Origin of the sequence: Acetomicrobium sp. UBA5826 (assembly GCF_002433005.1) — a bacterium.
Taxonomy (GTDB): Bacteria; Synergistota; Synergistia; order Synergistales; family Acetomicrobiaceae; genus Acetomicrobium.
In genome coordinates, this window is record NZ_DJHF01000017.1 from 1 (window position 1) to 57,671 (window position 57,671).

The window sequence follows — 57,671 nt, forward strand, 5'->3', positions numbered from 1 at the left end:
TAAAATAATAATAATAAAAACTATATCAGAATATTCTAAAATCTTACTTATTCAAAAAAATATGATATAACTATAGCCAATATGATCGGAGGCAAAATAAAAAATAAAGGAGGAATCTTTTATGAACTTCGATTTAATTGCAGCTTTTACTATTGTCTTGTTTATTCTTTACATAGGTGACTTCATTTCTACTAAAACCAAAGCCTTTGTTCCTTCTGTTTTCGTCGCTGCAGTCCTATTTTTATTGGGCTTCTGGACCATTTTACCAGAAAATCTGATCGATCTGGCCTGTTTAGGGCAACCTTTGGCTACGTTGTCCATGTATTTATTATTGGTTCACATGGGAACAATGTTGAATATAAAGGAATTGGCCGCACAGTGGAGAACCGTCGTAATTTCTCTAGGGGGAATCATAGGAATATCTTTGGGAACTTTAACGATCGGCAAATACTTATTTGGTTGGGAAGCCGTTGTGATATCAACACCTCCACTTACGGGAGGAATCGTAGCAGCCCTAATGATGCAAAATGCCGCCATGGAAAAGGGATTGGTTGAGCTTTCGGTGTTAGCCATAGTCATGTATGTTACGCAGGGCTTTTTTGGTTATCCTCTGACGGCAATTGCTCTAAAACGTGAGGGGAAGAGGCTGTTGGCAGCTTTCAGAAAGGGAGAAATTAAGGCAGAAACCTCTACCTCAAAGGGGCCATCAGACGCTACACAGAAAAGGTCAAAACTTCAAATTATCCCTGAAATACCGCCCAAATATAGGACGACTTACATGTACCTTTTCAAGCTTGGCATAGTGGCTTGGGCATCGGCTATAACGGCAACGGCCATAAACGAAGTAGTTTCGCGTTTCGTGATATGCCTCATCTTTGGCGTTATAGCTGCGGAAATCGGCTTTCTCGAGCGTAGACCCCTCGATCAGTCTGGTTCTTTCGGGTTTATGATGACCACTTTGATGGCCTTTATATTTGCAGGTTTGGCCAAAGCCACCCCAAATATGATTGTTAGCCTCGTCGGACCACTTTTTGGAATAATAGTAATAGGCGTTACGGGCATGGCCCTGTTTTCCATGGCTCTGGGAAAACTCCTTGGTTATTCTAAGGAAATGTCCTTTGCCTGCGCGCTTACTGCCCTTTACGGCTTCCCTCCCAATTACGTATTAACTGAGGAAGCCTCCAAGGCACTCGCCGAAAATCCTGAGGAATTTAAATTTTTAATGGATTCCTTATTACCAAAGATGTTAGTGGGCGGTTTCACCACTGTTACTATCGCTTCGGTAATTTTAGCGGGTATATTCGTAAACTTACTGTAAAAATAATTATTCACGGAGGTGTCATGGTTTAAATGGACATAAAAAATCTGGCAGCAGAAGTAAAGGATTACGTAATAGAACTGAGACGGGAATTCCACATGTATCCGGAAAAATCCGGCGAAGAGATAAGGACCTCGCGGAGGGTTAAAGAAGAGCTGGATAAGATGGGCATCCTCAATATAAACGCAGGTGGAACGGGAATAATCGCAACTAAAAAAGGAGGAAAACCCGGGAAAACCGTAGCTTTAAGGGCCGATATGGATGCCCTCGAAGTCTCCGAAAAAACCGACAAGCTCTATAAATCCAAAAACGAAGGCCTCATGCATGCCTGTGGACATGATGGCCATACTGCAATGCTGTTGGGAGTTGCCAAAATTTTATCGGAAATTAAAAGCGAGCTGCCGGGAACCGTGAAGCTAATCTTTCAGCCGGCAGAGGAGGTCGCCCAAGGTGCGCTTAGGATGATAGACGACGGAGCTATGGATGGAGTAGACAACATATTCGGAATGCATCTTTGGAGCGGTTTGCCCACGGGAAAGGTATCCGTCGAAGCTGGGCCAAGAATGGCCGCTGTGGATGTCTTCGATATTACCGTCCAGGGCAAAGGTGGGCACGGATCTGCGCCCCACGAAGGAGTTGACGCCGTCGTAGTGGCTTCAAACATAGTAATGGCCCTCCAAACAATCGTCAGCAGGGAGTTTACGCCACTTGAGCCTCTAGTTGTAACGGTGGGGAAACTTGTCGCCGGCACTCGATTTAACGTCCTGGCCTCCGAGGCAAAACTCGAGGGAACAAACAGGTACTTCAACCCCAAGATCAAGGATGTTTTACCCCAAGCCATAGAAAGGATAGCCAAGCAGGTTGCTGTAGGATACAGGGCTGAAGCATACGTTAATTATAAATTTGCCACTTCCCCCGTTATCAACGACCCCGAAAGTTCATCTCTTGCAGCAAAAGCCGCTGAAAAAATTGTTGGCAAGGACGGTTTGGTAGAATATGAAAAGGTCATGGGCGGAGAAGATTTTGCAGAATATCTTAAATTAGCCCCAGGCGTATTCGCCCTTGTAGGAATCGGCAACGAGAAAAAAGGTACAACTTATCCCCATCACAACCCCAACTTTGATTTGGACGAAGATGTCCTGGAGATCGGTGTAGCACTTTATCTTCAATATGCCCTTGACTATTTAAATCAAAACTGAAGGAGATGAAAAAATGCTTGAGACAAACCTTGAGAGAATCAAAGACCATATTGAAACGCTAAATACATTTAACTCAACACCCGGAAAAGGTTGTACAAGATTGTCCTTTTCGCCCGAACACAAAAAGGCAATAGATTATTTGGCGGAGAGGTGCAAATCCCTAGGGTTGGAGGTTTCAGTCGACCCCATAGGCAATTTCAGGGCTAAATTAAAGGGCAGGGAGCCCGACCTTCCTCCCGTGATGTTCGGTTCTCATATTGATACGGTTTTGTATGGCGGAAAATTCGATGGAGCAGCGGGAGTTGTGGCAGCCTTGGAAGCTTTGACGGTAATAAAAGAACATAAGGTGCAACCCAAACATTCGCTCGAGATGATAGCCCTTGTTGAGGAGGAGGGCTCTTCCTTTGGCGGCGGCCTCGTAGGGAGCAAGGCTTTGGTCGGAAAATACACTCTTGAAGACTTAAAGAAGCTTAAAAACGACGAGGGCCTCTCTTTCTACGAAGCAGCCAAAAGGTTCGGCCTAAATCCAGATGAACTTGAAAGATACGTCTTGCGCAAGGGCGACTTGAAGGCATTGCTCGAACTTCACATCGAACAGGGCAAAATCCTTTATTCAAAATCTATTCCCGTTGGCTTTGTGGAAGCCATTGTAGGCATAAAACAGCTTTCCCTAACCCTTGAGGGAATGGCTAACCACGCAGGGACAACGCCAATGAACATGAGGCATGACGCACTGGTGGGAGCCAGCAAAATAATTACATTTATTGAACATTGCGCCAAAGAAGATGTCTTTGATACGACCGTTTCCACCGTGGGCAAAATATGGTGCTTCCCCAACGTAACCAACGTAATACCCGGCAAGGTAACTTTCACCGTCGATATACGCGATATAAAAGAAGAGGGCATCGAAAGGATAGAGCAGCTGCTCAGGGAAAAGGTCAGACAAGTATCAGAAGAGCATGGATTAAATTACTCCATAGACCTGGTAGGAGAATCCGATTCGGTCAAACTTTCTGACAAGGTGATTTCAGCCATTCAAAATGCCGCTGAAAAACTCGGCATTAAGTACTTGAGAATGCACAGTGGAGCTGGACACGACTCGGCACTCTTTACAGAAGTAACCGACGTGGGCATGATATTCGTCCAGAGCATAGAAGGTATAAGTCACGCACCTGAAGAGGACACCAAATACGATGATTTGAAGCGCGGATGCGATGTTTTGGTCAATGCCCTCTTGGATGTAGCCCAATAAATAATTATATGTATTAACACAGCCCCGAAATTACGTTAATATTAATGACAACTTCTCAAAGTGGGGCGTTGATCGAAAAATGCATGAAGATGTGAGCAAGATTTTACGTACAATACCATCTATGGACAAGTTACTGGCTTTGGAGTGGGTTGAAGGATTTTCCACACTCCTAGGACGCAAAACAACTAAATTAATTATCGAAGGAGTGCTCGAAAATTACAGAAACGAAGTGCTCCGCGGAAATGTAAGAGACGTAAATCTCAAATTTTTGTACGATGAGATCCGAAAGGCTTTAGACAAAGCTTCACGACACAATTTGACGCCCGTAGTGAATGCTACGGGCGTCATAGTGCACACAAACCTTGGGAGGTCCTGTCTCGCCGATGACGCAGCATCCGACGTGCGACTTATATCAAGCCGCTACAGCAATCTGGAGTACGATCTTGAAAGGGGCAAAAGAGGACACAGATATGATCACGTAGAATGGATTTTGTGCCAACTCACAGGCGCCGAGGCAGCTTTAGTTGTGAACAACAACGCAGCTGCGGTTCTTTTATGCTTAACAGCTCTTGCCGGCGATGGGGAAGCGATAATATCCAGGGGAGAGCTAATTGAAATAGGAGAATCCTTTAGAATACCCGACATCATGTCCTTTTCCGGAGCCAAGATGATCGAAGTGGGCACCACAAACAGGACTCACCTTTACGACTACGAGAGGGCCATAAACGAAAACACCCGCATCGTATTAAAGGTCCACCCCTCCAATTACAGGATAGTCGGCTTCCATTTGGAGGTGGGAAGAAGGGAGCTGACTGAGTTGGCTCATTCCAGAGGGCTATTGGTCATGGAAGACTTAGGAAGCGGATTTTTGGTGGACCTTTCAGTCTATGGCCTTAAAGGCGAATCGACGATAGGTCAATGCATAGAAGAAGGCGTAGATATCGTGACCTTTTCGGGCGACAAATTGCTCGGCGGACCGCAGATCGGGGGCATTGTAGGAAAGAAAGATCTCATATCAAAGCTCAAAAAGCATCCATTGCTTCGCGCTCTGAGGGTAGATAAGATGACCTTGGCCGCATTGGAATCCACCTTGAGGATATATCTAAGGGAGGATTATGCAAAGATCCCAACATTAGCCATGATAATGACGGATCTTGAGAGATTAAAGGCCAAAGCAGACAATTTAGCTAATTTGTTTCGAGGTACCCTTTCAAAAGACGACGGCTGGAAGGTTGAGGTCATCGAAGTTAAGGACTTGGTAGGAGGAGGAGCCTTCCCTGACGACGAATTAAGGAGTTTCGGAGTGGCGATAACACCTCCTGATACTATCGGCCCTTCTAAGTTCGCGACCCTTCTAAGACAACTGGATACTCCCGTGGTAGCAAACGTAGATCAGGAAAGGATCATCTTTCACGTTCGCACGATGGGAGATGGCGAAGATGCTCTTGTCTCTTCAGAGATCGAAGGACGCTTAAAAGAGCTTCTATCGTGGGGGAATCCGCAATGACTGAACCTGTTGAGACGACAATAGTCTTCGGCACGGCAGGACATATAGATCATGGGAAAACCACCTTAATAAAGGCTTTATCAGGGGTGGACTGCGATAGGCTTAGTGAGGAAAAAAGGCGCGGCATCACGATAGAGCTCGGATTTGCTCCTTTAACGCTGCCGAGCGGTCGAATTGTAAGCGTCGTCGACGTCCCGGGGCACGAACGCTTCATCAGACAGATGGTGGCCGGCGCCACTGGAATTGATGCTGTTATTTTGGTCATATCCGCCGATGAAGGGGTAATGCCCCAATCCAGGGAACATCTGGAGATTCTGTCTTTGCTGGGCATTAAAGAGGGATTGATCGCTATAACCAAGGCGGATCTTGTGGATGAAGAGATGCTCGAGCTTGCAAAATCGGACGTAGAGGATTTGGTCAAGGGTACCTTCCTTGAGGGGAAACCAATGGTGTGCGTTTCTTCAACGAAGGGGACGAATTTAGACAGGCTCCTCGAAGTCATCGACGGGACGGTAGATCGAATTAAACCGCGCGACACAGATGGCCCCTTTTTCATGCCTATCGATAGGAGCTTTCCTATAGCAGGTTTTGGCACCGTAGTAACGGGAACGGTATATAAGGGGAAAACTCAAATAGGAGATACGCTTGACGTGCTTCCTCTGGGCAAGAATTCCAAAGTTCGTTCAATTCAGGTACACGGTAAAGCAGTCCAGGAAGCATTAGCGGGACAGAGATCAGCCTTAAACCTGCCCAACATCAAATCAACAGAGCTTGAAAGGGGAGATGTGGCCTGTTCAAGCGGTCTGTTTAAAACCACACAGTGCCTTGACGTCAAATTAACCCTGCTTGCCTCTACGCCGGAACCGCTAAAGCACTGGCAACAAGTACATCTTCATATAGGAACTTCCGAAACAATGGCTAGAGTAGCGCTTCTGAAGGATACCAAACTTTTGCCCAAGGATGAGGCCTTTGGGCAGCTGGTCTTGAAGGAGCCGATAGTTGCTCACATGGGACAACGATTTATCCTCCGGGCACATACACCTCTTAGGACGATTGGAGGAGGCGAAATTCTCTTCCCTTACGATAAAAAACCGAGGGGAAGAAAGGCAAGAACAGAACTTTTGGCTTTTTTAGACAAGCTTGCCCAAGCAAAAGATCCTGCAGAACGATTTGCAGTAATTTTAGAAAGGATTGGCCTTCTCCCCTTCAACGAAGCGATCATCTTGAGCCAGCTAACGCCCGAACAATTAAAGCTCACTTTAAACAAGGCGGGGGGTTTGGGAATAATCTTTATAGAATCGGGAGAACAACCTCTTTTAATATCTCTCCCATATTACGAGAGATTGACGAGATCCCTTCTGGACATATTGAATCGTTTTCACGAGAAAAATTCCCATTTGGCCGGGATGAAAGCCTCGGATTTAATAGCAGCTTTAGAGATATCGCTCACGAAAAGACAGTCTCAGGAACTGCTAAGGCTTTTCGTAAACAGAGGTCTAATAGAGACTGACGGAGAGATTGTAAGGCTTCCCGGAGCCTCGCCGGTGTTGGATGAAGACATGCTCAAAGATAAAGATAAACTGCTTTCCTATTGTGAAAACAAGGGGTTTCAGTTCCCCTCTCTAGAAGAAGCAATAAAGGAATTAAATTGGGATAAAAACAGGATGAACAGAACACTCGACGTCGCAAAACAGAAGGGAGAGATTAGAATAATTGGCGGAGAGTTTTTGTTATCCAAAAGAATCGAAGAAAAAGCCTTGGATATCTTGCGCACTCTTCCTGAGATAACCATAGCTTCCATGCGGGATACCACTAACGTCAGCAGAAAATACATACTGCCACTTCTCGAGGACTTCGATGCCCGTGGCATCACGAGAAGGATAGGGGATAAGAGAGTTTTACTCAAAAAGACGCAGTGAATAAGCTGTTAGCACGGTGTTAGGATGCAAACGCAGCCCTTACTGCCCCATGCTTTAGCAAGGCGTGAGTACCGCCGCCTTCGCTTACAATTTGGCATACAAGTTCTGGATCGCATACCTTAACGCCAAACAGCCCTACAATGCGCTTGAGGCTAATATCGCCTAGTAACTCAGGCCATAGTGGGGTAGAAGGCCCGATGATCGCAACACGACCTGTACAAAGGTCGAGCAAATGGTCTATGGTCTTATTGATAAAAGCGGTGCCACTTATAAAGACAGCATCACAGCGTGGCAGTTCCCACTCCACTGCCCAATCGGGAAGCACATTTTCGGATTGTTGCGAAGGGTTTCGTTCAAATATAAGCAGCTCCTTTGCCCGCTCTGCAATATGGCGGGCCAAAGGAGCAATGTTTCCAATCATCCCAACGACATCATCTTTGTCTATTTTCAATAATTCTATTGGTTCGATCTCCTGAAGGGGCGCATCTTCAGAAAACACGGCGTTTACCGTCGCAAGACCTATGGAGGACGCTATGGGATCTGCCGTCGCCAAACCTCGCGCCAGCTCTAAAGCAGGCCTCCCCGCCAAAGGACCCGACCAATTAAACTTGTTGCAGCACTGTCTCTCATCCAAAGTAGCAGCCAGGCCACAGCTGCCATCGGACAATACCACGCAGGTGTACCGCAAACCAATAATGACTTTTTTTACAGTCAACATTGAAAGCTTAAGCTCAAGAGAGGCAATGAGCTTTTGGACGATCACCTTTTATCTACCTCCCTACAAATAAAGAAAAACGGGCTTGTCTGTTAATCATGATCATAGTGTAACATAGTTGCATGAAAAATACATCAAGCCCGTTTTCAAAAAGCGATCGTCAATCCACGGGGAGCACGGTCTTTACCTTGAAACCTTTGGTAATTATGGCAAGGTAAATGATTCCAATCACTATCCATATAACGCCTACACCCTTGGCTAAAATGTCAAGACCATACCAGACAGCCCCCGTTATACAAAAGCCTAGAAAGGGCATTATGACATGGGAGAGCTTCCGTTCGACCTTGACGAACCTGTAGATCAAAGCTATGTGCATCAATGCAAACGCTGTTAAGGCTCCGAAGTTAACGAGAGAAGAAAGGTCCTTTAGGGTGAGCAAATATACAAGCGGGACAGTTATAAGCGCCACTATCAAGGTTGAAACGTAAGGGGTTTTATATTTGGGATGCAGCTTTGAGAATATTCTGGGAAGATGTCCCTGCCTTCCCATGGAGTACAGGACCCTGGATATACCTGCTTGAGCTGCTATCGTATCTCCTATACCCCATGCCAAAATGGTGCCAAGCAGACAAAGCATTTGCAATATCTTACCACCGGCTTCCTGAGCTATGTAATAAAAAGCAACGTCCGGATCTGCAAATTCGTATCCGGGATGAATGATTGCACCCAAATAGGTTTGCGAGACGAACATGATACCTATTATGGGAATTACAAGGACCACTGCTTTGCTGACTATTTTTCTAGCTTCTATTGTTTCTTCAGCTAACGTAGTCATAATATCAAAGCCCAAAAAACTTAAGACTGCTATTGATGTCCCGGTAAGTACTGCGTGAAAGTTAAAACTGTCTGGGTTGTAGAAAGGATGCAGCGTAAAGGACAAGGCAGGATCTGTTGTAATTTTATAAACTGCTGTGGCAATAAAAGCAATCAGGACAAAAACTTCGATATAAAACAATATGTTCGAAGCCTTTGCCGTAAGTTCGATGCCAAAGATATTTGTTATAGTTGCTGCAATTATAAAGATAGCAGCCCAAATCATCATAGAAACCCCTGTAAGGGCTTGTAACCACAGGGCCGAAACTAAAATTACCAAAGCAGGAATTAAAATGTAATCGAGCAAAATCGTCCAGCCCGCCACGAAGCCTACATTAGTTCCAAACGTCTCCCTGACATATGCGTAAACCGAACCAGCTTCGGGGTAGCGTTGCACAAATTGCCCATAACCCCAAGCTGTAAATATCATGGCGCAAGCAGCTATGACGTATGCAAGGGGAACGTGGCCTTTGCTTAATACGGCAACGACTCCATATATGCCCATGGGGGCTATGGGGACCATTGTTATTATGGCAAAGGCGATTAGGTCGCCCATCTTTAAGACTCGTTTTAACCCTTGTTTGTCCATCTGATTCTCGCTATGATTTTCAGCCATGACATATCACTTCCAATTACTCGGATATCGCTTCCAAAAGCTTTTCTGCTGAAATTAGGCTTTTAGGAAGTTTAGCCCTTACCGTCTTACGCGGATCGACCAATTGACAAATTTCTAAGTCCATCGCCATGCTGGCAAGCATGTAAGCATCATGCCAATCCAGATCCAATGCAGCTTCAAAAGCTCTTACCGCCAATCTCGTTGCCTCGTAAAAAGCCTTGTTTATGTCTTCATCTGAGACTACTATGTATAACCAATCTTTCGTTTCAACACAGGGCCACATCGGTGCCAATTTATCTAACACTTTAAAGCTTACTGTCACATTGCCGGCGATCTCGCAAGCAGCAACACAGACCTCGCCATCTCCCATCATTGCATGAAGATCCCCCAAGCCGAACAAAGCGCCGTCGCAACTGACCGGAAAATAAACAGTGGCACCTTCCGTTATCACAGTGGCATCCATATTCCCGCCGTGTCTTCCCGGAGTACCCGTAGGTGTATTTTCTGGTGTGGCAACGCCTATTACACCTATCATCTTTTTTAAAGCCAGATTTAAATGCTTGAACTTCAGCTGATCGGAATGTATATCACAGATGACGGTTCTGGCTTCTTCTGCCATGTCGCCAAGGACACCCTCTTTAGGTATCGTAACGATAGTTCCCTTTTGTTTTAGATCTATCTTATGGATGGTTACTGCTAAAGCGTCGCCTTTTTTAGCACCCTTTACGTAAATCGGTCCTGTGGCCGGGTTTATTCTTGAAAAATCTATTTCCGAAACCAACTGATCTTCCTCGGTGATCTGATCAGAAAAGCAATCCTTTGTCTCAATTTGAACCAAGACGTCTTGATCGACGGTGGCGGCGGGAGGTAATTGGGGATCGAAGGAGAAAAAAGTAGATTCACTGCTAACCACGACATCCGGTTTTTGACAGCAGTTCATATCGCTCACTCCTTTTAGTTTATCAATACAGCATGTAAATTAAAATTTAAGCCACAATTATGTTTTGGTCAAGCAAGTAAATTATGTCAACAAATCGCTGTTAGCCGTGAGCCTCGAGCTCAACCTCATCTCCTGGCTTTACAATGCCACCGCCAACTACCTCAAGGAAATAGCCCACCTTGGGCAGCAGACACCATCCGCGGTAATCGTATGTGTGAGGTTCGTCCGGCCTTTTGCCCTTTTCTATTACAAGCAAGACCACATCGCGGCCGATTTTAAGGCGGCTTCCTATTGTAATTTCATCGGGCAATCCCTCTACCACCAGATTTTCGGCTAAAGACCCCGGCGGAAAGGAAAAGCCCGCCTCTTTTTCGGCGAGCTTTATATCCTCATATCTCAACAAGCTGACCTGTCGTGATGATATGCCAAAATGGGAATCCCCCTCAATGCCTCTTCCTTCGATAAATAGTGCCTGCACTACGGGCTTTTTTGGTTCCTGTCTGCTTGAGCTAACACAAACTGCCAGAACGCGCGCCATTGCTAAAAACCTCCTAATTCAATAGCTTAAATCCATATCTTACCATCCTTTACGACAAGTATATCATCCAAATAAAGTTCAGGGCTCCTCATTACAGCATCAACATGAACGCCTGCGGCAACTTTTCCACCAAAGGTGTCATTGCTTCCCATTGCTATATGGACAGATCCATATATCTTTTCGTCTTCTAGGATAACCCCGGTGAGACGAGCCTTATCGTTGGTCCCAATGCCAAGTTCCGCCAAATTACGTGCATTGGGGTTATCTCCTAATACCTTGAGTAGGCGATCAGCGCAATCGCCTTTCACGTTCAAAAGCAACCCCTGGTCAAATTCCAGGATGAGCGGAGAATCAAGAAGCCCAATCCCAACACAAGAACCGTCTACAAGCACGCTTCCGGTTGTAGTGCCCTCAAGGGGTGCTATGTAAGCTTCGCCTGAGGGCAAATTTCCCGATTCTCCTTTATTGCGATATATTCCGGTGCTCGGAATGCCGTGCCTTCCCTCAAGTGACATCGAAAGTGTGTGCTTTCCGGTGACGATCCTGGCCGATCTTGCCTTATCTAGCAAAACAGTAACCTTTTTGGTCAATTTTTCTACTTTTTCATAGTCGGCATTTATCGGGCCATTAAAAAACATATCTTCAGTGATCCCTGGCATGGTAGCAATTCGTGCCCCACAACTGCAAGCATTTTTCCGTGCCTGCGTATGGGTAAGAGAAGCACTGGTAGGTGCCATAATCACATCCGACATCGCCATAGCCTTTGCCACCAGCTCATCGGGTTCCATGCCGCTTCTTTCAAGTTTTTGCATGCAAAGCAAGAAAGATCTAGCTTTTACCTCCATGCCGGCCTTATAGATAGCATCGCCGATGCCCTGCGTAGCGTCATCACACAGGACAAGGAGTCTTTCGCCCTTTGCTATGCCCATATTTACCATTAAAAGCTTCTTTGCAATTTCCATCAAACTTTTAAGTTCGCTCATCATGATCTTTTCCTCACTCAAGCAATTCCCTGGCTATGCGGCTTGCAACGGTCCTGGCCAAGATAACGGGACATGAGGTAATTTCTTTTGCATGCTTTTTCATCTTGGAAGTGTAGCCTATACAATCCATTACTATTATTTGCGCTCCCCATTCGGATAACTCCATAGCGCCCCTTGCTATTGAGGCATCACACTCTACGTAAGGTGAGGCAGCCACTATCCGAAGGTCCTTTGTCACGGCAGACCATCGTTTGCGTGATTGCTCTATTTGGTCCTTTGAAGGGGTAAATACGCCTAACTTCAAACCTTCTCCAACTGCCTTGGTTACCTCAAAAAGCATTTTTTGGGGTCTCAAAAGAAAACCATTTGCGCCAAAATCAGGAAATTCTCCAGTGCACAGAAGCAAAACCACGTGAATGCCGCTTTCAAAAAGCTTGCCGATCTTGTCCTGGAGCAGGGGAGTGATGTGCTTTTCTGCAACTTTGACGGATGTGCCGTCACGAAGCCTGGTTACCAATACATAATCTCCTTCTATTGGAGCTAACTTGGCTATTTCTTCTTTACCAAGTCCGTCTAGCGCTCCGGCCTCCACAATTTCAATGTCAGGCCCCAAAATCGGTTTTATGTCCACCATAACGTCGCTTCTTGGCGACTGTCCTATTGTTACGGCACCAATTCTATACATTGTTCATTCTCCCTTTATAAATACAATTCAAGTGATCCTGGGCCCCTGGGCCACAACGCAGGCATTCTTTTAAGGAATCCTCGATTCCACTGGGCGATGTACCTTTGATGGAACAAATATATTCCGTGAAATCGCTAGCCCACGATTTGTCTCCCTCTATCAAAAAAGTGGTGCTGCCTGCGCCTTCGTAAATTCCACCTCGTCCTATCACCGTTACATGCGTGGCACCCAGTGCATAGATGCCATCGACCTCACTAAAGACCTTGCCTACAATTGGAACTAATCCAACTGACATGCCCATAGACATATCCGGTACGTTTCGTCCACACCTGGACATCGCTTCTCTCAAAGAAAAGGGGCAATATTTTTCAAGCCCTGCCGCTACGATGATAGGCACTCCCTCGACATGCAAAAGAGGAAGAATCCTGCCCGGCTCACCCCCGAAAAAACGACCTGCCATTATAGCTGCATTTCCGTCCCCATCTATAATGTTTGCTCCGCAAATTGCCAAATCGCTTGGTCCCATTTGAGATACTATCTCCTCAAGGTGCCCATCCGCCGTTTCAGGTTTGCCGTTTCTAATCACAATGGAATGCGGGCCTTCAACATTACCTTCGGCCGATACGGCACCTCTCTCGGTTATCCTTCCAGATATCCTTAGCTTAACCCCAACCAAGTCCTCCGAAACTGCAGATACTGTTGTTCCTCCTTTTAAGAGTAAGATCCCTTGCTTCATTACGTGGTTGACTTCCGGTAACGAGGAAATACCTCTCGCTATAACCCTTTTCCCCTCTTCTACGGTAAGTGTAACTTGAATTTTCATTTATTTTATCTTTCCTAAGGTTTGTAAGTGCCTCATATGTCCATAAAGCGAAATTAATCTGTCAAATTCCGTCGCATCGTAAAAAGATACCTTTCCTTCACCGTAGTACTTAGCGACCTCAACGCTAAACCTAACCGCCTCGTCAATATCCATGGCCTGCGTAGCGCCGGTGGCACACCCCGGGACCGGCACCTCGGACGTTAATGCAACCCCTACTACTGGTGCAGAAGTTGCCGTACAGGGCTGCATTATGCTGTTTAGATGATAAACGTCGTTGCCATAAGGCGTGATATCCTGCATGGTTATGGGGAATACAACCGGCATTTTCCCGGTAATATAACTCATGAGAGACAATAAATCCTCGCTAACGCGTAATATCCATCCCTCTTTTACAGTCGGCGATATGGCAAAACCGCGATGGTTTATGACTCTGTTTCCACGAGTCGTGTCAACCGAAAGCACAGCATCCAACTCGCCGGTAATTTCTTCTTTGTTAGCCATCGCCATATCGATAGGGGAGCCCATGAAGGGAACGGGATCGTGTGGCTGGGTGGGGGCATCTGGACATATGTGAGTAGAGATGAAAACATCTCCCTTTAAGATATCTCCTTTGCTATACATATCACCTAAAAGCATGGCAGTAGCTACGGCAGCTATGCCTCCATCGGCGTCGGAGACCAAGCCAAGCCTTTCCGGTCTTGCGCCTATGCCGCCAAGCCTGCCGACTATGCCAAGCGTTGGAGCAGTCCCTCCGGATCTTTTGCCCTCCTTTCCGAGTATCCAAACCTTTACAAAATCAGTCTTCCCATTTGGGCCAGTTACTGACTTTACCTCAACATCTTCAAGCCCTATCTTAATGAGCGCTTCTTTGACGTCTTGTCCATTTACTGTAGGACTGCTTAAAAGATCTATCGCTTCAATGGTCCATTTTAGCGACATGAGATTTACACCTCCCATTAAAATTTTAAGTAGCTTATTATTTCTTTTCCAATGACCTTTTCTATCGGTTCAAAAAGCTCTTTACACCGCATGCCTTCACCCAAAATTAGGTTTTTGGCCGAAGCTGATACGACTATTACCATTTGATCTTTGCGAACCTCGGCACTTGTTGTGGGAATGCCACTTTCTCCATCAAGCGTCATAATAAGATCCGGAAAGGTACTAATACGTTTGCCGTTACACTCTAATGTCATGTATTCGTTCCAAAAAGTAATTTCATGGCCATCTTCCAATACTATCTTTCCGTGGTCAAATCCTCCTTCGGAGACAAGTTTCTTATCCTTTACACGGGAAGCTGTGATTACGTTACCTCCTAAAATATCCATCAAAGCAGAAGCTATAGCCTGTGGGCCGCTTGATTTTAGCTTCATCATGGCCTCACCCAACTTTAAAGCCAGCTTTATTGCACCCGGAGCACCATGGTCTTTTACGAAGGATGCCTTCACTGGATTTCTTGACACAGCTACGAGGCCACCCGCATAGACCGCACATTGTCTTACTAAAGAAGAAGCAGAATCTAGTGCACCTTTGAAAACTGCTTCCAAGTGCTTTCCAGTTTTGGGATTCCCTCCAACGGCACTTTGAACTGAAACGTAATCTTTAATTCGGTGCAACCCCATAGAACCCATCAAACCCGTAGGATGAGCCCGCCCGTTGCAGGGTGCGTCAAGCAGCGGCAGACCTAAAACAGCAGCCGGCACCCACCCGTTGAAGATGGATCCTCCTCCACACTCGTTGGTGATGAATGCGTTTATCCCAGAAACGCCTACCGCTTGACACAGTTCGACCGTACGCTGGTGATCTTGGTCTGTCACAAAGGTTTCGCTCGACGACGGGGCTCCAACGGCAGAGGAGGTCAACACAACTGATTCGGGGTCAACGGCATTAATATCCTTCAATAAAACTTTGCCATGTTTCAGGGCTGCCTTTGCAAGCTTAATTCCCTCTGCCATAGAACCGCCACCGCCTCCGCCAAGCAAGCAACCGCCAAGGGCTATGGCGTCCACCATATCTTCGGTTATCAAGATATCGCTATTGCTCAAATCAATTACCTCCTTCTTTTAAAACCGTCCAAAGGGCAGCTGCAGCCGCCTTGAGCGGATCTACTACAATTAGACCCGTTTCTTTAGCGATCAAAGGCGCTACGCCTATGGTTGCCATACCAGTGCAGGCTAAAGCGAGCACTTTGATACCTTTCTGTTTTAGTTCCTCGGCCGCATTTAGCGTGTTTGACCTACCCGTGGGGGTCATCAAATCAAGCGTCGAAGTTACACCGCTGGGTTTTGTCCAAGCTATCATGCGATCACGCAATACCGCCTTCATGCCCATGGGTACTTCATCTGTAATACCTAAGACACCAATGGGGAGATCAAAGGAAAGGGCGATGCAGGCTGTCGTCCTCCCTGCACCCACTACGGTTATCGAAAGCACATCTTTAAGTTCGTTTACTGCAGGATCTCCTGCACAGCTTATTAATATTCCATCGAACCCTTCGCTCTCAAATTCCTTTGCCAAATTTACGACCTTTGGAACGGCCATCTGTTCTGTTGCGTCGTCGTGTATGCCTTCAGGCTGATCCGGAATACAGCGCGATACCACCTCAAGTTCCGGAAACCATGACATCACCTTTTTCCCGTGAAGTTCGAGCAAATCCCGATCGTTTGTGGTAAGTACCCTTATTAGACCTACTTTTGTCTTTTTTACCACCATCCAAAACTCCTCCCTATTGAAAAGAAGAATCCGTATATACCGTCACCCGCAATGAATCCAGCGCCGTAAAGCTCCATCTTTTCCTTGTGTGTCTTTTCATAAATACGTCTTATAGCTACAGCAATCAAAAGACCTATTCCATAAATTGGATTGTTTATAAGTAACCCGGTGGCAAAAAGTATACCCAATGCCCGTTTTGCCTTGCCAACAAACTGAATTATTGCTCCAGGTATTGCCCATATGATCAGTTCTCTCAAAATTTGTGGGCTTGAACCGGCTTTAATGGTGACGGCGAAGGCACGGCTCACAGGGGGAATCAAATCAAGTTTAAAATGCATATTCATAAACACAGCCACCGCAATCATAGCGACTATGCCACCTATTGCTTCGGATATAAACTGTTGTCGCCTTCCATCCAGCTCATAAGGAATATTTTTACCCATCCCCCTTATGATCCAACCTGTTTTTAAGTCATAACCCATGTCGGCAAAGCAAGGACCCGTACTTGCCACATATCCGGAAAGCAAAGCTAGAGCTAAAGGAGGAAAGTTCATAAATAAACCTATGGTTAAAAATATGATTGTGATAGCAAAACCTGGAAACCATCCGGAGTGCATGGCACACAAACCTACAAGTATTGGCGCAATGAGCGCAGATATACCAGACCAAAAAACCCACAGAGCCAATTTTGAGGCCGCCATTTCTGTATATACACCGGAGATAAACGCCAAGGCTAACGCTCCCGCGATAAAAAGGACAAAAGACACAAAAATGGCCTTCTTAGTTTGTGAAGGAGACACCGTAGGTATATATTCATTGTTTTCGATATTATTTAGATTTTTATCACTCGAAGCACCCCTTCTAAATATGATAACCATTGCTTGAATCAGAGAAACTAATCCGGCACCAATCATAACACCATGGGGTATGTAAGTTTTGCCCAAATCAACTGGCAAACCGCTTATTCCCAATGATGACATAAATGATGAAACAATAGGGAAATACCCTCTAACGATTAAGCCTATACCTAATGCAATCATTGCATATGGATTAGCTATAAATGCAATGCCTACTCCCGCCATTGGAAGTCCACTTGGAAGTACTGGTTTGATTCTTAATGCAGTACCCACAGCACCCAATAATATCCCTTGAAATAAAGTTTTTGCCTTGGCACCACCTTCATCTCCAGCAACTAATGCAGCTGCAGTAGCAACACCAGGTGGCCATGAGCCACTCGCAGGATACATTTCAGAATCATAAACCTTATAAACAAAATACATTCCCAAAATAGTTGCAATAGCGCTCCCTAAAACCATGGGAATAAGCAACTTTAAATCACCAAAGGCATACAAAATACCCGCGGCCAGAAGACCACAATTAGCAGCTGCAAATCCTCCGCCAGAGGTCATGGTTTGAATAAGGTTTTGTCGATCAAGACTTCTAAACTTACGTAAAGCATTAAGAGGAATTCTTGCTATAGACATAGCTATCAAGGCACCGATTATTGAAGTGTTGGGAGTTATACCGATTCGCGAGATTATTTGCATACATATAATGGCTGAAAAAAACGTAACAATTAGACTTATCAAAAACGTTTCTTTTTCTATTGCTTTTGGATGTTGACTAGATCTTTGGTACATTTCTAACACCTCCAACAGTAATCAATGTTATCAATTATTTAATGATTCACTCATAATAAATTAATTTATAAATAGCGCTAAATAACATTAATAATATAAATCAAAAAAGAACTAAAATCTCATTAACACTATTTACTACTAAATAGCAATGATATGATAACAATATAATATAAAAGTACATAACCATAAGATAACTAAATTTTACAAGAATTGATAATGCCAGAACAATGTACCTTCAAGCACGAAAATGGGGTATTATTTTATGCAAAATGCACAAACTTTATTAATCAAAGTCGGTTTTATTATGTAAAGTGGAACACAAAAAGATGGCGAGCCACAAAAGAGGTGTGTTTTGATCTGCAAGATATTGATTTCCAAGAAGATCTTCAATCTGCTTGATGCGATATTTTAACGTGTTTCTATGAATGTTAAGAAGCGATGATGCTGTTTGTTGATTTTTTCCAGATTCCAGATAAACTTTTAGCGTTTCAAAAAGCTCTGATCCCTTAAGGTTATCATGCTCTATAAGGGGAGAAAGCATATTCGAGGCAACTAAAACGAGATCTTTAATTTGAGGATGTTCAAGAATCAGGGATAACAATTTAACATCAGAAAATGGAATTATACAACTGCTATATCCTAGAATTTTTGCAATTTTTATAGCAATTTTTGCCTCATATAGGCAATGTCTTATGCATTTAGAAAACGGTCTGGGTTCACTCAAACTAAGCAATATTTTTTTACATTTTAATCTACTTTTAAATGAATGAATTGCATTATATAAATTACCTATTTGTATGTCGCGTAAAAGCATAAGTATATCGTCTTGTTGATAAGCTAGGATAAAATCCAAGTCTGATTTGAGTAAAATATATCTAAATAAAGAAATTTCTTCATCACTAAAACAAGGTGATGACGATAAAAGGCCTATTCGAATGGGAGTACCTCTTTCCCATCCGAATGATTCTAATTCATCAAAGGCTGTTTCAGTTTCATCATTAATCAGCTGAATAAGCAGGTCAGTTTTTTTAATGCTTTTTTCGGTATTTTCCTCGGATTTAATAATTCTGCTCATGACTTCTTTTATAATTTCTACATATGGAATATGAGTGGGCAGACTAATTATTGGCATAGAATAACTGTTTGCAATTTGGATAACTTGTTCAGGAAGAACATTTATATATCGTCCTAATTTAATGCCAAATCCAGCTACTTTTTTATCCGCTCCTGCTGTTATGATTTTTTTCAATCCATCTTCACTATCTTTAAATGCGAATGCGGTAGTGAGAAGGAATTCATCAGGAGCAAGCCAGTTCTCAGCGTCTGGTACCTCTAAAATATCTAAGTATTTAATTTTTCTATCAAGCCCATTCTGGCCAGCTAAAAGATACGAACCCGAAAGAGCTGGCAATATCAACATCTCGCGGACTGAAATCATATGCTATCCACCTCACAAAATTCGATGTAATATCTATGTGCATATTGCACAATAACATTATATGATATTTATAATTTAGGTACATTGACTGCTTTTACAGAGACGGTATGATAAATCTTAATTGTCATAATTGAACATATTCTCTTTTTATCCCATATTATCACATAATTCTATCAGCTAATGTAAAAAATAGAATATCGGGAGGTGATTGAATAATGCAAGAACGAGAAGAATTAATATTAAACCCAGTTCCACAAGAAGAACGCACAGGATGGAAGGCTCCGCTTTTTAATATACTAGGTTGTAACATAGCCATTTCCGAACTAATGGTTGGCGGAGCCCTAATAGCAGGTATGACCCTTAAGGATATGGCACTCGCTTCCATAATAGGCAATCTTTTGTTAGTAGTAATATTATCTATCCAAGGATATATTGGATATAAAGAAGGGTTAAATACTTATATCCTTGCAAAGGGAGCCTTTGGTGATGTAGGTGGAAAATTTGTTATTTCCTTAATTTTGGGGATTACCAGCTTTGGATGGTTCGGGGTACAAGCAGGGGTTGCGGGGTTATCAATTCAAAAGATTTTTCCTGGCCTTAATTTTACAGTCACTACTATTGTAATCGGATTTTTGATGGTAATTGTAGCAGCATATGGTTTTAAAACAATGGCTATCTTTAATTATATTGCAATACCACCATTAATAATTTTATTAATATGGGGATTAATTAAAACTATAGGCATTAATAACATTGAATCCATTGGTTCATATATGCCTGCTCAGCATATTAGTCTAAAGGATGGTATCAATATGGTTGTAGGTCTGATTATCGTTGGAGCAGTAATATCACCAGATTACCTTCGTTACGCAAAAAAATCTATGGATATTTTTATGGTTGGATTCATAGGCTTCGCAATTATATCTATCTTTCAACAAATTGCAGCTGGAGTAATTGCAATGCAGGCTCCCACTTGGGATATTACAGAAGTTCTAGCACAGCTAGGGTTCAACTGGATAGCTTTTGCAATTTTGCTATTAGCTGCGTGGTCCACAAATTTGTCTAACGCATATTCAGGAGGCTTGGCACTTAAAAACCTTTTTCCTAAATATAGCAGAATTACATTAACATTTGTTGCTGGTTTAATAGGAACTGGTATCGCAGCTTTAGGCATTGTTTTTAAATTTCAAAGCTTTCTTGGATTCTTAAGCATGATGATACCCTCAATCGCCGGTGTAATGTGGGTCGAGTACTACATTATCCAAGGAAGGCAGTTTAGGGTCCGCGAGGGCATTAATGTTCCAGCGTTCCTTGCTTGGTTGCTAGGGTTTTTGATATCTTACCTTTCGACAAAATATCAATACGGCTTACCACCGATAAACGGCATCGTAAGTGCAAGCATTTTATATCTTGTTTTTGCCCGTTTGTTTCATCTTGCTGAAAAATAATAAATTAATGATTAATTGGAGGGCTGTAACAATGTCAAGGATAGTGAATATCGGGATCGTCCAGATGGATTCAAAACTAGGAGATGTGCCGTACAATATCGATCATGCCAAAAGTTTGATCGATATTGCTGTAAAGGCGGGCGCAAACATAGTATGTTTGCCAGAGCTTTTTGCTACTGGATATAATTTAAGCCTTCTTAAAGACAACGTTGTGAAGTTAAGCATTCAATATTACGAACAAATTTGCCAAGAAATTTCTGATATGGCTAAATGTAATAAAGTTTACATAATTGCTCCCTTTGGCGAGAAAGGGGCCATTTCAGGAGTAGTATATAATTCTGCCTTACTATTTGACGACGAAGGAGCGATGATGGGAAGCTTTGCGAAGACACATCTTTGGGCACTGGAGCGATTGTATTTTAAAGAAGGATCAAGATATCCCGTTTTTGAAACGAAATACGGCAAAATCGGCATAATGATATGTTACGATGCCGGCTTCCCGGAGGCATGCAGGAGTTTATGCTTAAAAGGAGCTGAAATGGTCTTCGTGCCTGCTGCATGGAGAAAGCAGGACAAAGATATGTGGGATTTAAACCTTCGACAAAGATCCCTCGAAAACCTGTTATTCACAATTGGTGTCAATAGAGTAGGAGTAGAGGGAGACTTACACTTATTTGGGGGCAGCAAAATATGTAACCCTAGAAGTGAAGTAATATGCGAGTTGCCGATCGACGAGGAAGATGTCACGGTTTTTAGCATCGATTTAGGCAAGGTAGTTGACCAAAGAATCCAAATACCATATCTCAGGGACAGGAAGCCATGGCTATACACAAAACTTGTTGAAATGTAAGTAAAATCACTCTTTGAAGATGGTGCTAAACAATATCATTTCATGGGTATCTTGAAATATTCATCGAGCTTCCATTGACGTATTTCGCTGTCTTTAGGCGTTTCGTAAGCTCCCACTTTACTCGTCGTCCAATTCAACATATTTTTGCAACTTACCAAATATTCGGCTTCCTTACATGCAGTTATCATGGAATCTATCACTGGTACGCCAAGATTGTCCTGAACCTTTTGAAAGAACCCAAACTCTTTGGTGCATCCTAAAACAACAACTTCTGCGCCATCTTCTTTTACTGCACGTTCTGCTTCTCTCAGAATCCTTTCTTCTGCAAGATCCTTTTTATCTTGAAAATCAAGGACACCTAGCTCAACCGAGCGAAATGATGCCAGCTTACTTTCAAACCCGTATTTCCTTACGTTTTCTCTCATATAGGGAATCATCTTTCTACGCCCTACTATTATAGAAAAGGTAGCTCCTAACTTAACGGCTATCGATAGTGATGCTTCACATGGTGCTGTAACCACAAGTTTATTGCTCATCTCTCTGGCTTCATATAGGAATGGGTCATAAAAACACCCAATAATTGCAGCATCAAATCCGTCGATCTCTGCCTGTCTTATTTTATTCAACAGCTCAGGAGCAATTAACGCTGAATAGTAAAGATATTCTAGGTGATAAGGAGCCTTTGTAAGAGAGGTTGCACATATTGTACAATTTTCCACATATTTAAGGATATAATTTTTTATCTGGTCATCTAAAAAACTATAACCTATAGGGCTAATGTACATTAACTTCTTTGCATCCGCCATATTTAATCTCCTCCTTTAGTAATTTATTAATATAAGTGACAACGAACATAATGATGGGCTTCTAATTCCTTCATATCTGGATCTAGCTTTTTGCATTGATCCGTTGCAAAGGGACACCTAAGGTGGAAGCTGCAACCGGGAGGAATATTTACAGGACTGGGAATTTCGCCTCTTGAAGTTATTTTTTTAGGCTTAAGCTGTTCTTCCTCATCGGTAACGACCGGAATTGAGGAGAGTAACATTTGTGTATATGGGTGCAGCGGCTTCTCGAAAAATTCCTTGGTTCGAGCAATTTCGCAAATTTTGCCCAGATACATTATCGCAACTCTATGAGCCACGTTTCTCATTAAGCTGAGATCATGGGTTATAAAAAGATATGACAATTTATATCTGTTTTGTAGGTCCATCAAGCGATTTATAACTTTTGCCTGTATTGATACATCCAGAGCAGAGGTAGGCTCATCCAAAAGCACTAAATCGGGGTTTGTTGCAATTGCATGAGCTATAGCAACCAGTTGACGCTCCCCGCCGCTCAACGACCTAGAGAATCGATATGCATAGATTGAAGATAACCCTACTTCTTCTAAAAGAGCTTCAGGAGATGCAGGAAATCCTTTGTATCTATCATTTTTATGCAATTTCAACGGAGTGAACAATATTTGTCTTATTGTCCTTCTGGGATTTAATGAGGAATTAGGATCTTGAAAGACAATACGTATCTTACCTTTAATTTCATTAGATCTAAATTTATAAAGCGATGATATATCTTGGTCATTATAAAGTATTTGACCTTTTGTAGGTTCATACATCCCCACAATGGTATAGGCAACCGTGCTTTTGCCTGAACCAGACTCTCCAACTAAGCCCAACGTTTCTCCTCGAAATATTTCCAAGCTTACCCCGTCAACTGCCTTTACAAAGCTACCTTTTTTATATGGAAAATATTTCTTCAACATGCTCAACTTTAAAATAGGAATGTCCAACGTACTATCCTCCCTTTAGAGATCAGCCTTATGGCATGCAACGTAGTGATCGTCCTCATACAGAGTTAATTTTGGCTTTGTCCTGTTGCAATCTTCATTGCAAAAAGAACATCGTGGTTGAAATCTACATCCCTTAGGCGGATTCAGATAACTTACCATCTCTCCCGGTATACCTTCAGCTATGCCTTCTCCTGTCAATTTAGGAACGCATGCCAATAACGCTCTTGTATAAGGGTGAGATGGATTTGCGAAAAGAGAGCGGGTAGGACCTATTTCTACAATCTCACCACCATACATGATGCAGACGCGGTCAGTAGTTTCCCTTACGACCCCTAAGGAGTGAGTAGCCAAAATGACCGACATGCCAGTAGTTTTAACTAAATTATTAAGGAGACCCAAAATCTGTGCTTGTATAGTGACATCCAATGATGTCCCAGGCTCATCGGCCAGTAAAAGTTTTCTCTCGGTTGCCACTGACATAGCTATACATATCCGCTGTCTCATCCCGCCACTTAACTGAAAAGGATATGAATCAAAAATTCTTTCAGGATCCGGCAAAAGGACGTCAGATAAGGCTTTGAGCGCTATGTCCTTAATATCATTTTCGCTGTAATTTATCCCTTTGGCCTGCAAGTTTGCCCTTATAACGGAAGATATTTGTTCACCTACTGTAAAAACCGGATTTAAAGAACTGGTCGGATCCTGAAATATCATAGACATCTCTGTCCTTCTTGTATTTAGCAATTCTGTTTGACTCATCTTGTTAACATTGCACCCTTTATACAAAATGTCACCCTTAGAGCTAGCATTACTATCAAGAACTCTAAGTAATGCCCTAAAGGTGGTTGTCTTGCCACAGCCTGTCTCTCCCACTAAACCAAGCCTTTCGCCCTCGACAAGAGAAAAAGAAACATCGTCCAAAACATGCATCAAACCTTCGTAAACCCTGTAATACACGTTAAGGTCTTTGACTTCCAATAACACTTCGCTACTCATTGTTTTTCCTCCGTCGAGAAGAGATCTCTAAACCCATCTCCCAACAAATTAAACGAAAGTACGATGATCATAATAGCCAGCGCAGGAAATACAGTTAGCCACCACTGTGTAGGCATATACTTGGCTCCATCAGATATCATGGTTCCAAGAGCTGGTGTTGGTGGCTGTTCACCCAAACCAACAAAGCTTAGCGCAGCAGCCGTCATGATTACTATGCCCATATCCAGGGTCATCTTCGTCAGTATAGGAGACAAGCAATTGGGAAGCATCTCTTTAAAAATTATATGCATCCAACTTGCACCTAGCAGTTGCGCAGAGCGAACATAATACTCTCTATTTAACGTCACAGCCATCCCGTAAGCTAATCGGGCATACCATGTCCACCACGTAATGGTTATAGCCAGCATGGCATTCATTAGATTTGGTTTGAGAAGTGCTGCAACCGATAACGCCAGGATTAAAGGTGGAACGGCAAGAAAGATGTCTGTAAGCCGAGTAATTAAAGAATCGATTAATGAACCTTGAAAATAACCTGCTATTAAACCCATAGTTGTCCCAAAGGGGACTGAAATACTTAGGACTACGACTCCCATTAATAGGGTCGACCTAAGAGCAAATATTATACGGCTAAATACATCTCTTCCCATGGGATCGGTGCCGCATAAATGTGCTAGGCTAGGAGGTTGATTCGCGTTCAAAAAATCGACCACTTTACCGGCATGAGTTGGATAAGGTGCAATAAAAGGGGCAAATATGGCAGCCAAAACTATCACAACAACGCCCACAAAACCTACGACAGACAACTTATTCTTAGATAACCTATACCAAGCTCTTCTAGTCTTATCGCTAAAGCTTCCAAAATTATCACACCTTTTATCGTTCATGAATACGCTCACTCCCCAGCTTTAAGCCTGACTCTGGGATCTATGATGGCTACTAGTATGTCAACAAATATGTTGGCTATTATGAAGACAAATCCGACGATGCAAATAACCGCACTCACCGCGTTTAAGTCTTTGAATAACATGGCTTCCACTCCATAACGCGAGAGGCCTGGCCAGTTAAATATTGATTCAACTAAAAAAGCATTAGCAAACAATGCGCCAATCTGAAGGGCTAATACAGAAACAGCAGGTATAACAGAAGGTCTGAGTAGATATTTAAAAAATATTTCTTTCTTGCTTAGTCCTTGGGCTGTCTCCATGACGATGTAATCTCTCTCACTGTTGTCTATCATAGACGATCGTGTAATCCTTGCCAGCTGGGCCATGCCATTCATTGCAAGGGCGGTCGCTGGAAGGAGAAGGTGAACAAAAGCATCTACTGCGACAGGAAAATCACAACGTAAAATACTATCCACCACGATCATCCCCGTAATCGGTTGAACACCTAATCCAACGCTTGTACGCCCTAAAACTGGGAGAATTGGCAATTTGTAACCAAAAAGGAGCATGAACAAAACTGCGAAAACAAATGAAGGTGTTACAACGCCTATATAAGCTATTATCCTAAGAAAGTAATCCATATAACTGCCTTGACTTGCAGTAGCAAGAACTCCGAGAAGTATTCCGAAAACACATTGAATTATAGCTGCAACAATTACAAGTTCTAATGTAGCAGGTAAATAAATCTTAATATCATCCGTTACCGATCTCATTGTCATTAACGACAGTCCAAAATCTCCCTTTAAAACACTGGCGATCCAATGAAAGTACTGATATATTATCGGTTGGTCCAACTTCAATTCAATTCTTAGAGCCTCAACTGCCTCTTCTGTAGCCCGTGGCCCTAATGCCATACGTGCTGGATCACCTGGTACAACTCTGGATAAAGTGAATATGATGATCGATAGCCCTACTAGAGCTACTAACGACCATAAGGTGCGCTTACAAATAAAGCGAAAGATCTCCATCAATTTTCCTCCCTGACAATAACTATAAATTAGCTGCCAGTTTATTCTTCTTTGAATTGGACACCCAGCATATACAACAAATCTAAACCAGGAACAATTGTTTTTTCTTGTTTCTGAAGTTCCGCAGGTTCCCACGTTAAATAACCAGATTGATAAGCGTGAACTTCCGGCTCTTCAAAAATAGGAATGTGAGGTTGGTATTCTACTATTAATTCTTGCGCTTTGTGATAAAGTTTTAGACGCTCATTTAAATCGGTTTCTTTAAGTGCCTTATCAATTGCTTCATCGATATCAGGGTACTTTACCCAACTTGTGTTAGTGTAGGTTCCAATTGATTCTGAATGATATATTGCCCGCAAAAGCGAACCTGCCTCGCTATAATGAGAAGATTCACTGATAGTGGTACCATGAGGGGTATCCTCCAAACGTGATGCCTGGTCAACAAACTTAGCCCACGGAACTTTGACAACCTCAACATTAACTCCCAGTTTATCAAAGTAAGTTTGGAAAGCTAAAGCTAGTTTTTCCCTATCGGGCACGTCAGCTACCCATGCTATTTCAACGGGAAATTGTTCAGGATTGTCGGCATATTTGGAAAGAGATAGCTCTTCTTTTGCCTTCTCCAAATCATAGTCATAATAAGGCAAACCAGAAACTGCACCTATAAGCGAGAGTGCAATTGGAGCTTTAGGTTGTTTTCTCCACGGAAAAATCTGAAGCAGCGCTTCATAATCTATGGCATAAGACAAAGCTTTCCTGAAATGGACATCATCAGTAGGGACTTTAGCATTGTTTAATGATAGATACAACATTTTGCCATTGGATATTGCAAATATATCAATCCCTTTAACTTTTTCGAGACTTTTATAGGTTTCCACAGGCTGATATTCGTCAGTAAACTCAAGCTGTCTGCGCATCATCATAGTTCTCACACTTACAGGCTCAGAAACGGCAAGCAATTCGAACCCTTCCGGATTGCCTGAGCTGAAGCCCTTCCAATATTCGGGAAATTTAACCGCTCTTAAATGTTGATTGTGTGCCATTTCTACAACCTTATAGGGACCACTCCCTGCATCGTTATTTATGAGCCAATTTGTCCCATAGTCTTTAAATTCGCCGTAATTTCCGTCTTGTAAATGTTCTAGAACTTGTTTTTTGTTGATAATATAAAATCGGGTAAGTGTAGAAAGAAACGGACCAAAGGGCTCGCTTAAGGTGATCACAACGGTATCATCCGAAGGATTTGAAATATCCTTCACTAGTCCTTCAAACAAGTAGGAAAAGCCTCTTTTGATCGTCAGAAGCCGCTTCATGCTAAATACCACGTCATCTGCAGTGAGCTTGTCTCCATTATGAAAAAGTATGCCATCTCGAATTTTAAACGTATATTTTAGACCATCATCAGATACCGTCCAAGACTCAGCAACACCTTTTTTTAGGTTACCTAAATAATCTTGGAATATCAAAGAATCGTATAAGTTTACTAAGGCGATCTGGGAGGCTCGATCATGTCCTTGGGCTGGATCTATATTGGGTGTATTAGAAGCGGTAAACCTCACTATACGGTCATCAACGGTAGCACAAGCGTAACTAGCAAAAACCATTCCAATAAACAAACCCATAAGTATAGCCCTAAAAATGACTTTCTTCATCTTTTTACTCCTCCTCAAATTTATACAACTAATAATATTAAGCAGTAACCAAGCACGCGCAATTTAACTAAAAATTATTTTGCCAACTCCACAATGGCAGCCCCGATTATTTGGATGACCTTTAAGTATTCGTCTAAGTCTATGAACTCATCTGCTTTGTGTGCTACATCTGGACTTCCTGGAAACTTCGGGCCAAAGGCGACTATATTTGGAAGAGCTTTTGCATAAGTACCCCCGCCCATCGATAGCAATTTTGCTTCTTGTCCGGTCTTTTCTTCATACACCTTCTGAAGCTTTCTTATTAATATGCTGTCTTCTGGCATGTTAAGCGGAGCCTTTTCGCGGAGGATTGATAAGGAAAATCCGTTCTTTTCTGTAAAAGCTTTAAGGGGAGAAACTATATCTTCGGATTGGAAGGTTACAGGAAAACGTATATCCAGCACTAAAGATATACACCCATCTTGGAATGTTAGTAGTCCCGGGTTGCATGTCAATTTGCCGGACAATTCATCTTGGACAAAAATTCCAAGATTCATACCATTTGCGTCGCCATAAAAGCATTTCCCTAGTTGACATATAATTTTGCCCCAATCCTCGTCGATAGAAGATCCTAAAACAAACATGAGATTTGCTATGGCATTTACACCTAATTCAGGAGTGCTACCGTGAGCAGCAACCCCAAATACTTTTAATGTAACCTCATTATCTTCCTCAAGAAGGGAGATTTTTATGTCATTACTTTGTGCGGTTTCCTTGATGGTGTTTAATGTTGTTTGTTTCTTATCTGGATCAAAAAACCTGATAGTGGCTTTTGCTTCGGAAGGCACGACATTGGGAACAGTCCCGCCATTAATTTCTAAAAGTATAGACTTTGAAGCCTTAGGCTGGATAAATGGCACATCAATACGTATATGCAGCTGTCCTTTTTCATATGCAATTATCGGGAATTCTCCGTCGGGTGTAAAACCCATCAGCGGTATTTCTCCGCAGTGTTCCAGATAATACTTCATATCCTTCATGCCGCTTTCTTCGTTCGTTCCAAATAAGATACGAATCCTGCGTTTTATAGGTATAGAAAGTTCCTTTATGGCATGCAAAGCCCATAACGCACCTATCGTCGGCCCTTTGTCATCCATCGTACCTCGCCCAAACATTTTATTTCCATGAATTTCTCCAGCAAAAGGAGGATATGTCCATCCGTCTCCGTGAGGGACAACGTCTAAATGTCCGAGGACAGCAACCATATCTTTTCCTTCTCCGTATTCTGCCCAACCAACGTAGCCATCCAGATTTTGTGTGGCAAACCCGAACAAAGAAGCTGTCTTTAAAGCCTGATCTAATGCCCTTTTAACCTCGATTCCAAAAGGAGCATTCGGGGCAGGGTCACCTTGAAGGCTTGGAATTCTTACCGACTCTTGCAAATTTAATATTATGGAAGGAAACAAATTTGTAATTTTAGCATCAAGGGAATTCATAGAAATCTCCTTTCACCTAATAACCTGAAACATTCATTTTCTTACAAATCTCGACGGCCTTCGGATCTTTGTAAATTCCGTTTTCTTCAAAGACATTGCCATCAAGCAAAATGGTAGGATTTAGGGTAACGCCATCCGTGTGAGATGCTGCAGACCAACATTTGCCCATAATTTGTATGCCTTGACTGCCAAAACCAAATTCTATACATCCAAAAATCCTCTCGTCTTCGACGATCCTGCCGGTAGGAGCATTTACGCCCGGATTAAAACCAAGAGAGTAGTGGGCGAGCCTGAACATATTCGGATCATTGAAAGATTTAAGCCACGTCTCAAAGATCTTTGCCTCTCTTCCTCCGGATATTGACTGTATCACACCTTTTTCTATCTCTAATGCAATCGGTTCCTTTATAATTCCAAGTTGTGCCGGAGGAAACACTGCTGCGTCAAATACTACTGTGCCGTTTATTGTCTCTTCTATGGGACACCAACTTACCTGGCCAGCTAGCATGATAGGATATCCCTTTTTCGTAGCCTTTTCTCCCGAGAGGCGTATCTTGCGTCCTTGGTTATATGCCACCAGATTGGTTCCGCTAGGGTTTTTGACTTCAACCTTATTTGCTTTCCCAAGTATCTCCTGGAAGTGACGCCCCAGCTCGACCACCATATCGTAATCGATTCTTTCGACACAATTTACCAGCATCATTACATCCATACCCGTAAGATTGATATATCTGCAACCTTTTTCCATAGCATCTCTCCAGGTCTGTGAATGCATAACGGTGGCGTATGCAATTTCTATCCAAACATCTGCATTTGCTGTCGCGGCTGCCATATGGGCTGGCATTTCGCTTGCAAAGGTCTTAACAGGGGTAGGGTAGTATAATACAATGGGTTTAGCGCCGATGGCATAAGCAGCATCACCAATCGCTTCGGCAACTCTTCTATCGCCTGAGCTGTCACAAGTAACAACGACAGTTTCTCCTTCCTTTGCAAGCATGACGTCCCGCACCAACTTCAGGGCTCCATTAATGGTTTCCATAGAACAATATTTTTCCGTTGGTTCTGTCCCGCTTTTAAATTCCATGATCAAATCGCCATCCTTTTTTATATATTACCTTGATTATATTCAAGCACGTGATTATTTACATCATCTAACGTAATAAATACCAGAATGACTATTTGTAATTTTCGAACAATTTGGGATTATCATGGCATATTATTTGTCAAATATTACAAAATTTGTGCTAATATATTGTAAGATACAATAAAATCTTATTGCGGAAAACATCCATTGGGGGGGATATTGATGCCTTTAACCGTAGAAGAAATGCTACAAATCGGCGATTTAAAGGATGTGGAAGTCTTGGCAGGCGAGCGCGGCCTTTCCAGTCGAGCGGTTAAGACCGTAGTGGTAATAGATGTACCAAATGCAGGTCAATGGATTAGAGGCGGAGAATTTTTGCTCACTTCTGGATACCTTTTTGCCGATAACGAGTTCTCCTTTATTGATCTGGTCGATAGTCTTGCCCAAAAAAATGCAGCTGCTTTAGGTGTTAAGATTGGTCGTTTCTTAAGTAAGATACCGGATGAAGCAATATCAATGGCCAACAAATACAATTTTCCTATCTTAAAGATACCTACATATATGAATCATGTAGATATTATAAATCCGGTGCTTTCAGCTATCATCAACACTCAATATAAATTGCTAGAAACAACGGAAACCCTAAGGAACAAATTTCTCGATTCGATCTTATTAAGCAAGGGAGTCGAAGATATACTTAATATATTGGAAGATTTTTTAAACATGGGCATAGCATTTGTCGACAATATTCTTGGGATACGTTATTATTCCCGAAATAGCGGCCTAAAAGAAGCAATTGAAAACTTATACATAACTGAGATAGCAAATAAATATCCAAACACTCAAATTACTATTGGGGATAGGGTTATAGGATATTTGATTTACGAAAAAGAGCCGAGTTATTTAACTCATTTTGCTGATATTGCAATTCGTGAAGCTCATAGGGCATTGCTCCTGAATTATCAAAAAATGGAATTTGCTCATGAAGTCGAAAGGCGCCATAGGGATGTATTTTTAAAAGATCTCCTGTACTCTAAGTTTAAAAAACCGGCGGAGGTGTTTCTGCAGGCCAAGATATATGGGTGGGATCCAACATGGAAACTAATCATAGTTGTAATTTACATCGATAACATACACAAAGAAAATTTCGATGATAATTTAACAAACAACTCCAGGAATGAAAATGAATTTTCGTTGTCCCAAAAATTCGCTGCCTATTTCCCGGGCACAATATTGACCCGGATTGACCCGCATTACGTAGCCCTAATTCCCGTAAAAGAGGAAAAAAGTTACACCTTTTTACGCAACAAAATAAAGGAACTACATCAAATAATATCACAATCTAAAAAAATTGACCTTGTCATAACCTTAAGTTCTGTAAAAAAGGATTTATTGGAAGCTCCCCGTGCTTTTTCCGAATGCCTGGAAACTTTTGACATCTTAAGACGAACTGAACAGAAACCAGGTGTATATTCATGGTGTGACCTCGGCGTAGAGAAGGTTTTATGTGCACTCAAAGGAACCGAAATGAGCCAAAACTTCTGGAGACATATTTTGGGCAAGTTGATTGATAGACAGGATGAAAGTTCATCGTTTTTGCTACAAACGCTTGAAGCACTTATTATAAACGACTGGCAAATGAGACCAACGGCCGAGTTTCTCCACATTCATTACAACACACTAAAATATAGAATTAAAAAACTGGAAGAAATTTTGGAAATCAATGGTCTGCAAGAGGGAAAACAACGCTTTGAGGTTACCTTGGCCTTTATGCTGTATAGGTTAGAGCACAACAATCTTTTACGAATTCCCCAAAAAAGTCAGTAAAATACACGCTAATTTCTAATGAGATGACGACAAAGGGTTAATGTGCTATAATAACAATGCTTTCGACTGCGAAGATACTATAATGAGAAGCAACGACACAACACAGGAAGTCCAATATCCTAAGCTTCTTAAATGGGCTGATGACGTTATCTGTAAATGCGTAGCTGCCGTCATGACGGGATCTGCTGGAAATCAGGTAAATAGAGTAGATGCCCTTGAAAACTTTTGGTAACCCAAGCGGACTCCGCCTTGGAATCATCGATGTCACGAGGCTTGGGATGTTCGAAGAGAAGGTGGGCCAGATAGCCAACTTTTAGCGATGATGTTGGTAGAAAAAGAGGATGCGACAAGGTTGTCCCCAAGGTCGCAGAGTTTAGGGTGCCCTCCCAAGCTGTATATTACTGTTTCGATAACGGCTATTCCCTTAAGGGACGCTAAGTTTACAAATAAAGGCAATACCTATTACATTATTGCCAATAGCCTAACGTTCAGCGGATTGATACGAAGCCCAACGTCTTGTCCTTCCTGCCAAAGGTCATCATCACGGCGATACGGTTCGATCACGCGGACTGTATCGCCTGATGCAAGTTTGACGACATATTCAATTTCGTCTCCTAAAAAGACGCTACTTACTATTTGGCCCCTCAATGTCCCATCATCTGGAGAGACAATTTCGATCGATTCTGGCCTGATGGCCGCCGCAACTTCATCTCCCACTTTAAGTTCTAAGCTTTTTTCGTCAATATGAGCAATAACTGTTATTCCATCAATTAACACTTTAGTAAAATTGCCATTAATGGACGTTAGTTTTCCCTTAAGGATATTGGCCCGGCCGATGAAATCAGCAACGAAAAGGGAAGCGGGGTTTCTATAAAGCTCAAATGGAGTCGCTATCTGTTCGACCTTGCCTCCGTTTAAGACGGCAATCCTGTCTGCCAGAGCTAATGCTTCCTTTTGGTCGTGGGTAACATAAATGCAGGTGATTCCGAGGCGCTTCTGTAAGCTGCGAATTTCGGAGCGCATGTAAATTCGAAGCTTCGCATCGAGGTTGGACAACGGTTCGTCCATCAGCAGCACCTGAGGGTTAATAACTAACACCCTTGCCAAGGCAACCCTTTGTTGTTCTCCGCCCGAAAGCTGATTTGGGAATCGGTCTTCTATTCCACTTAAGCTTACCGTTTCGAGGGCCTCTGTGACACGCTTTGCAATCTCTCCGGTCGGCAACTTCCTAATCTTAAGGCCATAAGCGATGTTGTCAAATACCGTCATATGGGGAAATAGGGCATAGTTTTGGAACACAAATCCTACGTTGCGTTTGTTTGCGGCCACAGTCGTTACGTCATGCTTGCCGATGAAAACTTGTCCTTCTGTAGGCGTCTCAAAGCCTGCAATCATGCGCAGGATGGTGGTCTTTCCGCATCCTGACGGCCCAAGCAAAGTTACAAGCTCACCTGCATTAATCTGAAGGTTGACATCGTCTACCGCCTTAAAGGCAACTTCGCCACTATTAAATATTTTGGTCAAACGCTTAAGACAAATGGGCACGGACAATTTATATCCCCCTTTGTCCCTTGAGGTTAGGATAAAGTGCCTCGAAAAGCAACCTTATAACCCACATGGCCATAGCAACGATCAATATCAGGACCACGGAGAAGGCCGCTGCCTGGGCAAAAAGCAGCTCTGTAATGCATTCAAGAATACGCACGGCCAGCAAGCTCCATCGCACCGAGACCAAAAATATCGTAGCACTTATCGCGGTCATTGAGACCACGAACAAATATTGTGCCCCGGTTATGATCGCCGGTGCAATCAAAGGTACCGTTACTTTTCTAAATGTTGTCAGCTTCGAAGCGCCCAAGTTTAGCGACGCTTCTTCTAGTGAGGTATCTATTTGCTTTAGCGTTGCCGTCGTAGCCCTTATTCCTGTTGCATCATATCTCGATACGCATAACGCCACTATGATCGCCATGGTTCCGGTAAGCACAATAGGGCCTGAGCTAAATGCAATGGCGTAAGCGATGCCTACGACTGTCCCAGGCAACACGTAGTTGAGCAAGGACACAAACTCCAAGGCTTTCTGTCCGGGAAGTTCATGTCTGTTTACCAGATAACCTATGACGACTCCTATCGCGCCGCCCATGATGGTCGAGACCAGGGCAATTGTAACGGTATCCCTCACTGCCTTCCGCCCCACGGTAAAGACGTATACGTAATTTTCAAGGGTAAGACTGTTATCCACTCCCCAAACTTTGACAAGGGACCCGATAAATATAATGGAATACAAGAAAATTATGAACAAAGAAATGAGAGAGATTACGGCTAGCATCACAACTTCGGCAAACGTACCGGCACCTTTGGGTTTTGAGCGAGCTCCGGCTTTACCTGACACGGTAACGTAATAACGGCTTTCTACCCAATAATGCTGAAGCAAGTACACAATCAGTGCGGGAACGAGCAGTGCAAAAGAGATAGCGGCTCCTCCTTGCATATCGTACATTCCCGTTATTTGCATGTAAGCTTGCGTCGTTAACACAGGAAAGGTATGTCCTGCCATGACAAGTGGAGTTGCAAAATCCGCAAGCGAGCTTCCAAAGAGCAGCAAAAACGCGTTTGCAAGCCCCGGTATACTCAAAGGCAACGTCACCGTGCAAAAGGCCTGCCACTGGGTACTTCCCATGCTCATGGCTGCGTCTTCAAGGTTTGGGTCTATAGCTTCAAGCACTGCCGTAAGCGTTAGGAATGCCACCGGAAAGTAGGTCAAAGTTTCTGCTATCCAGGTCCCAAGGAATCCATAAATGTTAAAATCTGGCATATGAAGCAGTTTAAGCAGCAATCCGTTTGGCCCCAACACCATGGTTAAGGCAATGCTGCTGGTAAAAGGCGGGGATACGAAGGGAAGCACGATGATCGCGCGTAAAAACCATTTGACGATTTTGGGCAGTTCAATTCTCGTAACTGAAAAGGCAAACAAAAACCCCAAGGCCGTTCCGCCAAATCCTACCGCTGAAGCCAGAATCATACTGTTTACGAAGGCTTTTTTGTTGTACCAACTGCTAAATACCTTACTTAAAACCGCTAAGCTCCATTTGCCATCGGCAAAAAACACCAGATAAATCAGCCGCGCTAGCGGATACAAGACAAACAGGCCTAAGAATATCCATATCCCAAGCCATAAAACCACCAACGCGGCATCTGTTTTTTGAATTATCCCCTTTTTACTGAAGTACCTCATTTATCCATCGTTCGACGAGGCGATCGCGATTTTTACCCGCCCACTCGACGTCCAAAGGCAGAACCTTTATTTTTGATATGTCTAAAGCCGGATCGGAAACCGGCACGTTAGGGTTGCTGGGTATCAAGTTGATATCGTTTTCCTCGTATAGTTTCTGCATCCTTTCTGTGGAGGCCCAATCTAAGAACCTCTTGGCAAGATCCAGGTGTTTGGCACCCCTGACCAGGCCCATTGCCTCTATGCCAGCAACGACGCCTTCATTGGGATAGCTTATGACTACGTCGTAACCTTTCTTTTGCATCTCCAGGGCATCGACCAAAAAGAATATACCGCCTGCTGCCTGTCCTCTAGCTATGGGAAGCGCTCCGCCGGCGCCGCTTTTAGTGTAAAGCTGGACGTTTTGGCTTAAGGCCTTTTCGTATTTATACGCCTTATCCTCTCCCATGGCTTGTATGACGCTTAGCAACCTGTACATTCCAGTGCCTGAAGTCCTTGGGTCGGCCATTTGAAGCTGTCCCTTATATACGGGGTTCAGGAGATCCTGCCAAGACGAGGGCGGATTTAAGTTGTGGTCTTTCAAAAACTTCTTATTGAACATGAAACAAATGGGATCAATGGCCACGCCTGTCCAGTAGCCCTTTGAGTCTTTGAAGGCATCGGGAATCTTTACTGCGCCCTTCGGCCTGTAAGGATCAAACAATCCCTTTTGAACACCGTCTACAAACGCCTCGGCCATATTGCCGAACACCACATCAACCTGAGGGTTGTTTTTTTCCGCCTCAAGCCTTGCCTGAACTTCTCCCGACGAAAACCTCATCCAGTTGACTTTGATACCCGTATCCATCGTGAAGGCACTGAATATGGCATTTGCGTAGCGCTCGGACCATATCGTGTAAGCGTTGAGCTGCTCTTTTTCCGCATGGGCAGAGCCGGCCATAAACAGGCCTAAAAATGCAAGCAAAACAACCGCAACTAAACGTCCGTAACCTTTCATCATTGACCCCCCTTACTTTCAATAATCCTGATCTTAATTTAGACACAAGGAGGTCCGCTGCCCATATCCAGATATGCCCATCATTTGGGCAATTCTGGATATGCTTTCCACTTAAAACATCAGGAATAAAGATGGCACCTGCACAGATGCCCCTTGGAAATTTCTATCTCATCGGGTTCTTCTTTTGAACATATATCCATAGCTTGCAAGCATCTGGTGTGAAAGAGACAACCCTTAGGGGGATCCAGGGGACTTGGTATCTCTCCCCGCGGTATTTTTCGGATCCTCTTTCCCCTGCCTACGCTGGGTATTGCCTCTAGAAGGCTCATTGTGTAGGGGTGTTTCGGGTTCGAAAATATTTCGTCCTTGCTTCCCAATTCCATGATTTTGCCCAAATACATGACCGTAACGTGAGTGGCAATGTAATCTACCACTGCAAGGTTGTGGGTTATGAAAAGATATGTCAATTCTAGGCTTTCTTTCAGTTCCTTTAACAAAGCCAAGGTCCTCGCCTGAACGGATACGTCGAGTGCGGATGTGGGCTCGTCTAAGACTAAGAACTTGGGACGCAACACAAGAGCTCTTGCCATCGCTATCCTTTGCCGTTGACCACCGGAAAATTCATGGGGGTATCTGAACATATGCTCCTCCCGCAAACCGACGCGCTCCAGAATTCCTTTAATTCTGACGTATATCTCATCTGATGGAAGCTTGTAATGTATTTTCAACCCTTCTCCGACGATATCTTTGATCAGCTTTCTGGGGTGTAGAGAGTTGTACGGGTCTTGTTGAACTATTTGCATTTCTCGCCTATATTTGATCAGATCTTTAGAACCAAGATCGGTGATATCTTCACCCTCAAAACAGATCTTTCCTGATGTAGGCTCGATAAGTTTGAGAATTAGCCTGCCCAGCGTACTCTTGCCGGAACCTGACTCTCCGACGACGGAAAAGATGGAACCTCTTGGAATATTCAAAGAAATATCGTTTATTGCTTTTACCTTGCGAGGCTTGGAAAATATAGATTTTTTAATATCAAAGTATTTTCGCAGATTTTCAATTGTAACGATTGCTTCCATGTCTAGCCCTCCTTCACGCCGTCAGAATAGAGATGACATGCGACGAAATGCCCTGGCGATATTTCACTTAAAGTAGGAGGTTCCGTGCGACATCTGTCAAAACAAAAATCACACCTGGGATGAAACCTGCATCCGGAGGGAGGGGATACCAAATCAGGCACAGAACCAGGGATGCCGGTCAACTCCCTAGAAGCTCCTATTATTGGAATAGAACTTATCAGACCCTTTGTATAAGGGTGCAAAGGTTCATCGAATATTTCCTCCGAGTTAGATATCTCGATGACATTACCGGCGTACATCACGGTTATCCTGTCGCAAAATTCTGAGGCAACCCCAAGATCGTGGGTTATCAGGATAACTGCGTTTTTCCCAATCTTCACCAATTCGTCCAGTAATTGAAGTATCTGTGCCTGAATGGTTACGTCTAGCGCAGAAGTTGGTTCATCGGCTATCAGTAGTTTTGGTTTTATCGCCAGTGCCATGGCAATCATTACCCTTTGGGCCATGCCACCGCTCAATTCGTGGGGGTATAAATCTATCGATCTTTTCCAATCAAGACCCACCATTTCCAGACTCTCAGGCACAAGCTTGTAGGCATCGCCTATACTGATATCATTGCAATGGGCTATTGTCTCTGCAATCTGAAATCCTACCTTAAAAACGGGGTTTAGGGCAGAAATGGGTTCTTGAAATATCATGGACATTCTTTTACCTCGAATATGTCTGTCCATATCCTCTTCGGAAAGTTTTAGGATGTCATTGCCCTCGAACAAAATTTGCCCATCTATTATTTCACCTGGAGCCTCTATTAGTCTCATGACAGAAAGAGCGGAAACCGATTTTCCGCACCCTGTTTCTCCGACTATTCCCAAGCGCTCTTCTTCGTTCAGCCATAATCTAATGCCGTTAAGAGCCTTAATAGTCCCTCTGTATGTGTGGAAGATAACTCGTAAGTTTTCTACGTCAAGCAACCTCGACATGGCGAAAACTACCTCCTAATCCTCGGATCCATCATGTCACGTATACCATCGCCGAGAAGATTAAATCCCAAGACTACCAATGCTATGAATAAACCGGGAAATGTCGATATCCACCACTGTTCCACGAGATAGCTTCGGCCATCGCTTACGATAGCACCCCATTCAGGTGTAGGAGGCTGGGCACCAAGGCCGAGGAAGCCCAAACCGGCTGCCGTCAATATTATGGACCCCATCCTCAAGGACAGCTGAACCAACACTGGCGACATGCACATAGGCAATATATGAAGGAGCAATATCCTAATGTTGCTGGCGCCTAGAGCTCTTATCGCTTCAATGTAAGGCAACGATTTTATCTTCATTGATTCGGCACGCGCTAACCTTGCTATAATGGTCCACCCTACCAAGGATATTGCGATGATTGCATTAAATACTCCACGACCCAGCATGGCCGATAAAGCCATGGCCAAGATCAAGTTGGGGAAGGACAAAAAAACATCGGTAATTCTCATTAAAACATCGTCGATTACACCGCCAAAATATCCTGCCGTTATACCTACTGCAAGCCCTATCGTTCCGCTTATCACTGTTACAAGCAAAATAATACCAACTTCAATACGCGCCCCGTATACAACTCTGCTAAAGATATCCCTGCCAAATTGATCCGTCCCGAATATATGCTCACTGCTTGGAGGGAGTAGGGTTTGAGAAAGATCGACTTCTATAGGATCGTAGGGAGCTATTAAGGGAGCAAAAATGGCAATTAATATGAAAAAGGCAACCAGAACGGTTCCCACCATCGCCAGTTTGTTTTGTCTCCATAGATAAAGGGTATGTTTCCAATCTTCGACCAAAAGTTGTCGGCGTGATATCACGTTCGAGCCTTCGTTATGCAAACTGCAACCCCCCTATACTCTCATCCTTGGATCTAAAGCTGCGTAGATTATATCAACAACCAAGTTGACTAGGGAATAAACAACAGCGACAAATAGGGTGCCACCCATGATTGCCGGATAATCCAAGAGAAGCAAAGAATTGACTATGTATCGACCGAGCCCGGGCCAACCGAAAATTGTTTCAGTTAAAACAGCTCCCTCGAGCAAGCTGCCGAAGGTCAATCCTATTACCGTAACAACAGGTATCAAGGCATTGCGCAAGGCATGTCTGTATATGACAAGTCTTCTTCCTATTCCTTTGGCCTTAGCTGTTCTTATGAAATCTTGCCTTAATACGTCTAACATGCTCGATCGCATGATTCTGGCAATTGAAGCTGTAGCCGAGTAACCGAGGACGACAGCGGGTAATATTATATGCGATAAAGCATCTTTAAAAGCACCAAAGTCTCCTGCCAGAAGGGAGTCCAACAGCAAAAGACCCGTAACCTTGGGCGGCATGACGGTAAATATTCCAACCCTCCCGCTGCCTGGCAGCCAACCCAAACGATAATAAAAGAGAATTAATAGCAAAAGGCCCGTCCAGAAAACGGGCATAGATACACCCAATATAGAAAAAACTCTACAAAAATGATCTACCAGCTTGTTACGATGTACCGCAGAAAAAATTCCCAAAGGTACTCCTAAAATTATGGAGATTAGAGCTGCCACTATGGCAAGCTCTAACGTTGCAGGGAAAAACTCAGCAATATCCTTTATGACCGGCCTGTTGCTTTTAATTGATACTCCCAAATCACCTCTCACGACACCCGACATGAAATCGAGAAATTGGTCGAAAAGGGGTTTGTCCAAACCTAAGCGCCTTCTCATCTCATCAACCAATTCTATAGGGGCGTTGCCTCCTAAAATTGCGCCTACGGGATCTGCAGGTATTGCTCTAGCTACCACGAAGACCACAACGGATACGCCAAATAGGACGATAAGCATCAAAAATAACCTTTTTATGATGAAGGTTTCAAGCTTCATTTATACTTAATCCCCCTGCTTTATCTCTGAATAGATTCAATCATATGTAAGGGGTTTAATAAACCCCTTACATATGATTTATATTCCAACATCTTGCAAAAAAGGTATTTAAGAGAAGTCTCCAGTATGACTCGGAGCTTACTTCTTCGAAATTTTAGTAAAGTCGAAGGTGATGCTGTAACCTGCAGCTGCCTCTTCAAATCCTATTAAATTATCCCTTATTACCCAGAAATCCAATGGTTGATAGAGCAGAGCAAAGGAGCTTTTCTCGATCCAATATTCCTGAAGTTCCTTGTAAAGTTCCAATCGCCGTTCGTCGTTTAATTCCAATCCTGCTTTCTCCGCAAGATCAGCTGCATGATCGTCGTACCACATGGTCCTCCAGGCAAGTTGCTTTACCCTGTAGTTTGCGAAGGGCTTTGCCAAGGCATCCGGGTCCGGATAATCAATGCCCCATCCTGCCAATATCATTTGATGTCCCTGCTGCCTGAATTTAGCGTACATTTCAGAAGCCGGCATTGTTGTCACCTTGGCTTTTATCCCCACTTCCGCGAGGTTGGATTGGATAAGCACGGCTTCATCCATTCTGATTTGAGTCGGATTCGTCAAAAGTTCGACTTCAAAACCTTCAGGGTACCCTGCTTCTTTCAATAATTGCCTTGCCTTTTCTACATCCTTTTTGTACGGGTTCATCTCGATATAACCAAAGTAGCCGATGGGAATAAAGTTTTGGTTAAGTACGGCAAACCCCTTGAGCACTGAATCAATTATCGCATCGTAATCAATCGCGTATTTGACGGCTTTGACAACTCTCTCGTCCTTAAAGGGCCCCCACTGGGCGTTCATGGCAACGTATTCATTGGACTGAGACGGGACTGTTACCAATTTAACGCCCTTTTGGGGCGAATCTCTGAGCTGGGCAGCCTGTTCCGTCGTAACCCTCCAGGCCACATCGACATCGCCTTTTTGCACAAGGAGAAACTGAGTCGTCGCTTCAGGCACGTCTTTAATATATATTTGTTTAATAGCAGGTTCACCACCCCAATAGTGCTGATTAGCGCGAAGCAAGATGTGATCATTTCTCTTCCATTCGACTATCTCATAGGGCCCCGCGCCTGCTCCTGCAGATTTATCCTGGAGGAAGGCCTCTCCAAAGTCGCCGTTTGTTTCGTTTGCCATGACGACTTTCTTGTTTACAATTCCTCCCCAAGAGCCTCCTAAAATAGAAAGGATTATATTCGGGGCGAGGGGTTTGGTCTTTAAAACGACAGTCCTATCATCTTCTTTTAGGATCGTTTCATTCATATTTTCCTTTGTTAAACCAATTTCCTCCAACAACCATGCAGGCGACTTTCCAATGCTAAGAAGCCTTTGAAAGGAAAAGATAACGTCGTCGGCTGTGACGGGATCGCCATTGGAAAAGCGAGCGTTTTTTCTAAGATGAAATACATATTTCGTGCCGTCTTCCAGGATGTCCCAGCTTTCTGCCAAGGCCGGTACGGGAGTTAAAACTCCATTAACCGGTTGTATATGGGTTAGCCCCGAATAGCCTGCCTCCGTTATTTGTGCCGCAAAGGTCTCGTAACAAACGGCCGGGTCCAGTGAAATTAATATCTGCGTATCAGCAGCGATAACTAATGAATCTTTGGGAATCGCTGCAAAAGAAGCAGAGGCAAACAAAAAACAACTCAGAAACGCCAAACACCACACCATAACCCTTTTCCTCATTCACTTATACCTCCTCAACTGATAGGGTATCGTTATTTTACCAAGACATTATAATCGGTGTCAAAAACACTAAATTTCCAGAAAGATAGGGACGGCTTCTCTGGTTTCGCGCAGTTTCATTCAAAAGAAAACCGTCCCCGAAATATAAGATGCCTATAAATAAAATAAGGAATTATTGTTATAACCTAATTCAATTCCAGATATTTTTTGGCCAGCAGCACGTATGTCGCCACGCCTTGCCACAAGACATCTTCATCCACGTCAAATTTGGGGTGATGGTGAGGATATATTATACTTTTCTCTTCGTTTCTGATGCCAAGTTGAACAAATACGCCGGGAATTTTTTGCGAATAGAAGGCAAAATCCTCGCCACCCATAGTCATTTCGGCTTCTTCCATTGGTCCAAGCACACATAAAGCTCCTATGCCAACATCTACAAGGCCTAAGTCGTTTACGGTTTTGTCATCACCAAGGTCTCTAGACAGGTATTGTACAAAATTGAAGATAAAAAAGTTGAAATTACTTGACACGTTTGAAACTCAAGTTTATAATTTCAAAATTATTAAATTCTGGTTTGGAGGGATCGTCATGTCTAAATTTGTAAATTGCGTAGTGTGTGAAGGAAAGGTGGAAGTATCCGATGAACTTTTAGAAGGGGAAATTATTACCTGTCCCGACTGCGGGTCTGAACTGGAAGTGATTTCTTTGGATCCCTTAACGGTGGCAGAAGCACCCGAAGTGCAGGAGGATTGGGGAGAATAATGGCCAGGGTCTTCATGTTCTATTCCCGTCTCAGGGCTGAGGAGAAAATGATAATTGAGGCAGCAAAGGCAAGAGAAATTCCATTAGAATCGATTGTCGTCTCCGACTTGGCCTGGCCCAACGATATCTGTCAAAGGAAAGATGTGGCCCTATGTCGCTGTATTGGACACAGGCAAAATCTTGCGTTGGCGTTAACGTTAGAGGCAAAGGGCGTAATCACGATAAACCATTCCGACGTCATGAATACATGTTCGGACAAAATCGCCACTTCTTCGAAGCTCTCCATAGCAGGCATTCCCCAACCCGATTATGCTGTGGCCTTTTCGCTGGAGGGTACACTAAAATGCGTTGAAAAAATGGGATATCCCGTAGTCTTGAAACCCCCTGTCGGCAGTTGGGGAAGGCTTTTGGCAAAAGTCAACGACAAGGATGCGCTGGAAGCAGTAGTCGAACATAAGCTGCACTTGGGTTCGCAGCACAGCGCAATTTACATTCAAAAATATGTCGACAAAAATGGATTCGACATAAGGGCCACCATAATAGGAGATTGTCCCGTATCAGCCATAAGAAGATGCAGCAATCATTGGATTACGAACACAGCAAGGGGCGGCGAGGCACAAAGCTACCCTTTGACCGATGACCTTAAGAAATTGCTTGTTGATGTTCAAAGGGCTATCGGTGGAAAATTACTAGCCGTCGATGTGTTTGAGACCTATAACGGCTATCTCGTGAACGAAGTCAACGGCCAGCCGGAGTTTAGAAGCTCTCACGAAAGGGTAACAGGCGTTGATGTTGCCGGAAAGATAGTCGAGATGGCTTGGACATTGGCTCAAAAGAGTGATGAAAATGACTTTTAAGGCAGCGGTATGGGGGGCAAGCGGAATGGCAGGCGGGGAGGTTCTGCGAATATTGGCCCGACATCCCGATATAAAAGTGGAATGTGCCGTCTCAAAGAACAAAAATGGACAATTCATATGGCAGACACACCCTCATTTAAGGGATGAATATGGCGATTTAACATTTTGCGACCATGATGAGGCATTTTTAAAAGATACAGATATCGCATTTTTAGCAGTCCCTCACGGCACAGCCGTGCCCGTCATCGAAAAATACTTGGAAAAAGGCACGAAGGTAGTAGATCTGTCTGCTGACGTTAGGCTTTCTTCTGCTAAAGATTATGAAAAATGGTACGGGTCGCCTCATCCAAACCCGGATTTATTGATCCGTTCAGTGTACGGTTTGCCCGAGCTCCATGGAAAGGAAATCGAGGGGTCAAATTTAGTGAGCGGAGTAGGTTGTAACGCAGCCTGCTGTATATTGGGGCTTTTCCCCCTCGCAAGAGAGGGCTTGATAGAGGAAGTCCGAATCGAAGTGAGGGTTGGATCATCGGAAGCCGGTGCAATACCGACCGTCGGAACCCATCACCCCTACAGAAGCAGGACGTTAAGAGTGTATGAACCTTTTAGGCATCGCCACTTGGCTGAAATCTTGCAGGAACTTTCCCTTGAGGAAAATGCGGTAACGATGACGATGACAGCCGTGGAAATCGTCCGGGGTGCACAAATGTTGGCTCATATTCGATTGTCGAAAAAAGTGAGAGAGGGAGAAATATGGAGGCTCTACAAGAATGCTTATAAGGACAAGCCCTTTTTGCAGCTTTGCCCGGCCAAACCCGCTCATCTCAGGTTTCCCGAACCAAAGATGGTGACGGGTAGCAATCAGGCAATGACCGGTTTTACCCTCCACGAGGACGGGCGCAGGATGTTGGTAGTTACGGCCATAGACAACCTGATGAAAGGGGCAGCAGGAACGGCTGTCCAGGCATCCAACCTGATGCTGGGGTTAAACGAAACCGAAGGACTTACCATGATGCCCGTTTACCCCGTGTAAGCAACATGACTCACTGAAAGGAGAAAGGACAGTGAAGTATCAAAACCTTAGTTCCATTAAAAGGGGAGTAGTAAAGATAGGGGGAGCAAGCGGCAATAACCTTGAATATCTCGTCAAGGAACTTTCTGAAAGAGTAAAAAGGGGAGAAGAGTGGCTTCTTGTTCATGGCGGAAGTTCTTATATGGATAATCTGTCGAGGGCTTTAAACATGACCCCAAAATACGTCGTAAGCCCTAGTGGTTTTAGAAGCCGCTTCATAAATTCGACCGATCTGGAATTGTTTCGAGCTGCATGCTCTGTATTTTCCGTACAACTTGTTAGCTCCTTCGGTCAACAGGGGGTTAATGCCGTCCCGCTTTATCCGCCAGACAACATATCCGCCGTTGCTAAAAGAAAGGATGTCCTACGGGTTACAGAAAATGGCAAAGTGCGTTTAATCAGAGGCAATTGCAGCGGATTTATTACGTCCTTTCGAAACGATAGTATCTTTGCATTGTGGGATTTAGGTGCACTTCCCGTCTTGCCTCCTCTGGCTTATGACGAGAAAGGTAACGGTGTCTTGAACGTCGATGGGGATCGCATGGCTGCTGCAGCAGCTGTTTCTCTTAAAGCAGAAGTATTGGTCATATTAAGCAACATTCCGGGATTGCTTCAAGATCCAAACGATACTTCCACGTTGATTAAAATGTCGGCGCTCGAAGACTGGACCGAACTGGAAGGCTATTCTCGGGGAAACATGAAGCGCAAACTGCAAGCGGCAAAAGAAGCGCTCGAAGGCGGAGTCAATTCGGTTTTTATAGGAGACAGCAGGCAACAAAATCCGATAAAGACGATATTCTCTGGAGGAGGGACGCACTTATGTCGGAGCTTTACGGAAGCCGCGGTATAACTTTAACATACGGGAATGGTGCAATAATCAAAGATAACGAAGGAAAAGAATATATAGATTTTTATTGCGGCAGTGGAGCTGCGCTCTTCGGACATTGCCATCCCTACCTTGTTAAAACATTAAAAGAAGCATCGGAAATGCCGTGGACGGTAGGGATAGGCATGGGATCGGAAAAGAGAAATAAGTTCATGGAATCCTTAAAACAGATATTTCCGGACAGAGAATGCTTCTTCTGCAACAGCGGATCTGAAGCAGTGGAGGCTGCACTTAAACTTGTCACCTTTTTAAACACGAATAGAAAAAAAATCCTTGCCCTGCGCCGAAGCTTTCACGGACGCACGCTTGGGGCTTTGTCTTTAACCTTTAACCCTCTTTACAGAAACCCTTGGACACACGTTCTTTTGCCCATAACCCATTTAGAACCAGAGGAACTGCCGTCAACGATAGATGAAGATACCGTTGCGGTATTTGTAGAGCCCGTCAGGGGGGAAGGCGGAGTCTATCCCCTCAAGAAGGATATTGGGAAGAAGATAACTGAGGCGTGCAAATTGCACGGAGCTTTGCTCGTCAGCGATGAGGTTCAATGCGGTTGGGGAAGGTGCGGCGATTATTCAGTAAGCGAACAGTGTGGTCTTGATCCTGACATAATATGTCTCGCAAAGGGTGTGTCCGGAGGTTTTCCCGTAGGGATGATGCTGTGGAAGGAAAAGTTAGGCGGCTTTCCTACCTCGGGGCACAGTTCAACATATGGAGGCAATCCTCTTGCCATGGCTTTGGGGCTAGCTACTATATCATTATTGCAAGGTGAAGGCTATATGCAAAAGGCGGTGGAATTAGGTAGCTACTTCAGAGGTCTATTACAAAAAATTGACTCGCCGCTTATACGTGAGGTGCGAGGAAGGGGGTTGTTGAACGGAGTGGAGCTTTCCATAAAATCCATACCCTTAGTCAAAGCACTTCAGGATAGGGGTGTACTCGCCCTTCCGGCCGGACCTTTTGTGGTGAGATTTTTGTCACCCCTGACGTCTACGACAGAGCATTTTGAAAAAACAGCTGACATCTTTAAAGCTGTATTGAAAGAGAAGGAAAAGGGAGATGTCTGCTGAAAGAAATTTGCTCTTCGATCTGGTTTCAATAGCCAGCGCAAGTTACAACGAAGCCGAGGCGTGTGATTATCTCAATGCCCGCCTCCCTTCTTTGGGGTGGGACAGGTCCTACATAGACGATGTGGGCAATGTCGTGGCCACGAAAGGGGAGGGCGATAACGAAATAATCCTTCTCGGTCACATTGATACAGTTGAGGGCGGACCAAAGCCCAAAGTAGAAGACGACACCCTATGGGGGAGGGGTGCTGTCGATGCAAAGGGGCCCCTTTGTGCGATGGCTTTAGCCGGCGGCAAGGTAAAACTTGCACGAAACTGCAAATTGACCCTCATTGCCGCCGTCGGAGAGGAATCTGACTCACGGGGCATCCTTTACAGACTGTCGCTCCATAAGCCTAAAGCCTGCATCGTGGGAGAGCCGTCGAACACTCGGGGAATAACCATAGGCTATCGCGGTTGTATTAGGGTAATCCTCAAGGCAGAGGACGGCGGAGGCCACAGAAGCGCCGACGCAGGTCCCCTTACCAGCGTTACCCTGGCAGCTTCGGAGATATTAAATCGATTGCGCTCAAATGACCAATCGGGCAAATCCATTGCATATGATCCATCAGGGGCTGTCGTTTATATGTGGGGAAGGGAAGAGGGGCAAAGAAGTGCAAAGGTGGAGCTCGATATACGCATTCCCATCGGAGGCGCCCTAGAAGAATACCGCTTCTTGGTCGAGAAGATATGCGAAAAATATGAGGTAGAACATGACGTCATCCTTGCTATACCCTCTCACGTGACGGACAAAAACAACATAGTCGCAAAAGCCTTTCGCACAGCCCTGAGACGACAAAAACTGGAACCCCGCGTTGTCGTCAAAAGCGGAACGGCTGATTTCAATCATGCAGCTGCTTGGGATTGCCCTATGATCGCATACGGACCCGGCGACAGCACCCTAGATCACACTATGACCGAACATATCGTCTTAAGTGAATATTTAAAATCTATCGACGTTCTCGAAACTGCGATAGCATTGATCTCTTCTTATGTGTCAAGTGGGGTATGATTTTTGTGATAAAATAACAGAGAAGCGAGGTGATAACCATGTTTGACAACAACATTGAAGTCTTCGTAAAAGGCATAGCTGTGGACGAGGACAATAACCATATTGTCATGCTCAGTGACAAGGAGGAAACTAAAGTCCTGCCTATCGTCATCGGACCCGTTGAAGCTATGGCCATTTTAATGAACTTGCAGGGCGTAACGCCCAGTCGCCCACTTACTCACAACCTCTTAAGAAACCTATTGGACCTTTTGGGCGCGGAGGTGGAGCAAGTCATAATCAACAACATTAAAGACAATGTCTATTATGCTAACCTTTATCTTAGGCACAAAAGCTACACATATGAAGTTGATTCTCGCCCCAGCGATGCAATCGCCCTTGCCGTCGCCTATAACGCACCAATATACATGGACATAAAGCTGACGGAGTTTACCGTAAATTCTTCTGATTTAAACGTCGGACACAATTAACCGACTTAACACACGCCAAACATTAAGACAAAAGATAAGCTTAGCAACATTATAGAAAGTTAATTCAGTTAATTTTTTACATAATGTCTATTCTTTAAGGACAGGACTTTCTAAAACCTTTAAACTTAAAATCCTGTCAACTCTAAAAACCCTTTCTCCCTGTCTGGAGTTGCAAAATGCCCGTACTCCTATGTATTTTTTCTCTTTATATTCCATCTCTCCGACTTCAAAGGGGGTTATGATTCTTTTGCTTTTCTCGTTATTTGGCTTAAGGTAAACGATTTCCAAAGCCAAATTCTCGTTTATGGCCTCCCTAATTCTCTCGATCTTGTCGTCTAGGGATTGCATCTCCTCAGCCTTACTATATTGGCACTCCGTCAAGAAATGCACCACGTTCCAGTCCATCCAGATATGTTCTTTCTTGATGGGTTTTTTTAGTATGATTCCCTCCAGAGAAGTGCAACGGCTCAAAGCAACATAAACTTGGCCATGGGCAAAGGCCCCGCGTCCAATGTCAATGATGACCTTATCGAAGGTCTTGCCCTGGCTTTTATGTATCGTCACTGCCCAGGCAAGCATCATTGGATATTGCCTGAACTTGCCTACGGTTTGAGATTTCAGCTTATCTCCGTCTACGTAAAAGTCGTAAATCTCCCAGGTGTGAGGGGTCACTTCGACCTCCCTTCCGTCTGAAAGCTCTACCACTATGACGTATTCCTCTTGATCGTCCTCTAAGACGTCTTTATAAATCTCGATAATTTTCCCGATACTTCCGTTTACCCACCTGCCCAGGGAGTCGTTGTTCAAAAGCATAATTTGGGCTCCCTCTTTTACCTTAAGCTCCAAGGCCGTCGGCAGATATTCGTTCCCAAAATCGCCTTTAATAGCGCCTTTAAAAACATGAGTCATGCCTTTTAATTGGAAAAGGTGCTGCTCATTAATTTCTTCCGCACGTTTATTTGTTGTGGTCAAATATACGAAGAATTCTTCAGGATCGGGCTCGAAGTCGGGCATTACGCGGCTGTTCAGTAGCTCCATATCCTCATCTGTTATGGTCTTGTTGCGAATTGCTCCTAGCAAATCTATGAACTTCTGGTCGTGCTGGCGATATATCTTATCCAACTCCACAAACTCCACATCCAAGGTCTCAAAGGCCTTGGCACTGTAAAAATAAGGTGTCTTATAGAGGGTCTTAAAGACATCTCTTTCGTTTTTCGTTACAACGGGGGGAAGTTGATACAAATCTCCGATGAATACCATTTGAATTCCACCAAAGGGCAACTTGCTTTTAGGCCCATGGAGCCTCAAAAACTTGTCGACGCAGTCCAGTAAATCAGCTCGAACCATGGAGACCTCGTCTATGATGATCGTATCTATCTTTTTGTAAATGTTCGTCGCACCATTGGGAGAACGAGACTTTTTAATCTGGTCGGGAGTAACGTTGGGCTTAAAACCGAAAAATGAATGGATGGTCTGACCTTTGACGTTCAAGGCAGCAACGCCGGTGGGGGCTAAAACCACGACTCTTTTTTTCGTCTTCTGTTGAAAATAAGACAGTAATGTGGACTTTCCTGTTCCGGCACGGCCGGTAACGAATACGTTTTTATCGGAATTTTCCATGAGATCTAATGCTTTGCGAAAGTCTTCGTTCAATTCTATTTTTGACATCTAACCTCAAACCTCTGCATTTCCTTAATTTTGAGTTAATCATAACATGACAAAAACTAAAATTTAAGGCATAACGAGGACAAAATATACCAAAAAGAGCACATGTTACCCATGTGCTCTTTTTATGTTACATCCGAGAGTTTAGCAATCTCCTTTAATTCATTGGGCCTCAAAACATAGTCTTTCAATGCCCAAAAGTTTGGCGGGTATAGCTCCGGTTGTTCCATAAATAAAAGGTTTTACCCCTCTGTTATCCATGGTCTGAAGTATTCTATCGAGTGTGCTATTCACTAGAGTCGAGCCGGTAATGAGACAGACTCTGCACTCCCTTGCGATCTCATCAAGCGCTGTGTCACCGTCCAATACTCTCACTCCAAAGACATCTTTTCCTATGTTATGAGGGTTTAAGTCACATAATTTTACCCTTTCTTTCCCCAAAACTTCCGCCATATGTTTAATAATTGCCGGTTGATATCCTATTACCCCAACTTTGGCTGAGGGAGCTAATGTCTCGCTTATAAATTCCGCCATTTTTCGCCCGCAACGGTCTGGAGCTTTGTCTTTGCAGTGAATGGTATGATCGTCCCAGCCAAGATGCCTTCCCAATGCATTAACTGTAGCCAAGAAAATAGCCCTATTTTTCTCCAAATTCAATGGCAAAAGAAGCACTTCTTCGAGAGTCCCCCTCCAACGGGAAGGCCTTGACGTAAAGGCCTGCCCCTTTTCTCCATTTAGTGTAGCCTCGATAAGCTTTTCCTCCCCGCGCTGAAGGGCAAAATCTTTATAGGGAGCAGGATCTCCAAGTGCTTCTTCAACGCCTAGGGGCTCTACGAGAACCGACTCATCCAGAAGATGAGAAAGACTTTTAATTTTTTTTAACACTATTGTTCTAACATGGAGAAGCAAATCAGAACTTTCGTTATTTCCATTGCACTTCATTACACATTTACCCCCCTATTACTTCATGTTATCTGGCGATAAAAATCCCCACTTCGTCCAAATAGGGAAAGACCTTTCGGAACGACAGAAAATCCAAAATTTGCGGACCTCCTCATTGGCTCTAACAGTGAGACCCCCCACTTGATCGACAGTCATTCCAGATAGAGGAGTATAATTGCCGCCTGCTTTTATGGCCATGCTGAGAGGGATAAACGCTATCTCGGCAGCACTTCCTTTCGCCGCGACGACGGCCTGCGGTGCATTGCCAACTAAAATAATCCTCTTTTCAGCCATCATTTTATCCCATAATCCTGCCTCATCAAGATATTGCTTTGCCAGGTTTCCATAAGCTGTTATATCGGGATTTGGCACGGCTATTTTGGACTTTTTAATATCGCTTTCACATGGAGCCTCCGAAGAAAAACGCCACATCACCAATTGCCCTATGGCAAATGCGTGAACATCGACTAGCATTCCCTTGGCCTCTAACCATTTTGGCCATCTGGGCTCGGAAGCCAAAAACATATCATATGGCGCACCCATCGCTATCTTATTTGCCAGAGGACCACACGCTTCCTTTACAAATTCCATTTTTTCTCCTCCAGCCTCGGCATAAGCTTCCATCACCTCTTCAACGCAGGGAGCTATGCCTGCTGCAACGGCAACCACATTAGCCATAACTGGCACACACCATATTGACAGGACGCACATGATAATTACAAAAACTCTAACAACTCGTTTCAATTGATTTACCCCCTCTTATATCGAATGGGACACGTGCTTATATAGTAAATTATCACAGTTAGATATATATTGCAACTAGGTTGCAAATGTGTGCCCGTTTATAGTATGACTACTGATCGATTTTGTTCTATATAGAAAAAGTAGTATACTTAAATTTAAAAGAAAGCTATCGAGGTCATGTCGCCAGGATTGTGATCCAATGCCTAATAAGTGATTATAGTCTTGTCCGCAGTCATACAAGGGCAAATGACATATAGCCAAGAAATAAATTTGTCCTGGAGGTAGTGAGTTTCTTATTGACTTCGCGGTCCTTCTTATTTAAAATGCATAAGTCCCATAAATATGGGACGATAACCGCTTGAGACGGGCTCCAAGGCAATTGCCGCCCGAGTTGCTCAGCGAGAGGAGGTAATGAGTTTGACTTATGCTATTGTAGAAACCGGTGGGAAGCAGTATCGTGTATCGCCTGGAGATGTGTTGAAAGTCGAGAAGCTGGAGGGACAACCAGGAGATACAGTGGAGCTTGATCGAGTTCTAATGATATCCGACGATCAGGAAGTAAAGGTGGGACATCCGACTATTCCCGGTGCCAGCGTGGAAGCAACCATTAAGAATCACGGCAAAGACAAAAAAGTCATCGTCTTCAAATTCAAAAACAAAACTAATTATCAAAGGTTCAAAGGCCACCGTCAGCCCTACTCGGAAATCGAGATCTTGTCCGTGAAGTATTAACTTATCTAAATATAGTGAAGTATTTCAGATTTCGGTAAGAATGATTAAAATTAGTATAGGGATAGGGAAAAAAGGGCCATTATCGGTTGAAGCCAGAGGACACAGCGGATATGCTCAAAAGGGAGAAGATGTCGTTTGCGCAGCAGTGTCGACCTTGATGCATGCCCTCCTTTTAGGGCTAAAAGAGGTCGTCGAAGCTAAAGATGTAGTTTTCGATATCCAAGATGACGTACCTTTGTTTTTCCTCTCTTGGAACAAAGGTACCCTTGAAGATCCAAAGGCGAAGGCGGTAATAGAAACAGTGCTGGGCAGCTTAAGGTCCATTGCCCATTCCTATCCCGGGTATGTGCAAATTGTGGAGGTGAGTATAAATTGATCAGGTTCGATATACAGTTGTTTGCGCACAAAAAGGGGCAGGGGAGCAGCCAAAACGGCAGAGACAGCATTAGCAAGAGGTTAGGAGTTAAAAGGTACGACGGGCAAGTCGTGGATGCCGGTAACATCATCATCCGCCAGCGCGGTACTAAAGTTCATCCCGGACAAAATGTAGGGCTCGGCAAGGATTATACTATTTTTGCTCTTAAAAAAGGAGTAGTTAAGTTCGAAAACAAAAGAAACAGAAAATACGTGAGCGTAATTCCCGTTGAAGAATAGGATAAAATAGGTTTGACAAATACGCGAATAGGGGCCTTGTCATGTCAGGTCCCTATTCTATTATTACGGGTGATGTAAATTGAAGTTTATCGATAGAGCGGAAATTATTGTTCATGCCGGTCATGGCGGCAAGGGATGCATGAGTTTCAGGAGGGAAAAATACGTCCCTAAAGGTGGCCCCGATGGCGGAAACGGAGGAAGAGGGGGAAACGTTTACATAAAAGCCTCTGACAAAATTCAAACCCTCGAAGATTTTACCTACAAAACCCAGTTTAAAGCTCAATCAGGCCAAGATGGAAGAAAGAGAAATCAGTCCGGCAAGGATGGAGAGGATCTAATAATAGAAGTTCCCTGTGGGACGATCGTTTGGGACGCAGAGAGCGGCGAGCCCTTGGGTGACTTGGTAGATCCTAGCGACAGCTTGTTAGTTGCCCTTGGAGGAAGAGGGGGAAGAGGAAATGCTGCTTTTTCGACGCCTGTCAACCAAGCTCCCCGCTTTTCCGAAAAAGGGGAAGAGGGTCAAACAAAACATCTTATATTAGAACTAAAGATACTTGCCGACGTGGCGATAATAGGGCTTCCGAATGTGGGAAAATCCAGTTTGTTGGCTAGTTTATCAAATGCGAAGCCTAAAATTGCCGATTATCCTTTTACAACCATAAATCCCAACCTTGGCGTTATACAGGAAGGTGATTTTCGCATAACTTTGGCGGATATTCCGGGGTTGATAGAAGGCGCATCGGAAAACAAGGGATTAGGTCTCTTGTTCTTGAGGCATATAGAGCGAAGTCGTTTCATATTACATGTTTTGGACGTATCATCTCATTCGATCGACAACATAGAAGAACAATGGATAATTCTTCGTGAGGAGATTTCAAAATATAACGATCAAATACTCAAAAAACCTTCTTTGCTGGTGGCCAACAAAACGGACCTGATTGATGACGCCTCTTTTTTGGATCAGGTTGCAAAATGGGCCGAGAAGTCAAAGCAAGAGATTTGCTTTACAAGCACTATAACGGGAAAAGGAATAAAAGAACTGGCAGAGCTGTTATTACAGAAACTTTCGAAATTAACCCCCGACAACAGGAGGCTTTATCCCCTAAAACATGCCACCAAGTCAGAATTTTACCGCGATTCAGACATAAGGATAGAGATCCTTGCAGAAGGAAAATATAAAGTCATCAGTCCATATCTTGAAGAACTAGTAAAACGATATGACTTTGGCCAAGAAGAGGCGATTTTGCGTTTCGGTAAGATCATTGCCAGATTAGGAGTAGAGGAATTGCTGGACAAGATGGGAGCAAAAGAAGGAGATACCGTTTGCATAGGTGATTTGGAGTTCGAATATGAACCCGATGTCAAATGATCGACGAAGAAAGGGGAGATATGGTCTTGCCTCAGAGGCGATCCAATTTTATGAGCAGACTTAAAGTTGGCATCATGGGAGGCACCTTTGATCCCATTCATTTCGGGCATTTGGTTATTGCAGAAGAGGCCTATATATCGCTCAACCTGTCAGAGGTGATATTTGTACCAACGGGCAATCCTCCCCATAAAAACAATAAAATGATAACGTCTGCAGAAGATCGCTATATCATGACCTGTATGGCCATAGTCGATAATCCTCATTTTAAAATATCTAAAATTGAGATCGAACGCGGAGGACCATCGCATACCATTGACACGTTAAGGGAAATGAGACATTGGTATTTGCCGAGGGAGGTAGAATTTTTTTTCATAACAGGCATCGATGCCGTATTGCAAATGCCTTTATGGAAGGAACCTTACGAGATCGCTCGCGTTGCCCATATAGTTGCAGCTTCAAGGCCGGGTTACAATGTCTCGCAATTGGAGTCATTGCCGGAGGAGATAAAGCGGGCAGTGATACCGCTGGAAATACCGCTGCTTGCCATATCGAGCACAGAAATAAGAAGACGTGTCGCGGCAGGGCAGAGCATAAGATATTTTTTGCCCTGGACCGTGGAGCATTTTATATATAAGAGAAACCTTTATTCATTAGAGGGAAGGTGACCTCATTTGACGAAATTGAAGCTCGCACTTTTGATAATGGCTATGGTCGTTGCAACCGTAGGAGGAGCTTACGTTCGTCTATACGGCTATTTTTCGCCTAAAGTAGAGTCAATAAAAGAGAGCGTTCAACACGACGAAAAAACGGGGAAGATAAATATTTGCATAGTAGGCAAAGACAACACCGAAGATTCCCATCGTGCCGATACGATCCTCTTCACTACGCTGGATCTTGACAATAAGACAGTTCAAGTTTTATCCATCCCCAGAGACACCAGGGTCCAAATTCCTGGTCGCGGTTGGGATAAGATCAATCATGCCTATCCCTATGGGGGGATAGAACTACTGAATAGAACGCTCATAAACTACCTAGGAATGCCAATCCATTATTATATCGAATTGGACTATAGCTCCTTTCCGAAGATAGTAGACCTGTTGGGAGGAGTCGATATATACGTCGAAAAAAGGCTTAAATATGTCGATAAAGCAGGTGGCCTCTACATAGATATCCCTCAGGGTTTACAACACATGGATGGAGAAACTGCATTAAAGTTCGTTAGATTTAGACATGACGCATTAGGCGATATAGGGAGGATTAAAAGACAACAACAATTCATGAAGGCACTGCTTCAAAAGATCGCCAATCAAGCCGTTAGCACGAAAATGCCAACGTTTTTGAAGGAAATATTACAGGCACTTCAGACTGATTTGCCGGCCGAAGAGGCACTTAAACTGGCAATGTACTTCAGAGACATGCCACCACAGAATATAAGATTTTTCACGCTGCCAGGCAAGCCCGCTGTTTTATCTGGCGTCAGCTACTGGCTGGGCGATGTAAACAGAGCTTTAGCGATGCTTTCAGCTCCAATAAACGAAGAAGAACAAGAAGATGGCAATGCGATGAAAGATATGGCCACATCACCCGAGAAATTGATAGAAGAGGGTAAAGAGCAAATCGACAGAAATACGATAGCTCGAAATATTACTTGTAGGGTAGCTGTATTAAATGGTGATGGGACCGCAGGACTAGCAAATCAATTCGCAGCCGCATTACAACGGTATGGTATCGATATAGCATATAAAAGTAATGCCCGACACTTCGACTATCACTATACATCTATATTGTATCCAAGGAATCTCGAGAGGGAATCGAAGATGCTCGGTCAGTTGCTTGGCATTTCCGACGCTCTGGTAAAGCCAAGCGATAGCACAACCACACCTACAATCATTATAGGACATGATTACAAGTCCATCCTCGCAAGGCTGGAGAGCGGTTTGAGGTAAAGGCTGTATGTAGTAAGCTGGATAAAGATGAGGTATAATAAAAATTAAAGAATGGTGACAAATTTATTTAAGGAGGGGTGATTGGACATCAGCAAGGCGAGCGAAGGTGCAATGGAAAAATACGGATGGATTGCAAAGGTTTTAGCCTCCAAGAAAGCCCAAGATATTATTTCTATAGATATCAGCGAGGTTTCCGGGTTCGCCGATATCTTTTTCATCTCAAACAGCAATTCAGAGAGCCATATGAAAGCCCTTTTAGATGTCATAACGGATGCGCTGGATGAACGCCAAATTACTTATGCAGTCGAAGGCAGAGACAGTAACTTGTGGCGTTTGATAGATTGCGGCGACGTAATCATTCACATCTTCAGTCAGGAAGGACGAAAATTTTACGACTTGGAGCGCATCTGGGGAGATGTACCTATACTACATTACGACGAAGACGGAGAACCTGTAGCGGTACTTAACGCATAGAAAGCAATATTAAATATCAATATTATTATTATTAAATATCAAGCAGTAATAATATTAGCAAGCATTAACTTCTGCTATAGGCAAGTAACACATAAGACCAGGATCAGAAAAAGAGCACCTGGTCTTATGTGTTTTTCATAGTGTCCTATAATGTATCTTATGTTACATTGGATCGAAATTCAAAGCTTTTATCAAGGGTTATAAATCAAAACTAAATCTGCTCTATCATAATCACCGCTCATATTCATGTTTACTGTAGAGCTTCGATCGTGTTTCTTGCAATTCCCAAAAAGCTTCCAACGTCTAATGACGCGCCGCCAATCAAAGCACCATCAATATCTTTCTGTTCCATCAAACCCTTTGCATTATCGGGTTTTACGCTTCCGCCATATAGGATTCGAATGCCCTTGGCAGCTGTGGAACCAAACCTTTCTTCGATAAATTTTCTTATATATGCACATACGCTTTGAGCATCCTCATCGCTGGCCTTACGGCCCGTTCCAATGGCCCAAACAGGCTCATAGGCTATAACTATATTGTCTTTGATATTTTCGTACTCTCTGAGGCCTCTCAAAGCCTCCTCCAGCTGTCTTTTAACTACGGATTCGGTAATTCCCTCATCCCTTTCCTCGAGCGTCTCCCCAACGCACAGCACGGGCTTTAGTCCTATCTCTAAAGCTTTGATCATCTTCTTCCCGATCGTCTCGTCCGATTCGCCAAATATGTGACGCCTTTCACTATGTCCAAGGATCACATATTTACACCCTACTTCCATTAACATTTCCCCGGCTATTTCGCCTGTAAAGGCTCCGCTATCCTCCCAATGCATGTTTTGAGCACCCAAGGAAAGGGAGATATCCGCCGAA

56 protein-coding genes (1 of these 56 running past the window's edge) are annotated in these 57,671 nt (G+C 43.7%); 23 read left to right on the forward strand and 33 right to left on the reverse strand.

Annotated elements, in window-relative coordinates:
* The first annotated feature begins 121 nt into the window (after positions 1 to 121).
* The 5 genes from B3N34_RS04400 (at position 122) to selB (ending at position 7,195) form a co-directional block, all read left to right on the forward strand.
* A complete protein-coding gene (locus tag B3N34_RS04400) occupies positions 122 to 1,318 on the forward strand; it encodes a hypothetical protein (protein ID WP_286975283.1) in 1,197 nt (398 codons plus the stop codon).
* A gap of 32 nt (positions 1,319 to 1,350) precedes the next feature.
* The gene (locus B3N34_RS04405; protein ID WP_286975284.1) at positions 1,351 to 2,517 is read left to right on the forward strand and encodes a M20 family metallopeptidase; all 1,167 of its coding nucleotides are present in this window, start codon (positions 1,351 to 1,353) and stop codon (positions 2,515 to 2,517) included.
* 13 nt (positions 2,518 to 2,530) lie between these two features.
* Positions 2,531 to 3,769: a Zn-dependent hydrolase gene (locus B3N34_RS04410; protein WP_286975285.1), complete on the forward strand. Its 1,239-nt coding sequence runs from the start codon at positions 2,531 to 2,533 to the stop codon at positions 3,767 to 3,769.
* A 79-nt stretch (positions 3,770 to 3,848) separates the two neighbouring features.
* A complete protein-coding gene (gene selA, locus B3N34_RS04415) occupies positions 3,849 to 5,276 on the forward strand; it encodes an L-seryl-tRNA(Sec) selenium transferase (RefSeq protein WP_286975287.1) in 1,428 nt (475 codons plus the stop codon).
* Complete coding sequence (gene selB, locus B3N34_RS04420; RefSeq protein ID WP_286975289.1) at positions 5,273 to 7,195, forward strand: selenocysteine-specific translation elongation factor; 1,923 nt, start codon at positions 5,273 to 5,275, stop codon at positions 7,193 to 7,195. The genes selA and selB overlap by 4 nt, the downstream gene beginning before the upstream one ends.
* A gap of 19 nt (positions 7,196 to 7,214) precedes the next feature.
* Here selB and B3N34_RS04425 read toward each other — a convergent pair whose 3' ends face one another.
* The 12 genes from B3N34_RS04425 to B3N34_RS04480 all read right to left on the reverse strand — a co-directional run bounded on the left by B3N34_RS04425 (position 7,215) and on the right by B3N34_RS04480 (position 19,155).
* Positions 7,215 to 7,958 carry a DUF364 domain-containing protein gene (locus B3N34_RS04425; protein WP_286975290.1) on the reverse strand — a complete coding sequence of 248 codons (744 nt, stop codon included), beginning with the start codon at positions 7,956 to 7,958 and terminating at the stop codon, positions 7,215 to 7,217.
* A gap of 112 nt (positions 7,959 to 8,070) precedes the next feature.
* The gene (locus tag B3N34_RS04430; protein ID WP_286975291.1) at positions 8,071 to 9,399 is read right to left on the reverse strand and encodes an APC family permease; all 1,329 of its coding nucleotides are present in this window, start codon (positions 9,397 to 9,399) and stop codon (positions 8,071 to 8,073) included.
* Between the two features lie 16 nt (positions 9,400 to 9,415).
* Positions 9,416 to 10,339 carry an acetamidase/formamidase family protein gene (locus B3N34_RS04435; protein WP_286975293.1) on the reverse strand — a complete coding sequence of 308 codons (924 nt, stop codon included), beginning with the start codon at positions 10,337 to 10,339 and terminating at the stop codon, positions 9,416 to 9,418.
* 100 nt (positions 10,340 to 10,439) lie between these two features.
* Positions 10,440 to 10,877: an MOSC domain-containing protein gene (locus tag B3N34_RS04440; RefSeq protein WP_286975295.1), complete on the reverse strand. Its 438-nt coding sequence runs from the start codon at positions 10,875 to 10,877 to the stop codon at positions 10,440 to 10,442.
* 26 nt (positions 10,878 to 10,903) lie between these two features.
* Positions 10,904 to 11,863 (reverse strand): aminopeptidase, encoded by a 960-nt coding sequence (locus tag B3N34_RS04445; RefSeq protein WP_286975297.1) that lies wholly within the window; start codon positions 11,861 to 11,863, stop codon positions 10,904 to 10,906.
* A 10-nt stretch (positions 11,864 to 11,873) separates the two neighbouring features.
* A complete protein-coding gene (locus tag B3N34_RS04450) occupies positions 11,874 to 12,545 on the reverse strand; it encodes an AroM family protein (protein WP_286975299.1) in 672 nt (223 codons plus the stop codon).
* Positions 12,538 to 13,368, reverse strand: coding sequence for a hypothetical protein (locus tag B3N34_RS04455; protein ID WP_286975301.1), 831 nt, complete (start codon positions 13,366 to 13,368; stop codon positions 12,538 to 12,540). Before B3N34_RS04455 ends, B3N34_RS04450 begins: the two co-directional genes overlap by 8 nt.
* On the reverse strand, positions 13,369 to 14,307 hold the full coding sequence (locus B3N34_RS04460) for a DUF1177 domain-containing protein (RefSeq protein ID WP_286975303.1): 939 nt from the start codon (positions 14,305 to 14,307) through the stop codon (positions 13,369 to 13,371).
* Between the two features lie 17 nt (positions 14,308 to 14,324).
* Positions 14,325 to 15,410 carry a DUF917 family protein gene (locus B3N34_RS04465; RefSeq protein WP_286975305.1) on the reverse strand — a complete coding sequence of 362 codons (1,086 nt, stop codon included), beginning with the start codon at positions 15,408 to 15,410 and terminating at the stop codon, positions 14,325 to 14,327.
* 1 nt (position 15,411) lies between these two features.
* The gene (locus tag B3N34_RS04470; protein WP_286975307.1) at positions 15,412 to 16,077 is read right to left on the reverse strand and encodes an aspartate/glutamate racemase family protein; all 666 of its coding nucleotides are present in this window, start codon (positions 16,075 to 16,077) and stop codon (positions 15,412 to 15,414) included.
* Entirely contained in the window at positions 16,068 to 17,717 is a 1,650-nt protein-coding gene (locus tag B3N34_RS04475) for an OPT/YSL family transporter (protein WP_286975309.1), read from the reverse strand. The genes B3N34_RS04470 and B3N34_RS04475 overlap by 10 nt, the downstream gene beginning before the upstream one ends.
* Positions 17,718 to 18,000: 283 nt before the next feature.
* Entirely contained in the window at positions 18,001 to 19,155 is a 1,155-nt protein-coding gene (locus tag B3N34_RS04480; protein WP_286975311.1) for a PucR family transcriptional regulator, read from the reverse strand.
* Between the two features lie 215 nt (positions 19,156 to 19,370).
* Here B3N34_RS04480 and B3N34_RS04485 point away from each other — a divergent pair, with 215 nt between their 5' ends.
* Positions 19,371 to 20,603 (forward strand): cytosine permease, encoded by a 1,233-nt coding sequence (locus B3N34_RS04485; protein ID WP_286975313.1) that lies wholly within the window; start codon positions 19,371 to 19,373, stop codon positions 20,601 to 20,603.
* 31 nt (positions 20,604 to 20,634) lie between these two features.
* On the forward strand, positions 20,635 to 21,453 hold the full coding sequence (locus B3N34_RS04490) for a nitrilase-related carbon-nitrogen hydrolase (RefSeq protein WP_286975315.1): 819 nt from the start codon (positions 20,635 to 20,637) through the stop codon (positions 21,451 to 21,453).
* A 35-nt stretch (positions 21,454 to 21,488) separates the two neighbouring features.
* On the opposite strand, the gene B3N34_RS04495 is transcribed toward B3N34_RS04490, so the two are convergent.
* The 8 genes from B3N34_RS04495 to B3N34_RS04530 form a co-directional block, all read right to left on the reverse strand.
* Positions 21,489 to 22,259 (reverse strand): aspartate/glutamate racemase family protein, encoded by a 771-nt coding sequence (locus tag B3N34_RS04495; RefSeq protein WP_286975317.1) that lies wholly within the window; start codon positions 22,257 to 22,259, stop codon positions 21,489 to 21,491.
* A 26-nt stretch (positions 22,260 to 22,285) separates the two neighbouring features.
* Entirely contained in the window at positions 22,286 to 23,242 is a 957-nt protein-coding gene (locus B3N34_RS04500; protein WP_286975319.1) for an ABC transporter ATP-binding protein, read from the reverse strand.
* Positions 23,243 to 23,257: 15 nt separating this feature from the next.
* Positions 23,258 to 24,238 carry an ABC transporter ATP-binding protein gene (locus B3N34_RS04505; RefSeq protein WP_286975320.1) on the reverse strand — a complete coding sequence of 327 codons (981 nt, stop codon included), beginning with the start codon at positions 24,236 to 24,238 and terminating at the stop codon, positions 23,258 to 23,260.
* Entirely contained in the window at positions 24,235 to 25,122 is an 888-nt protein-coding gene (locus B3N34_RS04510) for an ABC transporter permease (RefSeq protein ID WP_286975322.1), read from the reverse strand. The genes B3N34_RS04505 and B3N34_RS04510 overlap by 4 nt, the downstream gene beginning before the upstream one ends.
* An 8-nt stretch (positions 25,123 to 25,130) precedes the next feature.
* Positions 25,131 to 26,150: an ABC transporter permease gene (locus B3N34_RS04515; protein ID WP_286975324.1), complete on the reverse strand. Its 1,020-nt coding sequence runs from the start codon at positions 26,148 to 26,150 to the stop codon at positions 25,131 to 25,133.
* 41 nt (positions 26,151 to 26,191) lie between these two features.
* A complete protein-coding gene (locus B3N34_RS04520; protein ID WP_286975325.1) occupies positions 26,192 to 27,802 on the reverse strand; it encodes an ABC transporter substrate-binding protein in 1,611 nt (536 codons plus the stop codon).
* 74 nt (positions 27,803 to 27,876) lie between these two features.
* Positions 27,877 to 29,277 carry a dipeptidase PepV gene (pepV, locus tag B3N34_RS04525; RefSeq protein WP_286975327.1) on the reverse strand — a complete coding sequence of 467 codons (1,401 nt, stop codon included), beginning with the start codon at positions 29,275 to 29,277 and terminating at the stop codon, positions 27,877 to 27,879.
* Positions 29,278 to 29,293: 16 nt separating this feature from the next.
* Positions 29,294 to 30,361 carry a hypothetical protein gene (locus B3N34_RS04530; RefSeq protein ID WP_286975328.1) on the reverse strand — a complete coding sequence of 356 codons (1,068 nt, stop codon included), beginning with the start codon at positions 30,359 to 30,361 and terminating at the stop codon, positions 29,294 to 29,296.
* A 243-nt stretch (positions 30,362 to 30,604) separates the two neighbouring features.
* Between B3N34_RS04530 and B3N34_RS04535 the strand changes: the two genes are divergently transcribed.
* Both B3N34_RS04535 and B3N34_RS04540 read left to right on the forward strand, forming a co-directional pair.
* The gene (locus B3N34_RS04535; RefSeq protein ID WP_286975686.1) at positions 30,605 to 32,188 is read left to right on the forward strand and encodes a PucR family transcriptional regulator; all 1,584 of its coding nucleotides are present in this window, start codon (positions 30,605 to 30,607) and stop codon (positions 32,186 to 32,188) included.
* Between the two features lie 82 nt (positions 32,189 to 32,270).
* On the forward strand, positions 32,271 to 32,420 hold the full coding sequence (locus B3N34_RS04540) for a hypothetical protein (protein WP_286975329.1): 150 nt from the start codon (positions 32,271 to 32,273) through the stop codon (positions 32,418 to 32,420).
* Positions 32,421 to 32,650: 230 nt separating this feature from the next.
* Here the strand turns inward: B3N34_RS04540 and B3N34_RS04545 are convergent, their stop codons facing one another.
* The 9 genes from B3N34_RS04545 to B3N34_RS04585 form a co-directional block, all read right to left on the reverse strand.
* On the reverse strand, positions 32,651 to 33,733 hold the full coding sequence (locus B3N34_RS04545; protein ID WP_286975688.1) for an ABC transporter ATP-binding protein: 1,083 nt from the start codon (positions 33,731 to 33,733) through the stop codon (positions 32,651 to 32,653).
* Positions 33,734 to 33,740: 7 nt separating this feature from the next.
* Complete coding sequence (locus B3N34_RS04550; protein ID WP_286975331.1) at positions 33,741 to 35,420, reverse strand: ABC transporter permease; 1,680 nt, start codon at positions 35,418 to 35,420, stop codon at positions 33,741 to 33,743.
* Positions 35,404 to 36,414, reverse strand: coding sequence for an ABC transporter substrate-binding protein (locus tag B3N34_RS04555; RefSeq protein ID WP_286975333.1), 1,011 nt, complete (start codon positions 36,412 to 36,414; stop codon positions 35,404 to 35,406). The genes B3N34_RS04550 and B3N34_RS04555 overlap by 17 nt, the downstream gene beginning before the upstream one ends.
* Before the next feature lie 119 nt (positions 36,415 to 36,533).
* The gene (locus tag B3N34_RS04560) at positions 36,534 to 37,493 is read right to left on the reverse strand and encodes an ABC transporter ATP-binding protein (protein WP_286975334.1); all 960 of its coding nucleotides are present in this window, start codon (positions 37,491 to 37,493) and stop codon (positions 36,534 to 36,536) included.
* A 2-nt stretch (positions 37,494 to 37,495) separates the two neighbouring features.
* Positions 37,496 to 38,473, reverse strand: coding sequence for an ABC transporter ATP-binding protein (locus B3N34_RS04565; protein ID WP_286975336.1), 978 nt, complete (start codon positions 38,471 to 38,473; stop codon positions 37,496 to 37,498).
* Positions 38,474 to 38,481: 8 nt separating this feature from the next.
* Positions 38,482 to 39,366 (reverse strand): ABC transporter permease, encoded by an 885-nt coding sequence (locus tag B3N34_RS04570; protein WP_286975337.1) that lies wholly within the window; start codon positions 39,364 to 39,366, stop codon positions 38,482 to 38,484.
* Between the two features lie 12 nt (positions 39,367 to 39,378).
* Positions 39,379 to 40,389, reverse strand: a complete 1,011-nt coding sequence (locus B3N34_RS04575; RefSeq protein WP_286975338.1) for an ABC transporter permease — start codon at positions 40,387 to 40,389, stop codon at positions 39,379 to 39,381.
* A 138-nt stretch (positions 40,390 to 40,527) separates the two neighbouring features.
* Positions 40,528 to 42,117, reverse strand: a complete 1,590-nt coding sequence (locus tag B3N34_RS04580) for an ABC transporter substrate-binding protein (RefSeq protein WP_286975339.1) — start codon at positions 42,115 to 42,117, stop codon at positions 40,528 to 40,530.
* Between the two features lie 185 nt (positions 42,118 to 42,302).
* Positions 42,303 to 42,647, reverse strand: a complete 345-nt coding sequence (locus tag B3N34_RS04585; protein ID WP_349679688.1) for a M20/M25/M40 family metallo-hydrolase — start codon at positions 42,645 to 42,647, stop codon at positions 42,303 to 42,305.
* A 58-nt stretch (positions 42,648 to 42,705) separates the two neighbouring features.
* Here B3N34_RS04585 and B3N34_RS04590 point away from each other — a divergent pair, with 58 nt between their 5' ends.
* From B3N34_RS04590 to B3N34_RS04620, 7 genes are read left to right on the forward strand one after another with little or no spacing between them, the layout of a single operon-like run.
* Positions 42,706 to 42,879: an alpha-aminoadipate/glutamate carrier protein LysW gene (locus B3N34_RS04590; RefSeq protein WP_009200992.1), complete on the forward strand. Its 174-nt coding sequence runs from the start codon at positions 42,706 to 42,708 to the stop codon at positions 42,877 to 42,879.
* Complete coding sequence (lysX, locus tag B3N34_RS04595) at positions 42,879 to 43,736, forward strand: lysine biosynthesis protein LysX (RefSeq protein ID WP_286975342.1); 858 nt, start codon at positions 42,879 to 42,881, stop codon at positions 43,734 to 43,736. Before B3N34_RS04590 ends, lysX begins: the two co-directional genes overlap by 1 nt.
* A complete protein-coding gene (argC, locus tag B3N34_RS04600) occupies positions 43,726 to 44,769 on the forward strand; it encodes an N-acetyl-gamma-glutamyl-phosphate reductase (RefSeq protein WP_349679689.1) in 1,044 nt (347 codons plus the stop codon). Before lysX ends, argC begins: the two co-directional genes overlap by 11 nt.
* Positions 44,770 to 44,800: 31 nt before the next feature.
* Complete coding sequence (locus tag B3N34_RS04605; RefSeq protein ID WP_286975345.1) at positions 44,801 to 45,658, forward strand: [LysW]-aminoadipate kinase; 858 nt, start codon at positions 44,801 to 44,803, stop codon at positions 45,656 to 45,658.
* Complete coding sequence (locus B3N34_RS04610; RefSeq protein WP_286975347.1) at positions 45,628 to 46,764, forward strand: aspartate aminotransferase family protein; 1,137 nt, start codon at positions 45,628 to 45,630, stop codon at positions 46,762 to 46,764. Before B3N34_RS04605 ends, B3N34_RS04610 begins: the two co-directional genes overlap by 31 nt.
* Positions 46,754 to 47,812, forward strand: a complete 1,059-nt coding sequence (locus tag B3N34_RS04615; protein WP_286975348.1) for a M20/M25/M40 family metallo-hydrolase — start codon at positions 46,754 to 46,756, stop codon at positions 47,810 to 47,812. Before B3N34_RS04610 ends, B3N34_RS04615 begins: the two co-directional genes overlap by 11 nt.
* Before the next feature lie 38 nt (positions 47,813 to 47,850).
* A complete protein-coding gene (locus tag B3N34_RS04620) occupies positions 47,851 to 48,279 on the forward strand; it encodes a bifunctional nuclease family protein (protein WP_009200998.1) in 429 nt (142 codons plus the stop codon).
* An 87-nt stretch (positions 48,280 to 48,366) separates the two neighbouring features.
* Here B3N34_RS04620 and B3N34_RS04625 read toward each other — a convergent pair whose 3' ends face one another.
* The 3 genes from B3N34_RS04625 to modA all read right to left on the reverse strand — a co-directional run bounded on the left by B3N34_RS04625 (position 48,367) and on the right by modA (position 51,630).
* Positions 48,367 to 49,947, reverse strand: coding sequence for an AAA family ATPase (locus B3N34_RS04625; protein WP_286975351.1), 1,581 nt, complete (start codon positions 49,945 to 49,947; stop codon positions 48,367 to 48,369).
* A 159-nt stretch (positions 49,948 to 50,106) separates the two neighbouring features.
* On the reverse strand, positions 50,107 to 50,886 hold the full coding sequence (locus B3N34_RS04630; protein WP_286975353.1) for a Rossmann-like domain-containing protein: 780 nt from the start codon (positions 50,884 to 50,886) through the stop codon (positions 50,107 to 50,109).
* 18 nt (positions 50,887 to 50,904) lie between these two features.
* Positions 50,905 to 51,630, reverse strand: a complete 726-nt coding sequence (gene modA / locus B3N34_RS04635) for a molybdate ABC transporter substrate-binding protein (protein WP_286975354.1) — start codon at positions 51,628 to 51,630, stop codon at positions 50,905 to 50,907.
* 411 nt (positions 51,631 to 52,041) lie between these two features.
* On the opposite strand from modA, the gene rplU reads away from it, so the two are divergent.
* From rplU to rsfS, 7 genes are all read left to right on the forward strand, one after another.
* Positions 52,042 to 52,362, forward strand: a complete 321-nt coding sequence (gene rplU, locus B3N34_RS04640; RefSeq protein ID WP_286975356.1) for a 50S ribosomal protein L21 — start codon at positions 52,042 to 52,044, stop codon at positions 52,360 to 52,362.
* A gap of 40 nt (positions 52,363 to 52,402) precedes the next feature.
* The gene (locus B3N34_RS04645; protein WP_286975357.1) at positions 52,403 to 52,738 is read left to right on the forward strand and encodes a ribosomal-processing cysteine protease Prp; all 336 of its coding nucleotides are present in this window, start codon (positions 52,403 to 52,405) and stop codon (positions 52,736 to 52,738) included.
* Complete coding sequence (gene rpmA, locus B3N34_RS04650) at positions 52,735 to 53,016, forward strand: 50S ribosomal protein L27 (RefSeq protein WP_009201002.1); 282 nt, start codon at positions 52,735 to 52,737, stop codon at positions 53,014 to 53,016. Before B3N34_RS04645 ends, rpmA begins: the two co-directional genes overlap by 4 nt.
* Positions 53,017 to 53,095: 79 nt before the next feature.
* A complete protein-coding gene (obgE, locus tag B3N34_RS04655; protein WP_286975360.1) occupies positions 53,096 to 54,385 on the forward strand; it encodes a GTPase ObgE in 1,290 nt (429 codons plus the stop codon).
* 50 nt (positions 54,386 to 54,435) lie between these two features.
* Complete coding sequence (gene nadD, locus B3N34_RS04660) at positions 54,436 to 55,050, forward strand: nicotinate-nucleotide adenylyltransferase (protein WP_234945419.1); 615 nt, start codon at positions 54,436 to 54,438, stop codon at positions 55,048 to 55,050.
* 6 nt (positions 55,051 to 55,056) lie between these two features.
* Entirely contained in the window at positions 55,057 to 56,331 is a 1,275-nt protein-coding gene (locus B3N34_RS04665) for an LCP family protein (RefSeq protein WP_286975362.1), read from the forward strand.
* 81 nt (positions 56,332 to 56,412) lie between these two features.
* The gene (gene rsfS, locus B3N34_RS04670) at positions 56,413 to 56,805 is read left to right on the forward strand and encodes a ribosome silencing factor (protein WP_286975364.1); all 393 of its coding nucleotides are present in this window, start codon (positions 56,413 to 56,415) and stop codon (positions 56,803 to 56,805) included.
* Positions 56,806 to 57,055: 250 nt separating this feature from the next.
* Here rsfS and tpiA read toward each other — a convergent pair whose 3' ends face one another.
* Positions 57,056 to 57,671: the 3' portion of a triose-phosphate isomerase gene (gene tpiA / locus B3N34_RS04675; protein WP_286975365.1), read on the reverse strand. The gene runs 194 nt beyond the window's last position; the window shows 616 of its 810 coding nt (coding positions 195-810); its start codon lies off the right edge, out of view — the gene reads right to left on this strand; the stop codon is at positions 57,056 to 57,058.

Excerpts from the sequence above, each read along its gene's own strand:
- B3N34_RS04480 (WP_286975311.1), bottom strand. The coding sequence starts at position 19,155 with ATGATTTCAGTCCGCGAGATGTTGATATTGCCAGCTCTTTCGGGTTCG.
- B3N34_RS04405 (WP_286975284.1), top strand. The coding sequence starts at position 1,351 with ATGGACATAAAAAATCTGGCAGCAGAAGTAAAGGATTACGTAATAGAA.
- B3N34_RS04555 (WP_286975333.1), bottom strand. The coding sequence starts at position 36,414 with ATGAAAGGTTACGGACGTTTAGTTGCGGTTGTTTTGCTTGCATTTTTA.
- B3N34_RS04610 (WP_286975347.1), top strand. The coding sequence starts at position 45,628 with ATGTCGGAGCTTTACGGAAGCCGCGGTATAACTTTAACATACGGGAAT.
- nadD (WP_234945419.1), top strand. The coding sequence starts at position 54,436 with ATGAGCAGACTTAAAGTTGGCATCATGGGAGGCACCTTTGATCCCATT.
- B3N34_RS04450 (WP_286975299.1), bottom strand. The coding sequence starts at position 12,545 with ATGTATAGAATTGGTGCCGTAACAATAGGACAGTCGCCAAGAAGCGAC.
- B3N34_RS04495 (WP_286975317.1), bottom strand. The coding sequence starts at position 22,259 with ATGGCGGATGCAAAGAAGTTAATGTACATTAGCCCTATAGGTTATAGT.
- selA (WP_286975287.1), top strand. The coding sequence starts at position 3,849 with ATGCATGAAGATGTGAGCAAGATTTTACGTACAATACCATCTATGGAC.
- B3N34_RS04575 (WP_286975338.1), bottom strand. The coding sequence starts at position 40,389 with ATGAAGCTTGAAACCTTCATCATAAAAAGGTTATTTTTGATGCTTATC.
- B3N34_RS04565 (WP_286975336.1), bottom strand. The coding sequence starts at position 38,473 with ATGTCGAGGTTGCTTGACGTAGAAAACTTACGAGTTATCTTCCACACA.
- B3N34_RS04625 (WP_286975351.1), bottom strand. The coding sequence starts at position 49,947 with ATGTCAAAAATAGAATTGAACGAAGACTTTCGCAAAGCATTAGATCTC.
- selB (WP_286975289.1), top strand. The coding sequence starts at position 5,273 with ATGACTGAACCTGTTGAGACGACAATAGTCTTCGGCACGGCAGGACAT.
- B3N34_RS04475 (WP_286975309.1), bottom strand. The coding sequence starts at position 17,717 with ATGTACCAAAGATCTAGTCAACATCCAAAAGCAATAGAAAAAGAAACG.
- B3N34_RS04470 (WP_286975307.1), bottom strand. The coding sequence starts at position 16,077 with ATGGTGGTAAAAAAGACAAAAGTAGGTCTAATAAGGGTACTTACCACA.
- B3N34_RS04430 (WP_286975291.1), bottom strand. The coding sequence starts at position 9,399 with ATGGCTGAAAATCATAGCGAGAATCAGATGGACAAACAAGGGTTAAAA.
- B3N34_RS04440 (WP_286975295.1), bottom strand. The coding sequence starts at position 10,877 with ATGGCGCGCGTTCTGGCAGTTTGTGTTAGCTCAAGCAGACAGGAACCA.
- B3N34_RS04410 (WP_286975285.1), top strand. The coding sequence starts at position 2,531 with ATGCTTGAGACAAACCTTGAGAGAATCAAAGACCATATTGAAACGCTA.
- B3N34_RS04590 (WP_009200992.1), top strand. The coding sequence starts at position 42,706 with ATGTCTAAATTTGTAAATTGCGTAGTGTGTGAAGGAAAGGTGGAAGTA.
- B3N34_RS04620 (WP_009200998.1), top strand. The coding sequence starts at position 47,851 with ATGTTTGACAACAACATTGAAGTCTTCGTAAAAGGCATAGCTGTGGAC.
- B3N34_RS04645 (WP_286975357.1), top strand. The coding sequence starts at position 52,403 with ATGATTAAAATTAGTATAGGGATAGGGAAAAAAGGGCCATTATCGGTT.
- B3N34_RS04535 (WP_286975686.1), top strand. The coding sequence starts at position 30,605 with ATGCTACAAATCGGCGATTTAAAGGATGTGGAAGTCTTGGCAGGCGAG.
- B3N34_RS04580 (WP_286975339.1), bottom strand. The coding sequence starts at position 42,117 with ATGAGGAAAAGGGTTATGGTGTGGTGTTTGGCGTTTCTGAGTTGTTTT.
- B3N34_RS04615 (WP_286975348.1), top strand. The coding sequence starts at position 46,754 with ATGTCTGCTGAAAGAAATTTGCTCTTCGATCTGGTTTCAATAGCCAGC.
- B3N34_RS04435 (WP_286975293.1), bottom strand. The coding sequence starts at position 10,339 with ATGAACTGCTGTCAAAAACCGGATGTCGTGGTTAGCAGTGAATCTACT.
- B3N34_RS04510 (WP_286975322.1), bottom strand. The coding sequence starts at position 25,122 with ATGAACGATAAAAGGTGTGATAATTTTGGAAGCTTTAGCGATAAGACT.
- B3N34_RS04485 (WP_286975313.1), top strand. The coding sequence starts at position 19,371 with ATGCAAGAACGAGAAGAATTAATATTAAACCCAGTTCCACAAGAAGAA.
- lysX (WP_286975342.1), top strand. The coding sequence starts at position 42,879 with ATGGCCAGGGTCTTCATGTTCTATTCCCGTCTCAGGGCTGAGGAGAAA.
- B3N34_RS04455 (WP_286975301.1), bottom strand. The coding sequence starts at position 13,368 with ATGAAAATTCAAGTTACACTTACCGTAGAAGAGGGGAAAAGGGTTATA.
- B3N34_RS04630 (WP_286975353.1), bottom strand. The coding sequence starts at position 50,886 with ATGAAGTGCAATGGAAATAACGAAAGTTCTGATTTGCTTCTCCATGTT.
- B3N34_RS04460 (WP_286975303.1), bottom strand. The coding sequence starts at position 14,307 with ATGTCGCTAAAATGGACCATTGAAGCGATAGATCTTTTAAGCAGTCCT.
- B3N34_RS04490 (WP_286975315.1), top strand. The coding sequence starts at position 20,635 with ATGTCAAGGATAGTGAATATCGGGATCGTCCAGATGGATTCAAAACTA.
- B3N34_RS04530 (WP_286975328.1), bottom strand. The coding sequence starts at position 30,361 with ATGGAATTTAAAAGCGGGACAGAACCAACGGAAAAATATTGTTCTATG.
- argC (WP_349679689.1), top strand. The coding sequence starts at position 43,726 with ATGACTTTTAAGGCAGCGGTATGGGGGGCAAGCGGAATGGCAGGCGGG.
- B3N34_RS04560 (WP_286975334.1), bottom strand. The coding sequence starts at position 37,493 with ATGGAAGCAATCGTTACAATTGAAAATCTGCGAAAATACTTTGATATT.
- rplU (WP_286975356.1), top strand. The coding sequence starts at position 52,042 with ATGAGTTTGACTTATGCTATTGTAGAAACCGGTGGGAAGCAGTATCGT.
- B3N34_RS04400 (WP_286975283.1), top strand. The coding sequence starts at position 122 with ATGAACTTCGATTTAATTGCAGCTTTTACTATTGTCTTGTTTATTCTT.
- B3N34_RS04550 (WP_286975331.1), bottom strand. The coding sequence starts at position 35,420 with ATGAGGTACTTCAGTAAAAAGGGGATAATTCAAAAAACAGATGCCGCG.
- pepV (WP_286975327.1), bottom strand. The coding sequence starts at position 29,277 with ATGAATTCCCTTGATGCTAAAATTACAAATTTGTTTCCTTCCATAATA.
- B3N34_RS04445 (WP_286975297.1), bottom strand. The coding sequence starts at position 11,863 with ATGATGAGCGAACTTAAAAGTTTGATGGAAATTGCAAAGAAGCTTTTA.
- B3N34_RS04520 (WP_286975325.1), bottom strand. The coding sequence starts at position 27,802 with ATGAAGAAAGTCATTTTTAGGGCTATACTTATGGGTTTGTTTATTGGA.
- B3N34_RS04540 (WP_286975329.1), top strand. The coding sequence starts at position 32,271 with ATGAGAAGCAACGACACAACACAGGAAGTCCAATATCCTAAGCTTCTT.
- B3N34_RS04505 (WP_286975320.1), bottom strand. The coding sequence starts at position 24,238 with ATGAGTAGCGAAGTGTTATTGGAAGTCAAAGACCTTAACGTGTATTAC.
- B3N34_RS04515 (WP_286975324.1), bottom strand. The coding sequence starts at position 26,150 with ATGGAGATCTTTCGCTTTATTTGTAAGCGCACCTTATGGTCGTTAGTA.